The organism is Sinobaca sp. TMA16-18, assembly GCF_059510535.1.
The window spans coordinates 1-55714 of record NZ_JCAKFM010000002.1; the positions used below are offsets into that span (position 1 = coordinate 1).

Below are 55714 nucleotides of genomic sequence, written 5' to 3' on the forward strand. Positions count from 1 at the left end.
CACCCGTCCGGTGACGATAGCCAAGAGGTCCCACCCGTTCCCATGCCGAACACGGAAGTTAAGCTCTTGTGCGCTGATGATAATTGGGGGGCGACCCCCTGTGAAAGTAGGACGTTGCCGGGCTAATTATTTATAAGTTTTATAGAAAATTTGATCTCCAAGAGATCAGATTTTTCTTCTATATACTATACATGCTTCCTTAGCTCAGCTGGTAGAGCGCATCCATGGTAAGGATGAGGTCACCGGTTCAAATCCGGTAGGAAGCTCCATTACACAAACGCTTAACCTCTTGGGATGGTATAATCACTCAAGAGGTTTTTATTGTATATGGAGCTTACGGCTGGGTTGAGCTTAGTATAATAGGGAGTCAAATGAAAGTTCTTATAAGCATGGGTATGTTACCTTCTTATGAAGAACATAAAACGACGAATCAACAGAAGGAGAAGATAGCTATGGAAGCAAAAACGTATGAACGAGACGAATTAGTAGGTTATCCAACGGCACCAACTTTATCTCAAACGAGAGTGCTCCGCATTGATAAGGGAGAAGAACTGGTGATGCTTGTTGAAATCACTCTGGCTGCCTGCTTTGATATGGGGTTTGATCCGGTGGACGGGGAAGAGCATATCCACGATTTTCTATGGGATCAGGGGCTCACTTTCATAGACAGTGAAAAGCCGACAGAGCAGAAACGGCTTGTGATCGCTTCTATAGATATTAAAGAAGGCCGCGTGAACAGCAAGTATTCAGACATGCTGAAAGCATTTGACATCGTTTAAACATACAGCAAAGGCATCCTCCATAAGAGAGGATGCCTTTTTATTTGTTGGTAAACTCAATGCGGCTCATCAGCTTTCGAATGCCGCGCGGTAGAAAATAAGCGAGCGGAAATGCCACAATAAAGGCAAGCAGCCAGGAACGCAGCCATAAAGGAAACCAGGCCGTAAAGCCGTTGTTTACTAAAAGCATAATCAGTGAAATAAGTCCGGACATGCCAAACGCCATCAAAAACGTGAAGATTAAATGCTCATATCGTTTATTGATTTTCATGTTGTTTCTCCTTTAGCCTGTCTCTTTTGCGAACGTCTCGTGACACAGTATACTATAGAAACAAAAAAAGGCATAAAAGAACGTTTTAAAGGGCGTGCCAGTTCTTTCAGGAAAACATGTGCTGTACTTTCTCGAAATAGGCCTCTGCGCCCTCCCTTTCTTTCAAAGCTATAAACTCCTTGGCATCTTCTCCAATCACATACCGAAGCTGAGGGCTTTCATCGGTGGCGGCCTGGTAGATTTCCTCAGCCACAATAGCAGGGGAAAAGCCACCGTTCGACAGCTGTTTCATTTTCTGCAGCAGGTCGCGACTGTAGGTTTTATAGTCTTCCAGGCTGTTGTCTTCAAAAAAAGCCATTGACCGGCCGCTGAAGTCGGTCAGGACAACGCCTGGTTCAATTAGTTTGACCCGGATGCCCTGTGAACCTAATTCAAATGCGAGGGATTCTGTGAATCCCTCGACGGCAAATTTCGTAGCGTGATAAAGAGAGGTAATCGGAAGTACGACCCGGCCCCCGGCAGATGTGACATTCATAATCAGCCCGTCCTGCCGCGATCGGAAATGGGGCAGGAGGGCTTTGGTAACATCCATTAAACCGAAGACGTTCACATCAAACTGCCGGCGGATCTCACTGTCGTCAGCCGCCTCAAATATGCCCGTTGATCCATAGCCTGCGTTATTTAATAGAACATCTATCGCACCAAATTCCAACAGTGCTTCTTGTACTGCTTGTGCTATCGTTTCCTTTTTTTCAACATCGAGACAGAACAGCTTAATGGATGGATAGGCTTGTAGCTCTTCCTCCTTTTCCGGCGTTCGCATCGTAGCTGCTACATTCCAGCCTTTTTTCGCAAAGTACACCGCAGAAGCTTTTCCGATACCTGACGAGGCCCCGGTAATAAAAATCGTTTTCATTTCTTGTCCCCCTTTATAATTAAAACGTATCTCCGCTTATAGTTCCCTGTTTGTTTAAAAAATCCTTTTTTCCATGCCGGTAGATTATTGTTATAAACGTCTTTAAAAAGGGTACAGTCATTAGTTGGCTATATGTAATAAAGGGGTGGTTATTTGTCACAGGAAAAAAAGAATGAAAAGGAAAAGTCTTCATCAGGGATTGAACTAAAAGATCCACAGAATATATTGACGATTATTGGACTGGCGGCGGCACTTGTACTTACATACTTTGCTTATTTTTATTCCGGGTGGTCTCTTGTATTGTTGTTTTGGATCGGAACAGGTATAGGGTTTACGCTGTTTCATGCCCGTTTTGGATTTTCTGCAGTATACCGGGAAATTGTCGAAAGCGGAAATACACAGATGCTGCGTGCCCACATGCTTATGCTGGCGATCGCAGCCACATTATTCATGCCTATTTTTGTGTTTGACCTCGGATGGTTTAATGCTACGCCCGAAGGAGCCGTTTCGGCTATTAGTGTCGGACTTGTTGTCGGATCGTTTCTATTTGGATTTGGCATGGAAATGGGAAGCGGCATGGCGCCGTCTTCTTTATACAAAGCAGAAGGAGGCCGTTCTGCCATGATGTGTACGCTCCTGGGATTTTTGACGGGAGCCGTTATCGGCGCTTCTCATTTTGGATTCTGGAATGACACGCTTCCGGCAGGTCCGGATATTTCGCTGGCGGTTGATACAGGACTTGGTTATGTCGGAGCCTGGCTTCTTTCCCTGCTCGTTTTTGCAGCGGTGGCAGTCGGTTCCTATATGTACAAGAAAAGAAAAAAACCGCCTGTGCTGCCTGCTCTTCCGGCTGCGGTTGGTTGGAGAAAAGTATTTTTTGGATCATGGCCATTGTGGGTTGGAGCGCTTCTGCTCGCTGTATTGAACGCGGCAGCACTAATGGTGCAGGGCGAACCGTGGAAACTGACGGCAGCCTTTATTTTATGGGGATCCCAGCTCGTGGAGTTAACAGGGATAAATGTAGAGCAGTGGCAGTACTGGGTTGCAGAAGACCGACTGGCCGCGCTCCAGCAGACGATCTTTATGGATGGAACCAGTGTGCTGAACCTGGGTGTTATCACAGGCACGTTCCTTACGATGACTATCGGCGGGCTCGTCCGCTTTGAACGCATTCCACGGCGGATCGTGCTTTTGGCTTTAGGGGGAGGTCTCCTGATGGGATATGGAGCCAGTATTTCCTTTGGAGCCAACGTTGGGGCTTACTTCAGCGGCATTGCCTCTTTCAGTCTGCATGCGTGGGTATGGACCTGTTTTGCGGTACTGGGCGTATACAGTGCCTACTTCTTAGAAAAGAAGCTGCAGCTTACTCGATCAAAAAAAGAAAAATAGAACAGAGGAAAAGCAGGAAGGGACCCGGTCTCTTCCTGTTCTTTCATACATAACGACGGTTGACATATAAATTTTTCTGCATTAGTATATAAGCAAATAGTTATATAGTGATGGAGTGATATTAGTGGAACGATTACAGGCAGAAAGCCTAAACAGTACCCGCTATTTGTTTTTTACAGGCAAAGGCGGGGTAGGCAAGACAACGACAGCTTGCGCGATCGGTACTTCTTTAGCAGACAGGGGAAACCATGTGCTGCTCGTAAGCACCGATCCTGCTTCGAACCTGCAGGATGTGTTTGAACAGAAAATCGAGCAGACAGCTACAGCGATTGCTTCTGTCCCGGGCCTGCATGCGATTAATCTCGATCCGGAAGAAGCCGCAAAAATATACCGGGATTCGGTAGTCGGTCCGTACCGGGGGCTTCTCCCTGAAGACGCCATTACAAATATGGAAGAACAGCTTTCAGGAGCCTGCACGACAGAAATTGCTGCGTTCGACGAATTCTCGCACCTGCTTACCGATAAACCGGTTGCAGATGCCTATGACTTTGTTTTATTTGATACAGCACCGACCGGCCATACGCTGCGTCTGCTGCAGCTTCCGCTTGCCTGGTCTTCTTTTCTGGAAACGAGCGACCATGGTGCTTCATGTCTTGGACCACTTTCGGGACTCGAAGCCAAGAAAGACTTATACCAAGATGCGCTTCATACGTTAACGGATCGAGAAAAAACATCATTAATTCTGGTAGCAAGACCGGACGTGTCTTCTTTAAAAGAAGCGGAACGGGCAGGGCGGGAGCTTCAGGATATTGGCATAGTGAACCAAAAACTGATAGTTAATGGGTTGTTTCAGCGCGGCACAGAGGACGCTACAGCCGTGCAGCTCGAACAGGGCCAGCAGAAAGCCGTAGATGCCATGCCGGCATTTTTTGCAGATAAAAAGCAGTATTACCTTCCGCTCTTTGGTTTTCATTTAACGGGAATGGATTCATTAAGGCGCCTCTGGAACGAAGAGGAGGCCGGGAGCCCGGCAGCTTCTGAAGAAGAGCGGCAGCCGCTTGTACTTCCTTCACTGTCTTCGATTGTCGAAGAGCTGGCTCCGCTTGAAAAAGGTGTCTTCATGACAATGGGAAAAGGCGGTGTCGGTAAAACGACCGTTGCAGCTTCTGTAGCGGTGGAACTGGTGAGAAAAGGGTTGAAGGTCCATTTAACTACGACAGATCCGGCCAATCATTTATCCTATGCCGGTCTTACAGAAGACATGAAAGCAAAATTAAAAATAAGCAGCATCGATCCAAAGCAGGTCGTCGCTGATTATAAAGCAAAGGTACTGACGGACGTTAGAGAAGATCTGACAGAAGATGAATTGGCCTACATTAAAGAGGATCTGGAGTCGCCATGCACAGAAGAAATTGCTGTTTTTCAGGCATTTGCCGAAGTAGTAGAGCAGGCGGACAATGAATTTGTCATTATCGATACGGCGCCGACCGGCCATACACTGTTGCTGCTTGATTCCGCGGGTTCTTATGAAAAAGAAGTAGAAAGAAGCAGCGGCTCCGTTAATAAGGCGGTTACCAATCTGCTGCCGAGACTGCGCAATCCGAAGGAGACCTTTGTAGCGGTTGTCACCCTTCCCGAAGCAACACCGGTGCTTGAAGCAGAAAGACTTCAGGAAGATCTGAAACGGGCTTCGATTCAGCCGTACTGTTGGATTATTAACCAAAGTCTGTATGGGGCCGGAACGAAAGATCCTGTTCTGCAGGGGCGCAGCGCCGCAGAGTACAGATGGATAAATAAAGTGAATACAGAACTTGCAGAGCGTGCCGTCCTGATTCCCTGGAAACCGGCCGGAACCGCAGCAGCCTCTACGCAGAGCGTTTAGAAAGGGGAAGGAATTAATGGAAACAAAGAACCTATTGGAAATAGAACGCACCGCTGTTATTTTGAAACTGATGGGAGACAAGACAAGGCTCACCATGCTTCGTCTTCTTGCTGATCATGACTGCTGCGTATGTGAATTTGTAGAAATTTTTGAGATGAGCCAGCCTTCTGTCAGTCAGCACGTCCGAAAAATGAAAGACGTCGGCATGGTGAAGGAACATCGAAGAGGGCAGTGGATTGTGTACTCTTTGAACGATTCATTTGAAGGATATGATTTGGTGAAGGATATGCTTGAATACGTTCCTGATCAAAATCACCATTTAGAAGAACTCATTGCAGCAGGCAAACGAATCAGCTGCTGCGAATAATATCAGGGAGTGTTTGAGACGATGGAAGTAGGACTCGCGAGTATCATCTTTCTCGTTACGCTGACGCTGGTTATCTGGCAGCCAAAAGGATTGGGTATTGGCTGGTCTGCGTGCGGGGGAGCTATTATAGCTTTATTGATAGGAATTGTTTCTTTTCAGGATGTACAGGATGTAACCGGAATCGTGTGGAACGCCACATTGACGTTTGTTGCCCTTATTATCATTTCGCTTATTTTAGATGAAATAGGATTTTTTGAATGGGCCGCGCTGCATATGGCCAGGCTTGCCAAAGGCAGCGGCATTAGGATGTTTATTTACATTATCCTGCTGGGATCGGTGGTGGCGGCTTTATTTGCCAACGACGGAGCAGCATTAATTTTGACGCCTATTGTACTGGCGATGGTCCGTAATCTTCATTTTAAAGAAAAAATGATTATGCCCTTTATTATGGCCAGCGGCTTTATTGCAGACGCTACGTCTCTGCCGTTGATTGTCAGTAACCTGGTTAATATTGTATCAGCTGACGTATTCGGTATTGGGTTTGTAGAATATGCCACCCGTATGATCGTTCCAAACTTCTTTAGTTTGGGAGCCAGTATTCTTGTGCTGTGGATTTACTTCAGAAAAGACCTGCCGGATCGTTACAACGTGGCTGATTTGAAGGCCCCGGCGGATGCTGTGAAAGATGCAAAAATGTTTCGGCTGTCCTGGTTGATTCTTGGTCTTCTGCTGGTTGGTTATTTTGGAAGTGAATTTCTGGAAATTCCAGTATCGCTTATTGCCGGCGGCATTGCGATTGTATTTCTGCTGGTGGCCAGAAGAAGCGAAGCTGTTAATACAGCGACTGTAGTCAAGGGAGCGCCGTGGGCGATTGTGTTCTTTTCCATCGGTATGTATGTGGTCGTTTACGGCCTTCGTAACGTAGGTTTGACAGGAGTTCTTGCCGAAGGAATTCAATGGACGGCAGAACACGGCATGTTTGCGGCGACCATCAGCATGGGCTTTATCGCAGCCATATTGTCCTCTGTGATGAACAATATGCCAACAGTACTTATTAATGCGCTCGCGATTCAGGAGACGGTGACGTCCGCTGAGATCAGGGAAGCGCTGATTTATGCCAATGTAATCGGTTCGGATCTGGGGCCGAAGATTACTCCTATTGGCTCGTTAGCCACGCTGCTGTGGCTTCATGTATTAAAGCAGAAAGGCTTTAAAATCAGCTGGGGTTATTACTTTAAGGTAGGAATTGTACTAACAGTCCCAACGCTGCTTATTACGCTGATCGGCCTTTATTTATGGCTGGTTCTTATTTTATAATCAAAGGAGAGAAAAAAAGATGGAGAAAAAAACGCTGTATTTCTTATGTACAGGTAATTCGTGCCGGAGCCAGATGGCAGAAGGCTGGGGAAAAGAGCTGCTCAGCAGTGAGTGGGAGGTAAAAAGTGCAGGCATTGAGGCGCACGGCCTGAACCCCAATGCGGTAAAAGCAATGAATGAAGTGAATATCGATATTTCCAATCAGACATCTGACATGATTGATACAACGGTGTTAAACAATGCAGATCTTGTTGTTACTCTATGTGGAGACGCAGCGGACCGCTGTCCAACGACGCCTCCTCATGTGAAGCGCGAACATTGGGGATTTGATGATCCGGCAAAAGCGACGGGAACAGAAGAAGAAAAATGGCAGTTTTTCCAGCGCGTCCGTGATGAAATCGGCGGCCGCCTGCAGGAATTTGCCAATACAGAAAAATAAAAGAGAGGGGATAATATCATGACATCCATTAAAATGTATGATCCTTCCATGTGCTGCTCTACAGGGGTTTGCGGGCCGACCACTGATCCCGAATTGACGAGAGTTGCGACAGCACTTCATATGCTGCAGGGGAAAGCCGAGATTGAACGCTACAATCTAAGCGCGGAGCCGCATGCATTTATTGAAAACCGCGATGTGCAGCAGATTCTTCAGAAAGAAGGGGTGGACGCGCTGCCTCTTACATTCGTTAACGACGAGTGCCGCCTGAAGGGGAGGTATCCTTCCAACGCTGAACTGGCTGAATGGACGGAAACAACCCCGGACGACTTAAAAGAAAAAAAGTCAGGGTTTACGATTGACCTTATGCAAAAATAAAAAGAAAGATGCCGAGAGAATCCGGCATCTTTCTTTACGTTTGGAGCATGCGTTTCACTGTGCGGTAGTACAATTCGGTGCCGGCAGCAATGTCTGCATCAGTGCTGAACTCTGCCGGATTATGGCTGATGCCCTTTTCGGAGCGGACAAAAATCATGCCGTAATCACAAACCCGGGAGAGGGGAAGAGCATCATGAAAGGGGCCGCTCATAAGATGTGGAATGCTGTCCGCCCCCATGCCGAAAGCCTCCTCTTTCATATAATTCATAATCCAGTCCGCGCAATAACGGGGATCGCTCCTCGTATCTTCCTGCAGGTCGAGCTCAAGTCCCCGGCGTTCGCAGATCGCATAAAGTTCATCCATGAGCTTTTGTTCACAGACGCTGCGGCGTTCGAGGTCAATATCACGCAGATCAATAGTAAAGGAGACGGTTTCCGGAATAATATTCCGTGAATTCGGAAACAGCGTCATGTTGCCCACCGTTCCTACCGTAGGCGCCGGTGAATGTTCAGAAACAATAGCATGCAAAGCTGTGACAGCCTCTGCGGCGCCGAGAAGGGCATCCTGCCGCAGGTGCATCGGCACAGATCCTGCGTGCCCGGCAAATCCGGTAAAGGTTGCCGTCAGCCATAGAGGGCCGGAAATGCCGGTTACGATGCCGATCGGCTCATTTTTTTCCTCCAATATGGGTCCCTGCTCGATATGCATTTCCAGATAAGCCCGAATAGAATTCCTGGGATAAACAGAGGAGCTGAACTGTGAAGGGTCGCAGTTCATGCTGAGCAGCGCCTTCCGGCGCGATACGCCGTTCTCATCGGTACGCTCGAGCTCTTCTTCGGTCACCTCGCCTAAAATACCGCGGGAGCCAAACAGTCCTTTGTTGAACCGGGCCCCTTCTTCGTCGGCAAATGCAATGACGTCTACAGGCCAGGGAGGTGTTATTCCTTCCTCTATGAGTGTCTGTACGCTTTCTAATGCTCCCAGAACGCCTACAGGGCCGTCGAACCTTCCGCCATAAGGCTGACTGTCAATATGAGAGCCAAGCATAAGTACGGGGGCTTCCGGATCCTTTCCTGCCCAACGGCCAATGAGGTTGCCGAAATGATCTATTCTTGCTTTAAGACCGGCCTCCTCCATCCATGCTTTTACCTGCTCAATCCCTTCCACGTCTTCCGGAGAATGAGCCAGGCGCCGTACGCCGGTGTCCTGAATTTTTCCGATCCGGGAGAGGGTATGAATGCGGTTTGTTATTCGTTTTTCATTAATGTGAGAAGAACTGCCAACTGTCATGTGATCCCTCATTTCTTTAGTATGAAAAAGGATATGGGATCGATTTTACAGAAAAAACGCAGCAGAGGCATTAGACATAATGTAACGAAATGTTTTGAATTGTTTAACATTAAGGAAGAGGGCATAAGTATTTAAAGATTTGATTCAAGAGAAGAGGGGAAAAGAGGCAGGGGCACTCCTGCTTTTATATGGGTGTTTCTGCTATACTGTAACGAGCGATAAATACTACAACGCAAAGGAGTCAGCACCTATGATTGATCTGCATACCCACATTTTACATGGTATAGATGACGGCCCAAAAACAATGGAGGATTCCGTTGCACTGGCCCGGTCGGCGGTGGAAGCAGGGGTTGAATCCCTCGTGGCAACTCCTCACCATCGTAACGGCATGTTTACAAACAGCGGAGACATGATCCGCAGCAAAGTACAGGAATTAAATTCCCTGCTTGAATACGAAGAAGTCCCTCTTGAAATAAAACCGGGACAGGAGATTCGTATTAACGGGGACATACTCGAAGAGTTGAAGGCCGGAACGGCGCTTACCCTCAATGACAGCCGCTATTTACTGATTGAACTTTCTTCGGTGGAAGTGCCTTCTTATTTAAAGCGACTTTTTTATGACCTTCAGGTGGCGGGCTATATTCCATTAATTGCCCATCCGGAACGAAACAAGACTTTTGTGTCAGAACCGGGAAAGCTGTTTGATATTGTAACAAACGGAGCCATTACCCAAATTACAGCGGAAGCTCTGTCAGGAAAAGGAGGCAAAGCGTCCCAGCAGTTCTGCGAAACGCTGATTGAACATAATCTGGCCCACATTATTTCTTCTGATGCCCACGGCATTGACCACCGTCCGTTCGCTTTAGCTGAAGCCTATGCCCATGTAGATGACGTATTTGGCCCGGAAATAAGCAGTATGTTTAAAGAAAACGCAGCGGCTATCTTTGATGACCAGCCTGTGGGATTGGATCAGCCGGAACCATTTGAAAAAAAGAAAAAGAAGAAAATATTTGGTATATTTTAAAAAAAGAGACTCCGCCTGAGTGCAGGCTGGGGTCTCTTTTACCATCTATCTAATAGAAGAACGAGGCTGCCGAACGTTCCGTGGAACCGAAGCCGGGTTTGTAATAAGCCTGTCTTTTAAATAACTTGTTAAAGGGCGCTCGATATAGGAGTAGACCAGGCAGCCGCCTGCTGAGGAAAGAAGGATAAAAAGAAGGGTAGTCACCCACCCTCCCAACAGGTCAAACAAGGAAAGTGCGGCAAACAGCTCGGAAAGCATATCGAGAAGAACGAGGTGGGAAAGGTAAATAGAAAATGCGGCTCTTCCTAAATAATCCAGAGCCCGTGGAAGATAAATGTCCTTTCTAAGATCAATGGATCCCAGGCCGATGAGAAGAAGAACAGAAGCAGCTCCTGTCGTGAAATCAAAAGCTAAAGGAAGCCATTCGTAATGGTAGTTGGCCCAGGTGAGCGGAAATCCAGCCAACCCGGCGGCAGTGAACAGCCAGCCTGCCCTGGAAGGAAGAGGTGCGCGGAGCACAAGCCATGCACTCGCTATCCCGGCGGCAAACATAAGGTTATACTGGCTGAATGCAAAATAAACAAGCTCTTGTTCGCCGGGTACCACACCAAATGCATACACAATGGAGCCTGCGATCCAAAAGATAAAAAATCCCCGGACGAGCTTCTGCTGTTTTAAAAAAAGCAGAGAAAAGACCGCATAAAACAATACTGTGTGAATCAGAGACCAGGCAACAAGAAGGATAGGATCAAGCGCCTGATTACTCGGAAGCAGAAGCAGCGAATACCACAGTGTGGCGGCTTCTGTTTCGTGACCGGCGCCAAAATGAGCCGGCAGAAGGATAATAACCATCAGCCATACGAAGGATAAAATCCAGTACAGTGGATAAATCCGAATAAATCGCTGCAGCAGATAAGGACGGAGCTCCTCAGGCCGGGCCATTTTTTTATAATAAATATAAAAAACCATAAAGCCGGTTAACGCAAAAAAGTAGTTCACCCCGCCGGAAAGCGGATAAGCGGAAAACCCGAGAAAATTAAACTCAAAATAATACATGACGCTGGCCGCTGCATGAAACGTTACGACCATTAAAGGGACTAAAGCTCGTGAAAATTGAATAAGAGCCAGTTTTTTTCGCGGCACCGGGTTCTCCTCCTGTTTAAGTGAATGTATGTAAAAAACTGTACCACGATTTATATTCTTAATAAAGAACAAAAAAGGTCTTTTGAAAATAAAAAGCAGGAAACCGCTCTGCCACAAAGAAAGAAAAACTAAAAGAAGGAGGAGAACAGCATGAATAGTATTCATTTGATTTGTTTAGGAGTAAAAGATATCTCAGCCTCGCTGGCTTTTTACCGGGATGGCCTGGGATTTGAAACAACAGCAGAAGGAGAACAGCCTGCGATTGTCTTTTTTAATAACGGGGGCACCAAACTGGAGCTTTTTCCACTGGAGAATCTGCAAAAGGAAATAGGCGAAGCAGCAGCGGATACTGCAGAAGGGTTTCCCCGTTTTACTCTTGCTCATAATACGACCTCTAAAGAAGAGGTGAACGCAATGCTGAATCGGTCGGAACAAGCAGGAGCGGTGATTGTAAAAAGAGCAGTGGTACAAAGCTGGGGAGGATACAGCGGCTATTTTAAAGACCTGGACGGGTTCATATGGGAAGTGGCGTACGGGGAAGACTGGGAATTCGATGACCAGGGCATGCTCATTATTCCTTAAAACAGTGCCTTTTTAATAATTGACAAATAACAGCCCGTGCGATTTAATCAACACGACCCACCGTTTTTTTTGGTATGAAATGGTGTGTTCACATAAGAAAATGGGAGAAGACAGATCATGAAAAAAAGAACATACCAGGAAGGAACGCACAGGCACTTTCTGGCCCTGGCCCTTCCTTTAACCCTGGCAACGATTACGACCCCTGTTCTTGGGGCAGTAGATACTGCAGTCGTGGGTTATTTGGATTCACCCCATTATCTTGGCGGCGTGGCTGTTGCCGCCCTGATTTTTAATACGCTCTACTGGCTTTTTGGATTTCTACGTGTCAGTACATCAGGCTTTACAGCTCAGGCAGCAGGGAAAAGCTCTGCTTCGGATATGAACACATTGTTTGCCCGCCCGCTGCTGATAGCAGCCCTGATCGGTTCTCTTTTTATTGTATTTCAGCTCCCCATTAAAGAAGCAGCCTTTGCGCTGCTTCAGCCTCCGGCACAGGTGGCGGCACAGGTGGCGGCACAGGCTGATGCCTACTTCAGCTTTCGTATTTGGGGGGCACCGTTTGCGCTGATGCAGTACGTCGTCATCGGCTGGCTTGTAGGCAGCTCCAAAGTAAATATAGCGCTCCTGCTTCAGCTGGGCGCGAACGTGCTCAATATGGGACTGGACGTTTTGTTTGTGTTCTACATAGATATGGGAGCGGCCGGCGTCGGCCTTGCTACGCTGATTGCCGAAGTATCCGCCGCCGTCGCAGGACTCAGCTATATTTTATGGAAAACCAGGATACCTTTTTCTTTCTTCCGGTCCAGCGGTCTGTGGAAAAAAGAGCCTTTGCTGCACATGCTGCGCGTTAATCGCGATTTATTTATCCGGACTATCTGTCTGCTGGCAGTGTTTGGCTGGTTTACTTCTTCCGGGGCTGGATTTGGAGAAGTGATTCTTGCTGCCAATGCGATTTTATTTCAAATTCATTTTATTATGGCTTACTTTTTCGACGGCCTTGCGAACGCCGCGAGTATTACCTCAGGTCGTGCGATAGGCCGGCAGGACAAACCGCTCTTGTTCAGTACGATGAAGATAGGAATGCTGTGGTCTTCTGCAGTAGCCGCTGCCGTCACTGTTATCATGCTGCTTGCCGGACCTTCTATAGTAGGATGGTTTACATCGATTACGGAGGTTCAGGAAACTGCAGTGAAGTACAGCGGCTGGGTGGTATGGTTTCCTGCCGCTGGATTTGCCGGGCTGCTGCTGTATGGGATCTTCATTGGAGCGACGCAGACTGCTCCGATTCGCAATTCACTGATTTATTCAATGATTGTCTTTTTTATCGTGCTGTGGGCAGCCCTGCCGGTTTTAGGTAATCATGGTCTGTGGCTTGCCTTTATTGTGTTCTCCTTGTCCCGTTCGTTCGTACTCGCAGCTTACATCCCCAGGCTCCTGAGAGATTCTTTTAATGAAACAAACACCAGAGAACAGATGAGAGAAAAGAGAGCGTAATGAAAAAAGAACCTTTTCCCTTTTAGGAGGGAGAAGGTTCTTTTGTGCCTGGTTTTCTATCCCGCACGAGCAGCAAGTAAGCAAGAAGAGCCAACCCGTCTGCTGTAAAGATAACCACCCCCATAGGAACAGCCGTATCTTCCCCGGCAATACCCACTAAAGGGGCTGCAGCTGCCCCGAGAATAAAGGGAAGAAGACCTAAAAGAGCAGACGCGCTTCCGGCCCGGTGTCCCTGTGTTTCCATTGCGAGCGAAAACGAGGTGGTGGCAATGATGCCCACACAGAATACAATAACAAAAATAGGAATAACAATGCCGATTAACGGCGCTTCAATCAATGTCATAACCAATAACACGGTACTGGCTGCAAAGGTAAGGATGAGTCCCATGGAGAGCAGCTTCTTTTCCGGTACAATACCGGCCAGCCGCCCGACAATCTGGGTCCCGATAATTAAGCCGATGCCGTTCATTCCAAACAGGATACTGAATGTCGTAGGAGATACGCCGTAAATGCCCTGGTAAATGAACGGAGTCCCGGACACGTAAGCAAAAATACCGGCCATCTTAAACCCCTGCGCCAGAGAGTACCCTGTAAAGGAACGGTCTTTTAACAGCGAGCCAAACGTACGGACCGTCTCGCCGATATTGCTTTTAGATCGGTTTTCGACGGGAAGCGTTTCCGGAAGGCCCCATACTACGGTAGCAAACATCACCACGGCAATGGCACTTAACACAATGAAGATGCCGTTCCATATCGTGAACTCCAGAATAATTCCGCCGAATACGGGAGCTAAAATAGGCGCCAGCCCGTTAACGAGCATCAAAAGGGCAAAAAACTTTGTTAATTCTCTTCCCTGAAACAAATCACGGACGATGGCTCTGGATATAACGATGCCTGCGGATGCAGCAAAGCCCTGGATAAACCGGCAGATGATAAGCACCCAAATAGTGGGGGCAATCGCACAGAGGATAGAAGCTGCAAAAAAAGCAGCCAACGCTCCTAAAAGCGGGCCTTTTCTGCCCCGGACATCGCTCATCGGTCCCATCACCAGCTGACCTACAGCCAGGCCGAGAAGACAGGTAGTCAGGCTCAACTGCACAAGGGAGGCAGTAGTCTCCAGGTCATCAGAAATGGAGGGGAAGCCCGGCAGATACATATCAATTGTCAGAGGGCCAAAAGCAGCAAGAGAACCCAATACGGCAGCCATCCATAGACGACGTTTAGGAGAAAGGACCACAGCCATAAAAACGCCTTCTTTCTTTTAATATATGTTTCCATTGAATGTATACAGCAATTCTTTTATTGTAACGCAAAAGTGAAAAAAGGAAAGAGATTGCTTATTCCTCTGAAACCGCCGTCGTTTCTTGTTATAATGAAAGAAGATAGAGAGAGGCAGAGGAGGTTATCCCTTGTTGATGTGGGAAGGCGTAATAGTGGCAGGAATAATACCTCTTTTACTCATTGTTTTGCTGCTGGTAGTGCTGGCAAAACAATTTGGAGGTACGATTACCACTTATGTAAGAGATACACATTTTGATTACAGTAATTTAGAAAATGGCCAGCTTGTTCCGGCGGAGCCGGACACAGCTACAAGGCTGACCGTTACTTTATTCGTGCAGGCCCACAACAGCTCAGCCTCCACGAAGGCTGTTCATAACAGGCATATCGCCGTAAAGGATAAAACTGGTGCAGTAATCCGCATCGAACTGCTCGAACAAAAACAGATCGTGCAGGACGGGGAAAAGCAGGTGGTAAAAGAACCTGTGGGCATTATCAATATGCCGCCCGGACATTTACAGGAATGGCGGCTCGAAGGAGTCATGCTGGCCAATCAGCCGAATTTAACGACCCCGCTTGCTGCTTTTACTGATGCAAAAAGTTTTACATTTGCTTACGGTGTGCAGAAAAAGAAAGCCGGGCAGGCGAAAAAAGGAACAAAGACCCTGCAGCATGAATCGTGAAAAAATGTGTAAATTGTAACACCAGGAAGGAATTATCGTCTTAATAGAGAAATCTTTTTTAAAGCAGAAAGAGGAGGAATAGTGATGAGCTACGTAAAGAATGATCCAGAAACAGAGGAATTTATTCAATCACTCGAAGAACCCCAAAGAGAGATCTACCTATTTATGCGCAAGGAGTATGACATCTTGACAGAACAGGGTGAGCATTTCGATGAAGCAAAAAATGATGAATATGTAGAACAAAAAGCGAGCGAGCATTTTGATATTTCGTCAGAAGAAGCAGGAAATGTTTTTGCTAAAACAGAATCACAGATCCGTTCCTTCCAAAATTACAAAATTTAAGCTGACTTTCTGGTCTTATCCTTATACGTATATAACAAAGTCCTCCGGTTTCGGGGGACTTTTTGTGTGTATCTGAATTTCACACGCATCGCTCATCAGAGCCGGTTTCTTTCTGGAAAAAACAGGGTAATTTAAAAGAAGAATGAGAAAGGGGCTTATGAATGCCGATATTGGAAAAATCAGTCGTTCTGGACTATACCTATAAAAACAGGCAGCAGCATTCTTTATCCATCTGGCTTGCTGTTCCCCCTCAAATGGCCTGCCAGCAGGTAAAGAAGATAACGTACTCTAAAGAACCAGAGCATCATTCCAAATACCTGGGACAGGAGCTTGCGTTTTATCGACTCGCTCCGGGGGAGGCAGTTTATGTAAGCACGGAAATGAATCTGTACGCCTCTTCCCTTGAAGAAGAGGAGGAGCCCGAGAGCTTGTCCCCGGAAGAAAAAAAGTTCTATCTGCGGGATACTTATTTAAGTCCGGTTAATGAATCCATGCGTGCAAAAGCGTTAGCGGCAGCGGGGGAAGGAGCCGATCCTATGGATAAACTGCAGGGCTTGTTTGAACATATTTACTCTACATATACATATCACTTCCCGCCTAAACGACGAGGAGCACCTTTTTTTTTAGATGAAGGAAAAGGGGACTGCGGGGAGTTCTCCTTTCTTTTCTGCTCCTATGCCCGTGCTTTAGGAATTCCCTGCCGAACGGTCATCGGAGCATTCACAAAAAAATTTCAGCCGCACGTATGGAATGAATGTTATGTAGACGAATTCGGCTGGGTCCCTGTAGACACGAGTGTGGCTGCGTCGTTGAAAAAAACCGATACTTTAATGAGACATCCGCTGCAGCGGGGGGAAAGTACGAGGGTTTTTGATTATTTTGGAGACTTTTCAGGACGCCGTGTGGTGTTTTGTCTTGATGCGGAATGGCCGCTTTCTCCAGAATATCACGATGCCGATGTGCCGGACGGCTACCAGCTCAGCACGTTCGGTAAAGAAGACTTTGCCTACGGCTTTCAGAGTCTTGACGGCGCAGCCCCTTATCTCCAGCCTATTTATACAAAGTTCGAAGACGAGCCGTTCCCTGGGAAGATTAAAGACGTGCTGGGTACCTGGAACATCGGCGATGCCAGCCTGTATCTGCAGAGTCTGCTGAGGGTGAAGCAGGCTTCTTATTACTTGTTTATCACAGCGATGATTGCCGGGTTAGCAGCTATTCCACTGACGGACCATTCTTACTTCCTGGCTGCAGGATACATAACAGGTGCGGTGGGACTTGGTGCTTCTATTTTAAGAAAAGAATATAATGGATTGGTTATACTAGGATTTTTTGTTCTAGTGCTCCTTTCGGTTCTATACCTAATCGTATAAGACATCATTGACAAAAAGAAGCGGCTCCCATTATGCTGATAACAGAAGTTACCCTACGGAAAGAGAGGTACCCTGCCAATGAAGCAGTAATCCTGATCAAGAGACGTGCCTATCATAAATGATGAAAAGCAGTAAACGTCTAGACAGGATTAGTTTGTCTTCATAGGGTACCTTTGTGCAGCATGCATATTTCCTAATAGGAAACGAGTGCCTTTTTGACAACGGCTGATCCTCTCTAGCACATCTAGGGAGGTTTTTTTATGTTGGCAGCTGAAATAATAAACGTGGAAAAAAATCACGGCACCCGCCGAATTATTCAAAACGCAAATTTAAAAATATATGAGAACAGTCGAATCGGTATTGTCGGAAAAAACGGAAGTGGTAAATCAACACTTCTTCACTTAATTGCCGGTATGGACGAGCCGGACAAGGGAAAAGTGAATCTGTCGTGGAAACCGGCGGTTATTCCACAGATGGAGCAGACTGAAACGTTCTTTCTAACCGCGAAAGAAAAAGAAATCTGGGGAATTCCCGGTATGGACGGCACAAATAGGAGCGGGGGAGAAGAAACGAGGAAGAAAATCGCAGAGGCGTTCTCGGCAGATACACGAATTCTCCTGGCAGATGAACCAACCAGCCATTTAGACATTCAAGGAATCAAACAGCTGGAAAAAAACCTGCAGCGTTATCGCGGAGCCATCGTACTGGTTTCCCATGATGAAATGCTGTTGAATGCCGTCTGTGCGGTAATCTGGGAAATAGAAGACGGTATGATTACAGAATATCCGGGAAATTACAGTGCCTATCAAAACCAGAAACAGCAAGAAAAAAAGCGGAAAGCAAAAGAATACGAAAACTATCATAAAGAAAAGAAGCGACTCGAAGCAGCTGCGGAAGCAAAAGAAAAGCATTCCCGCCAGTTGAAAAAAGCGCCGAGCCGCATGGGGAATTCGGAAGCCCGCCTGCATAAACGCAGTGTCGGCCGCCAAAAAGCTAAATTAAGCCGGGCCGGGAAGTCAGTAGAAAAACGAATCACTCAGCTCGATCAAAAAGAGAAGCCCTTTGAACAAACCGCTTTGAGTTTTGAACAGCAGCCGTTTACTCCGCTTTACGGAAAGTCGGCTGTATTATTAGAAGAAGGCAGTATTTCCCGTAACGGCCGGCTGCTGTTTCATATGAAACGCGCAGATGTGACGCCTGGTACTAAGTTAGCTGTCATCGGTGCTAATGGATGTGGAAAAACAACGCTTCTGCAAAAAATATATCAGCAGGCAGAAGGTGTCAAAACGGCCAAGCCTGCTGTGATAGGAAGCTTCGATCAGCAGATTTCCCAGCTTAACCTGCAAAAGTCCGTTCTGGAAAACGTGAAAGAGGACAGTCCTTATACCGAAACATTTATTCGAACGGTGCTGGCCGGCTTTCAGTTTAAAAAAGAAAAGGTCCATCAACCTATGGTTTCTGTCAGCGGAGGAGAACGAGTGAAAGCGGCTTTACTAAAAGTTATGATGGAGCCTGCTAACCTGCTGCTTCTTGACGAACCGACCAATTATTTAGATGTCGAAGCAAAAGAAGTATTAAAAAAACTAATTCAAACGTACCCTGGCACCATTATTTTTGTTACGCATGATAGAGAGTTTACGGCCGGTACGGCGACACATGTAATGGAGATTAAATCAGGTAAAGCTGAAATAAAGAGGATGGCCGAGCCGGAACAGCTCCCAGACGGAGAGGCGGCAGAAAATGAGGCACTGCTGGAAATGAAGATAACAGAAGTGCTCAGCCGCCTGGGACAAGCAGAGGATGAAGAGAAAATAAAACTGGATCAAACCTTTCAGAAGTTATTAAAGCAAAGAAAAGAGCAGCGCTGAGCTGTTCTTCTTTTTTTGAACTGGTATCCCCTCCTGATTAAAAAAATAAGGATATATATACAGTGGTTGTCAAAAATCACGAAGGCTCCCTTTAGAAAGAGTAAGCCTAAAATAACCAGGAGGCGATGAGATTGTACAGAAACTTAGCTCAGCTTGTAGATGTTAGAGGGCAGGTCAAAAGAAACGGATCGTTTGCTTCGAGATCATGGTCCCAAATTACAGGTATTGCCCGTCATCACTCAGCAACAACGTCAGGAGACGCATTTTCGTTTGCCAATTATCACGTCGATACACTCGGCTGGCCAAGCGTCGGTTACCATTTTGTCATTACAAGAAACGGGACAATTCAATGGGCAAACAGCGTAGACCGCGTTTCCTATCATGTAGGAAATAATAACACTCCATTGATTGGGGTTTGTCTGGTAGGCAGCGGTTCTTTCACTGCGGCGCAGGAACAATCTTATTTTGATCTGGTGACAGCTCTTCGAAGCACAAGCGGTATTAATGTATCCGTCGCGAACTTACGCGGACACAATGAATACCCGGGTCATACTTCCAACGCCTGTCCTGGTATCAACATGGATATGGTACGAGCAGCCATAACGAACGGACATCCAGTAGGGAGCCCCGGACGCCCGGTGCTGCGCAGAGGCGACAGCGGGTCGGAAGTGCTTATTCTGCAAAATGATCTGCTGGCTGCCGGAGAAAGCCTTCCGCAGTTCGGGGCGGATGGGGATTTTGGCGCAGAAACGGAAAATGCCGTACGTTCTTTCCAGCGAAAAGCGGGCCTTACCGCGGATGGCATTGTTGGTTCCCAAACCTGGAACGCACTTGACCGGGAAAAAGTAGAAGGGCGACTGGTATTTGTTACCGCTGCTTCAGTAAATGTTCGTTCGCGTCCTTCTTTTGCTGCCGACGCTGTAGCCGGCCAGGTGTTCCAAGGCGAAGCATTTACGGTGGTGGAGATAGTGGCTGTGCCAAACAGCTCGTCTACCTTGTATCGCCTGGTGTCCGGGCTCTATATTACGACAAATGAAAGCTATGTAACGCTTCGTTAACAGGAAGGTGTTTAGTAAAATGAAACAAAAAAATACCAAAAAAATATTGTTGTATAACGTACCGCTTATCGCCCTGGCTCTTGGGACATTCTTTGGGCTGAATAACTTAACAGAAATTGAAACTGCTGTGTCGGCGCTTGTTTCCTCTATTTTTGCGGTGCTGGCTTCTATTGGCATTTACTCGAGCAATGAGCAGCTTACCGTAAGATCCTCCAAAAACTAAAATGCCTGATTTTTTGTATTGGCACATTTTTAAATGGGGTTTTTAGCAAAAGGAAATGTTTTTCGCAACGAAAAGTTGTATTACGTTTAGGGAATAGATAATTAACTAACAGTCAAATTTCATGAAACGAACGATGAATATGCCAGCAATGTAATTACGCTCTCCTATATTCAACGAAGAAGAGTTGGCAGTGGATATATTTGATCGTTTAAAAGTCCACCAGAACAGCAGAAATAGTGATCAATATGCAGGAGGCTATTCTGTATACGATGATGATACCCATGTTTTTGATAATCTGCTGCCCTTACTGGCGGAACAGGAGCTGCGCAAAAATGAGTTAATTTAAATCCATTACTAAACAAAGATCTGCTGCAATTGCAGCGGATCTTTGTTTTGGCCTGCCTTTTTGGAAGCTTAGAGCGGAGGTGAGGAATATAAAGCCCGCCGCAGTTCTGCTGCAACGATGTTCCATGCTGCAACAGCTTCTTTTTTAGGACCGGTGTTCATAAATGTATGACCGCAGTCTTTAAATAATTCATAACGGACCGGAACCTGTGCTTCTGTCAGTTTGTTAGAATAACGTTCTATTTCAGGGCGGAAGGCATCGTGTTCACCGGCAATGATTAATGCCGGAGCCACTCCGCTTACGTCTGCTGCAAGCACAGGGGAGGCCAGCGGGTGGGAGGCTTGTTCGATTGTCGGTACATAGCAGGCATTTAAAAATCCGGCGGCCTGCGGGTACTTTGCCCGCAGTGGATCCGGCTCGGGCTTATCAGCATGGGGAGTAATGAAGTCCAGCATCGGTACAGAAAGAACCTGCAGCAACGGCTGTTTTTCCCTGCGCTGTTTAAGCAGCAGACAGACAGCTGCTGCCAGGTTGCCGCCGGAGCTCTGGCCGCCGACTGCTATGTTATCTGTATTGATTCCCAGGGTACGACCGTTGCTGCGCAGCCATTGGATTACTTGATAACATTCTTCAAGAGCTCCTGGAAAAGGTGTTTCAGGGGCCTTACTGTAGTTAACGTTAACGACCACAGTGCGAGCCTGGTTAGCTATATACCGGCAGTATGGGTCGTCCATGTCTTTGTTATTCATAATAAAAGCTCCGCCGTGCAGGTTGATATATACGGGCAGCGGTTCATTTGTGGATGTTAAAGGATAATAGCAGGTGAGACGCAGCGGGTGACTGTCTGTTTCAAGTGAAATGTCCTGTACCTTTTGGACGGCTTCCAGATCCACCATGGATCTGCCTGCGTCTTTATCAGGAAGGACGCGTAGTATGTTTGCAGCAATTAATTTCAGCATAAGGAGTCCTCATTTCTTTTTTTACTTATACCCTTCTCCGCTGAAATATAATCGAAGCAAGGGCTATAGAGAGTAATTTCCAGGTGAAACGGGTATATTAGAGAAAGGAAAAAAAGTCTGTTACCGCTTCCTTTTTATTTAAGGAATACACACAATTTTATTATAAAGGAGTCTGCAATCATGTCCGAACACGTAACTGTTATCGGCGGAGGACTGGCAGGTATGGCATCTGCGATCCGTTTAGCCGGAGAAGAGTATAATGTAACGATTATTGAAAAAGGAGAACGCCTTGGCGGCAAACTCAATCAACGGGTGGGAAAAGGGTATATTTTTGATACCGGCCCGTCTATTTTGACGCTTCCCTGGGTGCTGGAAGAATTGTTTGAATCCGTTGGTAAAGACGTGCACGACTATTTAGATATACAGCGCATTGAACCAGGCTGGAGAACCTTTTTTGAAGACGGTACGAAAATTGACTTAACGAGCGACCTTCCTAAAATGCTGGAAGAATTAAAAAAGGTATCAAAAGATGATGCCTCCCGCTTTTTTGAGTACCTGGATTACTGCAATAAAATGTATGATTTGAGCATGAAGTCTTTTTACCGGGATAGTATTTCAGGCGTGTCGGATCTCCGGGCCAACCATTCCCTGAAAGAGATGTGGGCTATGGATCCGTTTCATTCCCTAAACCAGACGACGGAACGGTTTTTTAAGGATAAGCACCTGCAGCAGTTGTTTAATTTCCTCATTATGTATATCGGCTCTTCGCCTTATGAGGCTCCTGCCATGTTGTCCCAGATGACCCATGTCCAGCTGGGCGTTGGTGTTTTTTATGTACAGGGAGGCATGTATAAGATAGCAGAGGCTATGGAAAGCGTGCTCGAGGAGCAGGGCGTGGATATTCGCCTGAACACGGAAGTAGAGAAAGTAGTAACTAAAAAGAAACAGGTAAAAGAAGTCCATTTAGCGGGCGGTGATGTGCTTACTCCGGATCTTGTTGTATCGAATTTGGAAGTGATTCCTTTTTATGAGCATTTGATGGAGAGCAAAAAGCTCCGTAAAAAAGCTCTGGCCGACCGCAAAAAATTTGAGCCTACAGTATCCGGCCTCGTGCTCCTGCTTGGAGTGGACAGTAACTACGATAAGTTATCCCACCATAACTTCTTTTTCTCTGAAGATCCTGAAAAAGAGTTTCACCAGATTTTTAAAGAAAAGAAACCGGCCGACGATCCTACAGTATATGTCGGAATTTCTTCAAAAAGTGATTCTTCGCAGGCGCCTGCCGGCAAAGAAAATATGTTTGTCCTGACACATGTGCCGGCGCTGCAAAAAGGAGAAGACTGGAACAAAAACCTGGCCGGCTACCGCGATATTGTCCTTTCCAAGCTTGAACGTATGGGAATGACCGGTCTTCGCGATCGGATTGAGTATGAGCACACGTTTACACCAAACGATATTGAATCTCTCTACGGCTCTAATGGGGGATCTATTTACGGAGTAGTAACAGACCGCAAGCTGAACGGTGGATTTAAGATGGACACGAGAAGCAGCGTAGTAGATAATCTTTACTTTGTCGGAGGTGCAACACATCCAGGAGGCGGTGTACCGATGGTAACCCTTTCCGGCCACATGGCAGCCAATGCTATCCTGGAAAAGCATGGAAGTCCCAAAAAAGCTGTAAAATCCTGAGGTGAATAATCATGTGGTTTCTTGTAACAGCAGTACTGGTGACCCTTCTGCTTTTTTGGCAGAGGGTCTCTTTTCCTATCGTACCGAAAAAAGACACTGGAACTTATTCGGTTATTATTCCAGCACGTGATGAAGAACACAACCTGAAACGGCTGCTGCCGTCTCTTTCAGCTGTTTCTAATGAAAAGCGCGAAATCATTGTCGTTGATGATGATTCCAGCGATGGAACAAAAGAGACCGCGGCCTCTTTCGGGGTGAAAGTAATCAGTACACCTCCTCTTCCTGAAGGATGGATGGGCAAGTCCTGGGCTTGTTTCCAGGGAGCCCGGCAGGCAAAAGGAGACACTTTCTGTTTTTTAGATGCGGACACGTGGTTTTCAGCAGACGGCCCGGATCGAATGATTCGATACTTAGAACAATCGGAAGCCGCTTCTTTTGTCACGGTGCATCCTTTTCATTTTATGTATTCTTTTTGGGAAAAGCTGTCGGCCGTCTTTCACCTGGTCGTGTTTGCCTCTTCTGGAATAACCCATATTTTTGCGAAACAGAGCAAAGCCCAGGGCGGCTTTGGGCCGTGTCTCTTAATAAATCGGGATATCTATTGGGAAATGGGCGGACATGAGTGCATCAAAAAAGAAATTGTAGAACATTTAGCCTTTGCCCGAAAAGCGCAGCTGCAGGGAATAGAAACCCGAGCTTTCAGCGGCAGAGGTGTATTGAATATGAGAATGTATGAAGCAAAGCTTGGGGATGTGATTCAAGGCTGGTCGAAAAGCTTTGCTTCTGGAGCAAAAACGGCTTCCCCATGGCTGACTGCAGCAAATGTAATATGGATTACAGCCGTCGTTTCTTTTTTCGTGAACAGTCCTGAAGCTGGATGGTGGAGTCTGGCGGCCTATTTGGCCATTGCGCTGTGGCTCTACAGAACGCTTCGGGATATTGGGAACTTTCAGTGGTTCGATGCCCTGCTGTTTCCGGTATACTTTTTGTTTTTTGTAATGATATTCATCTACTCGCTGCTAAAAACGTTTTTCTTTAAAAAAGCAACATGGAAAGGCCGTAACATTGCAGGAAAGTAAGGAGAGGGGGCATTAAAATGATTTGGATAAATGCAGCGGCATGGCTTTGTATTCATTTAAGCATTGGAACTGCCGTGTATTTTCTCCCTCCCTCTGTCATAGCTTCTTTTCCATGGCTGTATAAAATTCGAAAATGGGAAAATAATGGGCGGGTATACGATGCGCTTAAAATAAAGAAATGGAAGCACCGTCTCCCGGAAGCCAGCACCTGGACAAAGCTTGGTATTCCCAAAAGTACGCTGCGTCTGCGAAAGGCGGAAGACGTTGCAGCATTTCATACGGAAGCAAACCGCTCCGAGCTTTCACATTGGCTGCAGATCCTTCCGGCTCCTCTTTTTTTCTTGTTTAATGAACCATGGGTCGGCTGGATTATGATTGTTTACGCGTTCTGCTTTAATCTGCCCTTTATTATGATTCAACGTTACAATCGGGGACGGCTGCAGCGCTGGAAAGAAAAACGTGCCTAGAGGAAATGAAAGGCCAATGCCTTCAACGATGATAGTGTGGGAAAATAAAGAAAGACTGTAAATTTCCATCATTTTTTATACAATAAATGGAAATTTAAAAGATGAGATATAGCAAAAAAACCGGGAGAAAAAACGCTTCCGGTTTTTTTTATGTTATTTTTCTTTTTTAGAAATAGTAAATGCCTGCTTCATGCCATTTTTAATAGAGAACCTGCCGTACATCAGCACGCCGCCTTTGTATATTCTGGCAGCCAGCATGTTGATAAAAAAAGCACTGGCGGTAAGAATGGTAATGATCAAGATGATTTCCCATGTCGGAACCGTAGTCATACCGATTCTTAAGAAAAGCAGCTGTGGCGTGAAAAAGGGAATATACGATAGAATTTGAATGATCGTTGCATCCGGAGCATTCAAGCCGAAAATGGCTATAAAAAATGCAACCATAGCTACGTAGATGAGCGGCTGGATCGCCTGATTTACTTCTTCTGCCCGACTGACAAGCGCTCCCAGCATAGCGGCGATACCGCCATAGAGGAAATAGCCGAGTACAATGAAAAGCAAAGCGTATAAAAGCAGGGATACTTCAATGGCTTCACTGAATAAGCCTTCCAGAATGTTATCACCGCTGATGGCATCTCCGATAAGCGCGGCGACAGCCAGTACGGCTATATTCAACAAACCGACAATACCGATACCGACAAGCTTTCCAAACATCTGTGTAATAGGGTTAACGCTGGAAACAATTAATTCCATCACCCTGGAGGATTTTTCAGTAGCTACTTCCGTTGCGATCATCGATCCAAACATAATAACGAGCAGGTAAATTGCAAAGACAAGGGCATACACCATCCAATAGGCTTGATTATGAGCTTCTTCGGTCTGCACTTCCGCGCCTTCAGTGAGAGGCTGCTCGGAAAACGATACCGGCTCGTAGATGGTGGCGAGCTGCTGCCCGTCAAGGTTCAGCTCGTTTGTAACAAACCCTTCTTTAATGCGCTGTACATCCTGGTTAATGACCTGGCCATCCTGAAAATCGCTTTCGCTTCCGTATAAGACGGCGTTCAGTTCAGACGGTTCTCCTTCCAGAGTCAGTACAAAAGCATATTCTTCCTCTTCTGCTGAAGCCATGGCCTCTTCTTCTGTACCGGAATAATTTTCATAGGCAAAAGAGCTTTCTTCATAGGAAGCGAGAGCTGCTCCCATTTCTTCCTCTTCTGATGTATTATCAATAACCGCTATGTTCGACCGTTCCCCGGCCTCGTCATCGGAAAAAGAGGACAATATGCCGGCAGCGTTCATTAATCCTATAACAAGCACAATGGTAACAAGGCTCGACCAGAAAAAGGATTTGGAGCGTACGCGTTTTGTCATCGTATGGGCAACGGTAATCCAGAAATTATTCATCGTTTTCTACACCTGCCTTATCAATAAAGATATCGTGCAGGCTGGGCTGTTCGACTTCGAATTTACGCACGAATCCTTTTTCAGCAATGCGCTGAAAGACAGGTTCTGCAATGGTCTCATCCTGGACCCGCAGCACGGCACCGTCTTTATGCTGCTGCAGGTCCAGCACGCCGGGAACCTCATGAAGAAAAGCCAGGTCGTAGTCCGCCTGCACCGATATATTTTTCACGCCGTAGGAACGCTTTATGTCCCGCAGGTTTCCTTGCAGTACGGCTTTTCCGCGCTTTAGCATAATCAAGTCTTCACACATTTCTTCTACGTTTTTCATTTGATGGCTGGAAAAAACAATAGTCGTGCCTTGCTGCTGGATATGCTGCACAGCCTGCTTCAGCATATCGGTGTTTACGGGATCGAGCCCGCTGAAGGGTTCATCTAAAATCAAAAGCTCGGGTTTATGTAGGACAGCTGCAATAAACTGGATTTTCTGCTGGTTTCCTTTGGATAATTCTTCAATTTTTTTGTTCTCATACTCTGGTACTTGAAACGTTTCGAGCCATTCTTGAAGGGCGGGAATGATACTGGTTTTTTTCATCCCTTTCAGACGCATTAAGTAAATAATCTGTTCTTTTACTGTCAGCTTGGGATAAAGACCTCTTTCTTCCGGCAGGTATCCAATTAAATTGGTGCGCTTATAGGAGAGAGGGCGGCCGTCCCAGGTCACGGAGCCTGAAGTGGGATCAAGCAGTCCGAGAATCATGCGGAACGTAGTGGTTTTGCCGGCTCCATTCGCTCCAAGCATGCCAAACATGCTGCCTTTTTCTACAGATAACGACACCCCATCTACTGCTTGATGAGAGCCGAATCGTTTCGTGACATTGTCAATAACGAGCGTCAATGGTCATACCTCCTGGCCGTAGTAGTTGGAACAGCTTAGACAGTTTCTGTCTTCTTTTACTATGATGGAATGCAAAAATAATATCAATTCTTTTGGTATATTATTATATACAGTTAAAAGGTTAAAGGTTTTTAACAAGCCTGATCGTGATCGGTATCTTTTTCTCTATTAACCCAGTGTCCGTCTTCGAGCTGATACCCTTTTCCTTTCATCCGGATAATATAAAAAACAAAGGAAAGGACAGTGCCGCCGGCGAACAGGGAAGCCTGGATGGTTACATCCCTTAAAGGGAAATCAAAATAGTAGTAAACAAAGAAAAAAGCTCCTGCATAAACTAAAATGGCAGCCAGCATATCCGGCTTCAGATCAAAATCTTTATCCGCCTGGGATAATGATTTTTCAGTCGTTTTCTTCAAGCGGGTGTCTGCATAAATAGATATCCCGACTAAGGGAATCAATCCGCCGATGTATCCATAAGCCACTCCCGTAACCGGATCATCGACGATATACTCTATGACAGAAGCTGTTCCCAGATAGATCACAGTAAGAAAAAGACCACCAAATCTCAGCTGCCACTTAGACGGATCAAATCTTCTTTTCATTCGATACACCTCGCTGTAGAGAAATTACCGGGACTGCTCAAGTCTTCGCCGGCCGGCCCGGCAGCCTGAATAAGAAGCGACCAGGGCGGCAATAGCCGCGGGAATACCTTGAAACAACAAAAAGAACAGAAAGAAAGGAATAATTATGTACCGCTTTTTGAACCGGGAGGAGGCAGCAAACGAAACAAAAAAAGCGAATAGAAAAATGACTGCATGAAATAAAATAAATGGACCAATAGGCATAGCGCGGCTCCTTCGTTCAAACGGATGGTATAATAAAAAAGAGAGTCTGTTTAAAAACATTTTTCTATTTATAGAATAAATTGTAAATTAATCTTATCATAAATCTGCCCGGCAACTAAAAGGTTTTCCGGGCAGGACTTATAGAAGACAACAGCGAAAAAGGTTGAAGAGATCCCAGTAGACAGGGAGAGGAGAGTACGATGAATATTGCGATTATATTGATAATTCTTATCGGAATTGCTGCTACTGCGATTACGCTGGGTTTAACAAAAATAACGGACGAAGAAGACAAAAAGTACGATTCCGGCAAAAGCACGTCCAATATGCTGGTGCTCTATATTATTATTCTGCCTATCTTGGTGATTCTGGTAGGAATTGCTGCCAGCATGGCAGTTTTTTCCTAATAACGCTCTACTGCCAGCGCTTCACAGCATAGTGGTAAAACGCGTACATCAGCATGAAAAGCCCGACTGCGAGAGGCTGAAGCGTAATGAGGTAGTAAGGCCATTCTCCGAGCCAGTCAAACGGCGTCGGGGAAGGCGGCTTTTCCATTAAATACATATAATTTCCGCCCGTCAGGGTGTTTACGGAAAATACAATGGCCGCCAGTCCATTCATTACAAGCCAGACAGGAAAAAGAGAACGAAAGGTTACAGGGGTTCTTTCAATAATAAGCTTATAAAATACCGCTATAATCAAAAGACCATGTGTTATAAAAAAATGCAGAAAGCGCAGGTGAGGGAAGCCGTAGTTATCGATATCCGGAAAAATCAATGTCAGAAAGGCACTCGTTGTGCCGGCATAAAAAGCAAACGCCGTCCAAAAGGAAGGGCCTTTTGTCAAGAGCATGGCAACAACTGCCATCCAGGCAAAGCTGCTTAGCTTTAAAGGTAGAGCAAATCGAACGTCCCAGACCCCTTCTATTGCATACCAGGTGTGCAGCCATATTTCTGCCAGCAGAAGAAACGCAACAGCACTCCAGCAGAAAGTTTTCTGAAAGGCCTGCGATTGGCGAAGCGGCCGCCGCCAGACCAGAAGGATCATACAGCTTAAAATAACAAACGCAAATACGAAAAGATGAGCAGGACCGAACGAATCGAACCCCGGCCCATCATGATGAAATTCCATCCACCACATGAAAAGCCCCCCTTTTATACGTCTCTTTTCTTTCCCATAACCTTTTTTGGAAAATTTTAACCGCTGAACGGGGATATGCTTGTAAAAAATAGGGTATAGAAGCAAAAAAAGAGGTGATAGCATTGTGCGGCAGATTTACGTTATATTCATCTTCCATAGACATTGAACAGGAAACAGGGACGGCTATTCCTGAAATCCCGCCAAATTACAATGTGGCTCCCACTCAGCTTGTTTTGACCATTGCTTCGAGCCATGATCAAACGAAGGCTGGTTTTTTGAAGTGGGGTCTTGTACCATCCTGGTCCCGCGATCCTTCTATCGGTCATAAAATGATTAACGCCAGAGCGGAAACAGTAGACGAAAAGCCTTCTTTTAAAAAACTGCTGGAGCGGAGACGCTGCCTGGTGATAGCTGACAGTTTTTACGAATGGAAAAAAGAAGGAAAAGAAAAGCAGCCGTATCGTATTACGGTAAACGATGAAAGTATTTTTACGTTCGCCGGACTCTGGGACAGGTGGGAAGGGGAAGAAGAAACGATTACTTCCTGCACCATTATTACGACAGAAGCAAACGATTTAATGAAAGACCTTCACCACCGGATGCCGGTAATTATCCCGAAGAGCCGGAGAGAAGCGTGGCTGCATCCCGATACGTCGAAAGAAGAAGCAAAAGCAATGCTCGAGCCTTACGACAGTAACCAAATGAACGCATATCCGGTAAGCCGTGCAGTAAACAGCCCTAAAAATAACACTCCCGACCTAATAGAAAAACAATAAGGAGGCCCACTATGTCACGGCAGAAAAAATACACAGCAGAAGAATGGGATCATCAATATGCAGAAGTAAATGGGATAACGGTTCATTATGTGCAGGCTGGTACCAATACGGCCTCCCCTGTGCTGCTGCTTCACGGATTTCCGCAGAGCTGGCTGATATGGAGGGATCTTATTCCTAAGCTGGCAGCGGATCATTATGTACTGGCTATGGATTTACGAGGGTACGGGGATTCAAGCAGGCCGGAAGGACTCCACTCGTATGACAACGAGCAAATGGCGGCGGATGTACACGGACTGGTGCAGCTGCTGGGACTTGAAAATGTCGCGATGATCGGTCATGACCGGGGAGCGCGTGTTACCAGAAGGTATGCTCTGGACTACCCGGAAAAGCTTGCCGGCGCCGGCCTGATCGATATTCTGCCGCTCGAATATATTTATGACAACCTTACAGCTGGTGAAGCGGCAGAGAAATACTGGCATTGGATATTCCAAGTGGTGCCGGATGTACCGGAGACTCTAATTGAAGGCAAAGAAGAAACGTATTTAGAGTTTTTCTTCAAACGCTCTCCCCGGTTAATGGATGCTTTTAAAGCGGACGGGGCGTGGGAAGAGTATCTCCGCACATGGCAGAAAAAAGGATCTGTGCAGGCCGCATTAAATGATTACCGGGCCTCTTATCAAGTAGATCTACCCAGGTATCGAGAGAAACAAAAGAACGAAGTAAAGGTGGAAGTGCCGGTCATGCTGCTTTGGGGAGACACTGGAAATTTAGCGGGCCAGCCGGTGGTGGACATTTGGAAGCAGAAAGCGTCTTCGATTGTGATGGCGGAAGAAGTAAAAAACTGCGGGCACTATGTTCCGGAAGAACAGCCGGACGTCATGCATGGGTACATTCAGGCATTTACAGCTGATCTATTTTCAAAATAAAAAGCCGGGGCATTTGCCGCCCCGGCTTTATTTGTGTTCAGAAAGAGTAAACCCTATGTGCTTTAGAGCTGTTTCCAGACTGTGCACAATTTTAATATTTAACTGCAGCAGCGATACGGCTCCAGCCTGATTTTGGGCAAACTCGGGTGAAATACCGGTAAGAATCGCTTCAATCCCCATCAATTTAAGCGATTTAACGAGGTCGATCAATACCCGGGGGAAAACACCGTCCAATATAATTAACCCGGATAAATCAATAATAAAATAGTTAATATGATGAGAAGCACCGTAGTTTAAAACGGACTGGGTGATTTTGTCTGCCCGGTGTTCATCTACAATACCTTGAATACTAAGGATGGAAACACCTTTCGTGATCGGAATGATAGGTACATTTAAGAATCCCATATTAAATTTGGTTCGGTCCAATTCAATAATATGGGAAAGAATCTCTGCCATTGATTTTAAGTAAGCAACATCTTTATCGGTGAAGTTGTTTTTTTCTCTGTCCATCACACAAAGAGTGCCGAATACATTACCTTCCAAATCAAAAAGCGTCACACCCAGAAAACCTTTCACTTTAAATTCATCCGTTATTTTTAAATGTTTCATTACATCTTCTTCGTTCACATTGTTTGTAAAAAAAGAGTGGTTTTTTTCTGATAAAATCATTTGACAGTAGGTATCTGAATGATCCAGCGAATACCCTTCCGGTACGATAAGATCTTTTGCGTTGTAGGAGCTGATAGCGGTCATGCTTTTATCGCCTCGCAGGGCAACATAAGCGGTGTTTACATTTAAACGCTCACTTATAATACTGAATATTTTCTGCGACACAGACTTCAACGAAGTGAAATCTGAAGAATGTAAATTATATTCATTTGGCACGTGCGGTAACTCCCTTCACTGCTGGTGCCTGATAATAAAATGAATTATCGGCATATGGAATTGAATATATCACTTTCCGGCTTTTTTTTCTATGAAAAGGATTTATGAGAAAAAACAGGACAGGCTGTAGAAAAAGGCGGAATATACGTATTTTATACAAAAGTCTGTACAGGGGTTGCTGTCCGCAGGGGTGTCCCTCTGTTTTCTTCCTTGTGGATAGACTTTCTAAAGGATTCAAGATCATGTATAGATATATGTGATCGAATGATGTCTCAACAATCTAAGTAGTTTTGTAGACAAATATTATCCATAATGTATCCATAATAATAAAAAAGGATGAGTGCTGTGAAAATGAAAATGGGAGTAGAACAGGCCGCTTGTATTCTGGCAATAATTTCTACACAGGAAGAACATAAATTAGTCAGCAGTGAGGTGATCAGTTCCAAGCTGAAAGTATCATCGTCTTACTTGAAAAAGATGTTAAGAAAACTGGTGGTGCAGGAACTGATTGTTTCCGTGCCGGGAAATCAGGGAGGGATTCGGCTGACGAGACCGGCGAGTGACATAACGATCTATGATGTGTTTGTAGCCATTGAAGAGGATACGCCTTTTATAGAATTGAACGGGTTAATTCCCCTGGCATTTCCGGAGTCAGAAGTAGCTCCGGAAGGGGAAGCCTTGTTAAACGACATTTTCGCCGAAGAGCAGGAGAATTATTTTTCGACTTTAAAAAAAGTAACGGTCGCAGATGTGCTTAAACAAATTATTGGAATAGACCAATTCAGAACTATTGACTGGAACCAAAAGCCGGCTCACGAGGACATCCAGGCACTGCGCCGGAAAGTGCAATTAGGAGACGATGCCGAGTGAAAATGATAAATGCGGAATGGCGCCATTTACTGCATGATCGGAAAATACGGATAGTGGTGCTTGCTGTTATTCTTATCCCTCTTATTTATGCCGGTATTTTTTTACGGGGAGCCTGGGATCCGTTCGGAAATGCGGATCAGCTGCCTGTTGCTGTTGCCAACAAAGACAGGCCTGCAGACTATGAGGGAGAAACATTAAGCATTGGCCGGGAAGCGATAGATAATTTAAAAGAAAACGATGAGCTGGACTGGACGTTTACGAATCAAAAGCGGTTCTTTAGCTTCTCAAATCTCGGCTTCTCTTCCGAAGGTTTCCGGGGAAGCTTCTTTTGAAAAGATTACCGATTTTGCTGCCGGTACGGAAGAGTTAAGCACAGGAATCGTGTGAATTCTAATGATTTTACAGCTGACGGCAGCAGGCGGGACGATGCCGGTAGAACTGCTTACCGATTTCTTCCGTCATATCAGTCCGTTTCTTCCGATGGCCTACGCGGTGTCCGCCTATAGGGAAGCCCTTTTTCTTAACGGACCCGTAACAACGGAACTGCTTGTACTAACAGAAATTTTCCTTATTTTCCATATGGCACCCATCATTTATTTCACATGGAAAGCGAAACGTTGGAGGGCAGAACCGGTTTCTTCTTAATGATGTAAGAGCCTCCTTTAGACAGGAGGTTCTTTTTGTTTTGAACAGGAAAGAATAGAAATCCAAAACCGGTGGTATACTACATATAAAAGCGCATTCATAAAAGCAGATGAGGTGAACCGATGATTACGAAATTTATGGCACCGGAAATCATTTTTGGAGATCATGCTATTCATCAAATTGGAGAGAGTTTTCTGCGGTTGGGGGCGCAGCGTATTCTTGTCGTCAGCGATCCCGGTGTGAAAGCTGCCGGATGGACGGATCAGGCTGTGGAGAAAATAGAAGAAACAGGACTTGCTCATACCTTGTACGAAGAAGTAACAACCAATCCGGGTTCGCAGCAGGTAGAGAAAGGCGCAGCCTTATATAGAGAAGAGAAGTGCGATGCCGTACTCGGGGTTGGGGGCGGAAGTGCTTTGGATGTAGCGAAAGCGGTGGCTATTATCGTAAGCAACGGAGGGAGTATCGAAGACTACGAGGGAGTGGACCATATACACAGTCCGCTGCCGCCGACGATAATGGTGCCGACCACTGCGGGGTCAGGGTCCGAAGTGTCGCAATTTTCGATTATTATTGATCCTAAACGAAAAAAGAAAATGACCATTGTCTCCAAATCCCTCGTTCCTGATATTGCTATCGTCGATCCTTTTGTATTAATGACTAAAGACCATCTGCTGACAGCAGCAACCGGATTGGACGCTATCTCCCACGCGATTGAAGCGTATGTCAGCGTGGCGGCGACCCCTCTTACCGATGTACACGCTCTAAATGCACTTAAGCTGGCCGCGGCTAACCTGCGGCCTTCTACAGCATCTCATACCAACCTGGAAGCCAAGCGTTCCATGGCCATGGCCAGTCTGCAGGCGGGGCTTGCTTTCTCCAATGCCATCCTGGGAGCGGTTCATGCGATGTCCCATGCAATTGGAGGACGCTATGAGCTTCCTCATGGAGAAATTAACAGTATTCTGCTTCCGCACGTGATGGAATTTAACCTGATTGCTTCTCCTTCCCGCTTTGCAGAGATAGGAGACATTCTGGGAGCGGCGGCCTGCACCGATGAAAAGATGGAAAAAGGACGCTTTGGGATTCGGGCCCTGCGCTCGCTTGCCGATGACATTGGTGCTCCCAAAACATTGAAAGAAGTCGGTCTGAATAACCCTGACTTTAATAAGATGGCTCTTACCGCTCTTGAAGATGCATGCATGGTAACCAATCCAAGAGATGTGACACTGCAGGATATAGAAGCCTTGTTCCAAAAAGCTTATGAGTAAAGGGGGAGCTCTATGTTTACAGAAAAGGAAAGTGTTATTGAGAAACTGACAGGGGTTAAAGCTTCGAAAAAAAGCTACTATACCGATTTAAAAAAAACAATTGGTGAGCTGGAGAAGAAAAATCAAAAGCTTGAAATACTTAATGAAGTAGCAAAAGGCTTTCAGCTGACAGGAACGATGGAAAGATCCCTTCAGCATATTTTAGAAACCATTTATGAACTATATCCGATCGACCGTGTCAGCATCTCCTTGATTGAAGACGATATGATGACGCTTCAAAGTATCTATCCGATTTCCGTTGAGGAGGAAGAAGTCGGGCTGCACCTTCCGCATGACCGGTCGATCTACTGGAAAGCAATCAACCAGGGCCTTATTGTCATTCATGAATGGGAACCCGGAGGCTCCTATCGTTTTGTCGAAGAGCAGACGCTCGCTGATCATAGCCTGTATCATGCCTGCGTGATCCCCCTGAGGATGAAAACATCTACGATTGGTGTGCTGACCTTTGCTACAGCAGAACGCATGCCTTATGACTATTCGGATATTACTTTTTTCCGCCAGCTTTCCGACCATATTGCGGTGATGGTGGAAAATTCCAGGCTTTATCGGGAAGTATCCGCAAGCAAAAAAGAATGGGAAGAAACGTTTCAAGCGGTAGCAGACCTGCTTCTGCTTGCTGATACGGACCACCGGATTATCCGCTGCAATCAGGCCTCCCATCATTTTTTCGGCAAACCGCCTGCCAGTATGATCGGCCTTCGCTGCCACGACGTCTTATTTCCGGAAGGCCACTCGTTCTGCCCGATAGAAGAAAGCTATCATACGCAGTCCATGAAAAATTACCAAATGAGCTTAAAGAACGGCAGCATGTGTGACATCCAGACGTATCCGGTCCGGGGGGAGGCGGGTGAAATGAAAGGACTGCTGATTTACATTAAAGATATTACGGAAAAAATCAGAACGCAGGCGCAGCTTCAGCATTCCGGCCAGCTGGCCGCCATAGGCGAAATGGCTGCCGGGGTCGCGCATGAATTGAACAGTCCTCTTACTGCCGTTATTGGAAACACGCAGATTTTAAAACGTCAGCTGTCAGAAGATGGCAGGCCCCGGGAACTGGCAGACGCGATTGAAAGAGGCGGGAAAAGATGCCAGGGGATTATCAGCAACCTGCTCTCTTTCTCCCGTCAGGAAAAGGAAGAAAGTACAGAATGCTGTCTGAATGAATCTGTAGAAGACGTCCTGAGTTTGATAGGCTTTCAAATCGAACGGGAACATATCCAAATTGAACGGCGTTTCTCAAAAGATATCCCGCTGGTCGAAGCCAGTCCCCATCAAATCGGCCAGATTATTATCAATCTGCTTCTCAACGCAAAAGATGCGTTAACAGAGAAAGCGGAGCCAAGGTATATTACGCTGATAACCCGTCATATGCCGGAATACGTCAGCTTGTTTGTAGAAGATAACGGGTGTGGGATTCCGACAGACAAAAAAGATACGATTTTTACGCCATTTTTCACAACAAAAGAAAAACAAAGCGGCACCGGACTCGGTCTTTCAATAAGCAGGGACCTGGCAGAACGAAATGGAGGCAGCCTGGTTGTAACAAGCACAGGCGGAAATGGAAGTACGTTTGAGCTGAGGTTTCCAAAACTAGCACAAAAGGAGGGCCGGGCGTGAATATATTAATTGTGGACGATGATAAAGACATAGGAGATTTCTTTACGTATCTGCTGGAGGCTGAAGAACATACCATTTATCTGGCCCGGAACGGAAAAGAGTTTCATCAGCTTATGCTGTCATGGGAAAAATTTGATATTGCTTTTATAGATATTAAGCTTCCGGATACGAACGGCCTCCGGCTGCTTAAGGAAATAAGGCTTCAGCAGCCCGGCTGCCGATGTATTGTGATGACGGGATACAGCACAATTGAGTCAGCCGTCGAAGCGATTAAGCTGGGAGCAGAAGATTATATCGAAAAGCCGTTTGAAAATATAGCGCTTCTTGAAGAAAAAGTAAATCGAAAAGATACCATTGCGTATACAAATGCTGTCGAACAGGCTGCGAAAAAAAGCGGCTTGATTATCGGGAAAAGCAAAGCGATGCAGGAGCTTGTGCGCCTTGCCTCCCGGTTTGCGCCTAAACCGCTGACAATTTTAATTGACGGGGAAACGGGAAGCGGAAAAGAGGTAGTCGCCCGTTTCATTCATGAAGCAGCAGGGGGAAAGGAAAGGCCGTTTCTCGGAGTGAACTTTGGGGCACTGCCGGAGAATGTGATTGAAAGTGAACTGTTCGGCCATGAAGCAGGTGCTTTTACGGGCGCGCAGAAAGTCCGAAAGGGTTTCTTTGAAATGGCCAAAGGCGGTACGCTTCTGCTTGATGAAATAGGCGAAGCATCTTTATCCACCCAGGTGAAACTACTGCGCGTACTGGAATCAAAAGAGTTTTTCCGTGTAGGAGGAGAGCGCTCTGTGCAGAGTAGTGCAAGAATTATCGCTGCTACAAATCGTTCCCTTCACGAAGCTGTGGAAGCAGGGGACTTTCGGGAGGATCTACTCTATCGTCTGGAAGTCGTCCGGCTGACAATACCTCCTTTACGAGAAAGAAAAGAAGACATTCCCGAACTGGTGGAAGCAATGCTTCTAAAAGAGGCACCGGATACCGTACGAATAAGTCAAGAAGCATTGAGAAAGCTGCAAAACCATGCCTGGCCGGGTAATATCCGGGAGCTTGTGAACGTGCTGGCGAGAGCCTCCGCCCATGCAGACGAACAAATTGAGGCAGAGCATATCCTATTTCATGGAAATGGAAAGATCCTGGCCGATACAGAGGAAGAAGCCGGTCCCATTTCCAGTGCGTGGGTGACCGGACTGAAAAAACAGCTGGAAGCAGATGATTATCTCTCCCTTGAAGAAATGGTAGATGAAATGAGGGAGTCAGAAAAAAAGGCTGTGCAGCAGGTAATAGACCATACGTTGATGATGACGAGAGGAAACAGGCAGAAAGCGGCAGAACGTCTTGGAGTCAATACAAGAAAACTGCGCTACTGGCTTAACGAATAAAAAACCTTCAGGGAGGAGCCCTGAAGGTTTTCGGTACGGATTGTTATTCGTGTATTTTCAAAACAATTCTTCCATTGATGTCCCCATGTTCCATGGAGTCAAATACTTCATTAATATCATCAAGGGATCTTGTTTCAATAATCGGGCGGATTTTCCCTTCAGAAGCGAGCGTCAGGCATTCCTGAAGGTCTTTTCTTGTACCTACTATCGAACCGCGGACGTTTACGGCGTTTAATACGGTTTCAAAAATAGGAATAGGAAGTTCTCCGACAGGCAGTCCTACGACGACGAGGGTGCCGCCCCGTTTAACCGAGCGGTAGGCCTGCTCAAATGCTTTTGCATTAACTGCTACGCTGATCGCTGCCTGAACCCCGTTGAAACGCTCCATAATCGCTTCGCCTGGATCTTCGTTCATTCCATTAATTACGGCATCGGCACCAAGTTGTTTGGCGAGCTCTAATTTATCATCGCGGATATCCACAGCCACCACTTTTAAGGACATAGCCTTGGCATATTGAACGGCTACGTGGCCAAGCCCCCCGATTCCAAAAATAGCAACCCAGTCACCTGGTTTGGCTTCAGATACTTTAAGTGCTTTGTACGTTGTTACTCCAGCGCAGAAAAGAGGAGCTACTTCATCGAATCCCAGATTGTCAGGTATTTTTGCTACATAGGCAGAAGGTGCTTTGCAGTATTCCGCGTAGGCTCCATCGATAGAATACCCGGCGTTCAGCTGATCGTGGCAGAGGGTTTCCCTTCCGGAGAGGCAGAACTCACATTCTCCGCAGGCTGAATAGAGCCAAGGAATACCAACACGGTCGCCTACTTTTAAAGACTTTACGCCTTCGGCTACCTTTTCAATAGTACCTACCCCCTCATGCCCCGGGATAAGAGGAAGCTTAGGTTTAACAGGCCAGTCACCGTGGGCTGCGTGAAGGTCTGTGTGGCATACACCGCAGGAATGTATCTTTACTAGAATATCTCCGTAATCCAATTCCGGCATTGGAACGTCCTTAATTTCAAGCTTTTGATTAAATTCATTTACTACTGCTGCTTTCATAGGTGAAACCCTCCTTAAAAGAATAGTAGTTCTGCCTATTACTACTGCAAGAGCCGTGCCAAAGTACAGGAATCGTTCATAAAGGATAAGAAAGGGGTTTTTTCCATAATAGAAAATCAAACATAAAAAAACAGCCGATATTTCGGCTGTAAATACAAAAAAATTGTTTATGATTCTGTTGGTATCTGCTTTGCTTCAAGGGAACGCGGTCGTGCGGCACTATACCAGTGCCAGCAGAGAATAAGGATAATAACTAAATCTACGGCGTCGCCCCCATAGTACATCAGCATGCTTCCGGACTGGGCCTGCTCTGCCGGAACACCGGCAGGAGGGTTGGCATATAGGTACTTAGACAAGATGCCGTGTCCCGCAAGTGCTGCGATCAGGACAAGAGCCCGGGTGAGAAAACTGACCCGGTGGGGCATGGGGTCTATATAAATAATAGACGCAGTAAAGAAATAACCGGCTAAAAACACATGCAGATGAATGAGTATATGAAGCAGCATATATTCGTGCATTAACGTGTAGAGACTGGTGGTGTATAAAAGCCAAAGCCCTCCTACATTCAGTAGGGCAGGCACGAGAGGATAGGTCAGCACGCGCATCCAAGGTTTTTTTAGAAAAGCAGTGACTCTTCTTGCCTGCCCTGTAGAAAGAGTGCGGAGCAGCAGAGTAATAGGCGCTCCAAGAACAAGCAGTAGAGGACCGGCCATGCCGAGCAGAAGGTGTCCGGTCATATGGGCTGTGAAATCAGAATGTGCCTCCCGGGCAAGCGGCCCGATAACGGAAGTTAAACATAAGACGAGACCGGTATTCCATAATACCATCCGGTAAACAGGCCATGGTTTTGCTTTTTGAAGCGAAAAAACATAGAGGCCGCCATACAATACAAAAAGAAAAACAAAGGGAGCGGCCAGAACAATCTGCGGCCACCATTCCAGTGCGGCATGGTGTGCATGCATCAGGAGGTGCCTTTTTGCTTAATTGTTTTGTTTGTCTGGAAAATAATAACGAGACCTGTAATCAGAATGACGGCGGCTGAAATGTTCCACGTCAGGTCATAGGGCAGTAGATCTACGCCATAGCGGATCTGGTGGATACCCATTACTTTATGGTGTATTAAGCCATCATATAAGTTAAAAAGGCCGACGCCGGCAAGAATCCCGCCAATCCAGCGCTTTATCCACCATGCTCCTCGTCTGCGCAGGTCGGCTACCATAAAGAGAGAACCAACCGTAGCGAGCCAGCTGAACGCGTGGAAGATACCGTCAGAAACTAAGCCGGCACTTGTAGTGGACAAATCATAAAAATGGTGCCAATGAAGAAGCTGATGAAAAACCATTTCATCTATAAAAGCGACAAGGCCGAGTCCAAAGAGAAATCCTGATAACAGATTTCTTCCAGCATATTCTATGGTTCTATCTTTCATGGATGAAGAAAGTGAAGCATGTGTATCCACTGGACAACCCCTCCTTATTTTGCCTGTAGTTAAATAATAAACCTTTTCCTTTAATAAATCCTCCTAAACAAAAAAGTAAAAAGAAAGCGATTTCTTTACCTGATAATGTTTCAAAGTAGAGATAACGGGAACACAAGTAAGCATAAGGCGAATCAATGAATTTCCTCAGTTATTGACTGCGATTGCACACCCAAAACAATATATAATCCAACCCAATACCCTATAGGCATATGAATCACCGGACAATAGAGCCGCGTGTAAAGCCGGAAAGAAGACTTAGCTTCTTTCCGGCTTTTTTTACCCTCCCTTTTCGACAAGCAGCGTACATACAGGAGGTGATAAGAAAACAACAGCCGAAACAAAGCATACGAGAGCCCACAGACACTGAATACTATGTGTTTATAATTTCAGAGGAGGAATTTTATTATGACAGATCCAAAAAAGCACGCAGACGAAGGCCTGGAGCAAACATCAGAACAGAAAAAGCAGGATATTCTTGACAGCTATCAGGGGTTTCAGGATTACTTGAAAAAGCAGATCCATAAGGGAGAAAAAGTCGGCCTGAATGAAGAACAGCTTGCTAAAGGCGCAGAGCGTGTCGCAGAACACCTTAATAAAAAAGAAGATCCTAAAAACCCTGAAGAAAAGCTGCTTCATGAAATGTGGAACGTAGCAGACGACGAAGAAAAGCGTCCGCTTGCACGTGTGCTCGTTCGCCTGGCAAAAGAAGAGGGAAACGCGTAATAAATGAAGATGTATTGGCCGTGCATTAAGAAATAGGCCTTTTCTTCTGCAGAGGGAGAGGAAAAGGACTATTTATACATACTCTTTTCGACAGAAAAGAAGGCACCTGCTGCCTAATGTTATTTTATTCTTATTATGAGGAGAGATACGATGAAAGCTGTTACGATACAGGGGAAAGAGCACATGGAAGTAAAAGAAGTGGAAGCTCCAAAAATTCAAAAAAACGATGATATGATTGTGAAAATCACGGCCTCCGGTATTTGCGGTTCAGATCTTCATTTATATAAAGGGGGTATTCCAGCTCCTAAAGATTACATTATCGGCCATGAACCAATGGGCATTGTAGAAGAAGTAGGTCCCGACGTGAAAACCTTGAAAAAAGGAGACCGGGTCGTTATCCCTTTTAATATAGGGTGCGGTGAATGCCATTACTGTACGCATGATATGGAAAGCCAGTGCGATACATCCAACCCCCATCAGGAAATGGGCGGCCTGTTTGGTTTTTCAGAAGACTTTGGCAGCTTTCCCGGTGGTCAGGCAGAGTATCTGCGGGTTCCCTATGCAGATTTCACTTCATTTAAAGTGCCGGAAAACAGCACGTTAAGCGATGAAAGTGTATTGTTTTTATCTGACGTCATTCCTACGGCATTTTGGAGTGTGGAAAACAGCGGCGTGAAATACGGAGATACGGTCATCATTCTTGGCTGTGGGCCCATCGGCTTGATGACGCAGAAGTTTGCCTGGTTAAAAGGTGCAACGAGAGTTATTGCCGTAGACCAGGTACCTCATCGTCTGGAGCATGCCAAGCGTACGAACCATGTAGAAACGTATAACTTCAGTGAAATTGACAACATCGGTCAGCTTCTTCATGAAAATACTAAAGGTGGTGCTGATGTCGTTATCGACTGTGTCGGCATGGATGGAACTGTTCAGCCAAATGAAACATTTGGCTCAGAAGGAGACAATCAGTTCGGAACTATCAGTCCGATCATTACCGCATCACAGGCTGTAAAGAAATTTGGTGTTGTTCAATTAACAGGGGTATATGGGACAGAAGCGAATAATTTCCCACTCGGGGACTTCTTTACCCGAAACGTTGCATTAACAATGGGCCAGGCACCGGTTATCCATATGATGCCAAGTCTGTACAAAATGGTGGAAAACAAGCTGATCGATCCAACAGATATTATTACCCATCCAATGCCTCTTTCAGAAGCAGTAGAAGCATACCGGATTTTTGATAAAAAGGAAGACGGTAATATTAAAGTGATTCTTAAACCATAAAGCAGGAATGAAAAAAGCTCCAGATCAAAGGCAGAATGCCTTTGATCTGGAGCTTTTTAACGTTATTAATCAAAATACTTAGAAAGAAATTCCTCTGCATCTTCAGGAGATTTTAAATCTGCACTGTGCAGGTGGGCTGTTTTCCTGCCGTCCTTAAATACGAGAAGGCTCGGGATGCCACGCACTTCGTATTCCTCGCCAATGTCGGAAAGTTTATCACGATCGACTTCATACATAGGAAGATTTGAAAATTTTTCTTTCACTGAAGGAAAGAAAGCTTCAAAACGCCTGCAGTCCGGACACCAGTCTGTAGAAAAATGGATCACTACCGGCTCGCTGGCTGCGATCTTTTCCTGAAAGGACTGTTTGTCTGTAATAGCTTCGTGCATGATAACGCCCCCTTAAAGAAGTTTTCCTCATTTTAGCATAAACACCAGTCGTTTTCTCTTAAATGAAAAAGTTTATAAAAATAAACGAGGGATAAATCCCAATAATAAGAAGGGATTCAGGAACCAATTGAAATTTTCCATAAAAGAAAGTGATCCAAATAAAAGCCGTCTGCGTTAACCCTGATAAGAAAACAGCAAGGCATACTAAAAAATTGACCAGGAGATGATGGAAGATGAAATTGAAAAAAACCCTAGCAGGTGCAATGAGCGTAACTTTTTTACTACCGACCGCAGCCATGGCTGCAGATCACGAAGAAGCGGAAATGGAGCCGGTAATGGAAACGTCCCCAGCTTCTGATCTTAGGTCCGACCTGGATTACTTATTATCTGAACACTTCGTGCTTGCCGTTGAAACAATGCAGAAGACGTATGATGAAGCACCGGATGCCCAGGAAACAGAGGATGCTTTATACCAAAACTCCAAAGATATGCTGCCGGCTGTTGAATCGGTTTATGGAGAAGAAGGAGCGGCAGAATTTGACCGCATTTTCACCGGGCACAACGACTATACAGATGACATCGTTGAAGCTGCTAAATCCGGAGATGAAGAAGCCCGCGCTGATGCAGAAGAAGAAGTAGAGGAGTTTGTTGTAGAATTCTCTACTTTCCTGGCAGGAGCAACGGAAGATAACCTGCCACAGGAAGCGGCTGAAGAAGCCGTCCGTGCACATGAAATGGACGTATTGAATACGTTTGACAGCTATGTAGAAGGCGATTATGAAGCTGCATACACAAGCTATAGAGAAGGTTTTTCCCGTATGTTCGATATCAGCAAAGCATTGTCAGGCGCTATTGTGACGCAGATGCCGGAAGAGTTTAACAACACTTCTGTCGATACGCCGGCCGCAGATCTTCGTTCCGATCTGAATAAGTTAACGGCTGAACACTTTGCTCTTGCCACCTATGGCATGGAAAAAGGAGTTAACCAGGCAGATGACTATGATTTCGTAACATGGGCAGAAGATCAGAATACCGCAGACTTTACAGCAGCTATATCTTCTATTTACGGAGAAGAAGCAGGCGGGCAGTTTGCCGAACTGTGGCAGCCTGATCATATTGACGCGCAGGGACAGCTCGTAACAGCTGAGCTGGAAGGCGATGAAGAAGCACGCACGATGGCCCTGGATCACATCGATATGTTCACACAGGACTTTGGCGCTTTCCTTGGAGCAGCAACAGAGGAAAATCTCCCAACAGAAGCTGCACAAGATGCGCTTCGTACTCATGAAGCCCAGGTATTGAGCACTTTCGATAACTACAATGCAGGAGACTACGCAGCATCCACCGCTGACTTTCGTGAAGGCTACCAGTTCATGTTCGGTGTAGGCGAAGCACTGGGCGGCGCTATTGCTGCCCAGAACCCGGACCAGTTTGGTGGAAATGAACACATGATGCCGGAAGAAATGCCGCAGACAGGCATGGGAGGCACAGGCAATGACGGCTGGATGACAGCATTATGGGCAAGTATGACAGCTCTTGTTGGCGGAGCCGTTGCACTAGTTATCCGCAAAAGGAAAAACGCGTAATCATTAGAACAGAAAAAAGGAAGCAGAGTCCATCTCTTCTTTCTTTTTTTACTATAAAACGAACGGGAGGCAGCAGATCATGAAAATGTACTCGGAACAAACACTGGCTGCACACTACTATATTTTAGACAAAGAGCTGACAAAGAAGGCAAAACGAACACTCGGTGCCGCTCCTGATTTTTTAGTGTATACGCAGTGGGATCATCAAGGAAGGGTCTCATCAATCGGTGTGGACAGCCGGAGTACAAATGAAGTGATTCTGCAGAAAATAAAAGAGCAGCAGGCCGGGCGGCGGCAAAAAACAAGAGAGAGGAGCATACCTTCATGATTCGTTTTTGCTTTAATGATGGAAAAGTATATGAAACAGCCAGGGTGAATGGAACATATGATGAGTTGTTTGCGTTATTGGATAAAGGAAAAAAGCTGAATGCTCCCTTTGAAGAAATAGATATAGAAGGCCATAAGCTCGACAAAACAGTTAACGATATTGAAAAAGTAGAAATTACGTTAGCATAATAAAAAAGGCCGAAGAGCATGAGCTCTTCGGCCTTTTTACTATTTAGACTGGGATGCGGAAATGGGAAGGTTTTTAGCTTCGGCAATCAGTTCAAACGAACGGAGCCTGTCTTCATGATGATAGGCTTCGCTGTTAATCATCAGCTCCTGGATACCGGTTCGTTTAACAAACTCGTCCATTTGGGCAGCTACGGTTTCTTTATCGCCGACAAATGTATTTTTCAACATATCGTTTACGGCCATTTTCTCCCGTTCACTCCATACCTCATCTATATTATCTACAGGCGGCTGGGTGCGGCCGGGCGTATTGCGGATCAGGCTTAGGAACTTCAAGTAAAGAGAAGAAGCCACGTGTTCCGCTTTTTCGTTTGTATCAGCTGCAATCACGTTCACGCCGACCATTGCGTACGGTTTATCAAGCACTTTGGACGGTGTGAATACCCGGTTATATACAGACAGGGCATCCATCATACTTGCCGGGGCAAAATGACCGGCGAAAGCAAACGGCAGGCCGAGCTGGCCTGCAAGCTGGGCACTGAATGTGCTTGATCCAAGCAGCCAGACGGGGATATCGAGCCCTTCCCCCGGTATTGCGCGGACACGACGGGAAAATTCATCATACGGCTCAAAATAGCTGCGCAGCTCTTCAAGAAGAGCCGGAAAGTTATCGCTGCTGTTTACATTACGGCGGAGTGCCATAGCTGTCAGCTGGTCCGAGCCGGGCGCGCGGCCAAGGCCAAGGTCAATGCGGTCCGGATAAAGAGTTTCCAGCGTACCGAACTGTTCAGCGATAGCCAGTGGTGCGTGGTTTGGAAGCATAATGCCTCCGGATCCGACGCGGAGGGTGCTGGTGCCGCCGGCGATATATCCCATCAGAACAGAGGTAGCCGAGCTTGCAATGCCGTCAATGTTGTGGTGTTCTGCCAGCCACATTCGATTGTACCCCCATTTTTCAGCATGCTGGGCCAGATCAAGGCTGTTATGCATTGATTCTGCAATCGTTTGATTTTGATTAACGGGGGATAAATTTAATATAGAAAATGGTATGTCTTTCAATGGAGTGTGATCCATACTAATCGTCCTTTCTTTTTCGGGAAATAGATTCAGAAAAATTTCTGTCAGCTGTTTATTTTTCTATTGTCTCATTGTATGGGATTCAGCAGACAGAAACAAATTTCTGAACTCGAAATACTTTCAGGCCCCGTCAAAGCAGCAATTGTATAGAAGAGATACAGCCGGAGCTACGTCCTGGGAACGCAGACGTGCAAATCCGATAATAACAGCGGGCGGCTGGTCTGCAGGTGTGGATTCTTTCAGCCAGAAGCGCTCCATCCCATAAAGTTCGAGCCGATGCTCCTTTGCTTTTTCCAAAATAGTATCCAATGCCCGGGGCGTATTAATTTCCATTAAAAAATGAAGGCCGGCTTTTTCCCCGGTAATCGAAATAGACGGGCCGAATGTATCGTAAAGAGCTTCAATTAACTGAGCCCGTATCGTTTTATAGTGTTTGCTCATGCGTTTAATATGTTTCTGGTACTCCCCATTTTTAATAAAAACGTAAAGAGCCAGCTGAATAAGCGAAGAGGAGGTCTGCATGAGGTGGGAAGCCTCTTCCTTATATGCGGCGAGAAGAGTTGGGGGGAGCACCATATAGCTGAGACGGAGTCCCGGAAGAAGCGATTTGGAAAAGGTGCCTACATAAATGACCCGGTTTAAATCATCGAGGCTGTGCAGGGCGGGAATCGGATCGCCCTCGTATTTGAATTCCGCATCGTAGTCATCTTCCACGATATAGCGGCCTTCCTTTTTATAGCTCCAATTTAAAAGCTGGATACGTCTGGAAACCGGCATAATGCGTCCTGTCGGCATTTGATGGGAGGGAGTAACAACAGCGATGGACGCCCCGGAGTTCTCGAGTTCCTCCGGACTCATACCTTTGTGATCGACAGAAACCGGACAGACCGGACGGCCGGAGGCCTGGAACTGCTGGTAGATCCGCTGGTAGCCGGGGTGTTCTACAGCAAACAACGCATGTTTGTCACAGGTCATCGCGAGAAGCTCAAACAGCCATTGCGTGCTTGCTCCTAATATAATCTGCTCCGGACGGCAGCGCACGCCCCGGGTACGTCCAATAGTTTTCGCTATTTCCTCCCGAAGCAGCCACTGGCCCTGCGGGTGCTCAAGGTTATCCAGGCTGGCTGCATAATGGCGCAGAGCCTGCTGTTCGCTGTGCTGCCAGGCTCGAAATGGAAACAATGAAGCATCCGCATTCATATGGGAAAAAGAGAACTGATAAACCGGCAATCTTTTTTCAACCAATTCTTCCGGAAAAACGTCCTCATCCGGAACAGCAATAAATGCATCAAGTGCCTCGACGAAATATCCCCGCCGTTCTTTAGTATAGACATATCCTTCTGCAATCAGTTGCTGATAGGCTGACATGACGCTGTTCATGCTGACGTGCAGGTAGTCAGCGAGCTCCCGCTTGGAAGGGAGCTGATCGTGTTCAGCCAGTATGCCTTCCAGAATCTGCTGTTTAAGCGCTTCGTAAATCTGTTTATATAAAGGCCCACTGTTTACAGAGCGTGTGAGCTGTATTGAGAGCATTAGAAAATCCCCTTTAACTGGTACCATTATTATTTTAAAACTGGTTCTATTAAGCATACCAAATAAAACATACAATTGTGAAAATACTTAATATGAGGAGTGAAAAGAATGACAAACGTACAATCAGAAACATGGCAGGAAAAGAGAGACCGCTACGTTCCAAAAGGTGTTGGAAATGGAAACAGAGCAATGGCTGCTTCCGGAAAAGGTGCAGTTCTCACAGATGTTAATGGAAACGATTATATCGACTTTGCCGGAGCGATCGGTACGATGAACGTTGGACATTCCCATCCAAAAGTAGTTGAGGCTGCCGTAGCTCAGGTTGAAAAGGTTACCCATCCGGGATTTAACGTAATGATGTATGACAGCTATATTGAAGTGGCAGAAGCGCTATGCCACATTACTCCAGGAGATTTTGATAAAAAAGCAATTCTGTTAAACAGTGGAGCGGAAGCGGTCGAAAATGCGGTGAAAATTGCACGAAAAGCCACGGGACGACAGGCAGTCGTTACGTTTACGAGAGGGTTTCACGGCCGTACGAATATGACGATGGCGATGACAAGCAAAGTAAAGCCGTACAAGCTTGGTTTTGGTCCGTTTGCCTCCGAGGTGTACCATGCGCCCTACCCTTATATGTTCAGAAAGCCGGAAGGCATGACGGAGGAGGCTTACATTCAGTGGAGCAAAGACGAATTTGATTTGTTTTTCAAAACCGAGGCGGCGCCTGAAAATATTGCCTGCGTCGTTATGGAACCGGTTCAGGGTGAAGGCGGATTTATTATTCCTCCAAAAGCTTTTGTGCAGCATGTAGCAGACCGCTGCAAAGAGTATGGCATTCTGTTTATCTCTGATGAGATTCAGGCCGGGTTTGCCCGGACGGGAGAATGGTTTGGTATTGAGCACTTTGACGTTGTACCGGATTTGATTACCGTCTCCAAATCGCTTGCTGCCGGCTTTCCATTAAGTGCAGTAGTCGGACGAAGCGAAGTAATGGATGCAGCAGCACCGGGAGAGCTTGGAGGCACTTACTGCGGAAATCCGGTCGCCTGCAAAGCAGCACTTGCGGTTATAGACATTATTAAAGAAGAAAAGCTTAATGAACGTGCCGAAAAAATGGGAGCAGCTGTAGAGAAAACAGCGGCAGAGTGGGCAGAAGAATTCCATTTCGTCCGCGGCTTCCGTCGTCTTGGAGCGATGGCTGCTTTTGAAATCGTAAAAGAAGACGGAGTTACACCGGATCCGGAAAGAACTTCATCTATTGTAAAGGGAGCGAATGCTTCCGGGCTTCTGCTTTTGTCAGCAGGCGTGTATGGTAATGTTATCCGCTTTCTTGCCCCAATTGTAATTACGGATGCTCAGCTTGAAAAGGGACTGGAGCTGCTGTATGATCAGCTGGCTTCGTCAATAAAATAGGAGGAAATCATCTTGCAGAAAAAAGTACTTTCACAAAAAGATGTCATGTTTTTAGCATTAGGAGCCATGCTTGGCTGGGGCTGGGTTGTTTTATCCGGCACGTGGATTAATGAAGCAGGTTCCTTGGGAAGTACAATAGCCTTTCTTATAGGAGGCCTGCTTGTTATTATGATCGGCTTAACCTATGCAGAACTTTCTGCAGCGATACCGGAATCCGGGGGCGGTCTTGTGTTTGTGGAACGGGCATTTGGGCGGCCGCTGGCTTTCGTTGCTGCCTGGGGGATTCTGCTTGGGTATGTTTCTGTTATTACATTTGAGGCAGTAGCGCTGCCAACCGTTATTGATTATATTCTGCCAAGTGAACATGTCGGCTATCTATGGACTTTAAGTGAATGGGATGTCTACATAACATGGGTATTGATTGGTTCCGGTGGAGCGCTTGCGCTTACGGCTTTAAACTATTTTGGTTTAAAACCGGCTTCCTTTTTCCAGTCCATTTTTACGCTGATTATTGCAGGAACCGGCATTCTTTTACTTGGTGGTGCTCTTTTCAACGGAGATTACGGCAATGTGCAGCCTTATTTTCAGGACGGGGCTGTAGGGATGTTTGCTGTTCTTGTGATGGTACCGTTTCTCTTCGTTGGATTTGATGTTATTCCACAGGTGGCTTCGGAAATAAATGCGACAGGAAAAAGCATTGGCCGCATTTTGATTGCTTCTATTATCAGCGCGGTTGTCTTTTACTTATTAATCGTTTTTGGTGTAACGCTTGGTTTATCACCGTTGCAGCTTGCCACAACGGAGCTTGCGACTGCTGATGCGATGGTGAACCTGCTTGGAAATCAGACTTTCGGTACCGTACTCGTTCTCGGCGGGGTAGCGGGTATTATTACGAGCTGGAATGCCTTTATCATCGGTGGAAGTCGTATTCTTGGAAAAATGGCGGAACGGAAAATGGTTCCGGAATGGTTTGGTTACATTCATCCGAAATATGGTACACCGACCCATGCGATTGTGTTTCTCGGCGCACTGGCTTTTATCGCACCTTTGTTTGGGCGCCCGGCTCTTGTATGGATTGTAGATGCCGGTGGGGTAGGAATTGTCGGCGGTTACCTGCTTGTATCGATGGCTTTTCTGAAGCTTCGCAAAACAGAGCCGGAGCTCGATCGGCCGTTCCGAATTAGAAACGCGCAGGTTGTAGGATGGCTTGCTATTGTCTTAAGTATCGGTTTCATTCTATTATACTTTCCCGGTATGCCTGCCGCTTTGATCTGGCCGTATGAATGGGTCATTCTTGGTACTTGGATCTTAATCGGTGCTGTATTATTTATTGTTAAAAGAAAAGCATAAATCAAAAAGAGGTCTGCATCTGCAGGCTTCTTTTTTGATTTGATTTACTTTACATAAAAAAGGATAATAGGAAATATAATGAAAAAGAGGTGTCCCATGTCGTCTGATCGAATTATTTCTGCCGTTTCATATATTAGTATATTTTTTGCTCCTGTACTTCTGCCCTTGATTGTGTGGATACTTGGAAACGTGTTTGTGGCAAGGCATGCTAAACGAGCGTTTCTATCGCAGATTCTTCCATTTCTATTTTTCATGGGGGCTATGGTGCCCTTTTGGATAACGGGTGGAAACTTTCAGAGTGAAAGCATATCTATCGTATTTATAAGCTTAATTGCTCTTTTTATGTTGAGTCTGCTGGTTATAGTGATTCTCAATATTATCTGGACGATCATTGTTTTAAAAAACTCCAGCATCTCTGCTTAAACATCAGCTGCAGGGCGGTGTTTTACTGCATAAAGAAAAACCATCAACCAGGCAGGGGAATGTACATGAAAGCAGAATATAAAGGGTATAGGTAGACAAACGACTGCCAAAACGATGAAAAGGGGTGCAGAAATGAAAAAATTAATCAACCAGACAGACGATATCCTGGATGAGATGCTTGAGGGCATGGTGGCTGCCCACCCAAACGAAATTAAACGACTGGCGGAAACAAATGTAATCGTTCGCAGTAATGCTCCAATAAAAGGAAAAGTAGGATTAGTGAGCGGCGGTGGAAGTGGTCATGAACCAGCACATGCAGGCTATGTCGGCCATAAGCTGCTTGATGCAGCAGTATGCGGTGAAGTATTTACCTCGCCGACCCCGGATCAGGTATATGAAGCGATAAAAGCAGTAGACGGCGGGGTGGGAGTGCTTCTTATCGTTAAGAACTACAGCGGTGACGTCATGAATTTTGACATGGCAGCGGATATGGCAAAGGACGAAGGAATCAAAGTTGAGCAGGTGATTATTCGTGATGATGTGGCGATAGCCAACCCGGAAGACCGCCGCGGGGTAGCGGGAACTATTTTTATACACAAAATTGCCGGTGCTGCAGCCGAGTCCGGTAAATCTTTAAAAGATATAGCAGAATTAGCCCAAAAAACAGCGGACAACGTTTTCTCCATGGGTGTATCGTTAAGCCCGAGCACGGTTCCAGCATCAGGCAAACCGGGATTTGAGCTTAAAGAAAATGAAATAGAAATTGGCACGGGAATTCACGGAGAACAGGGGATAGAGCGTAAATCCCTGAAGCCGGCTGATGACATTGCAGAAGAGCTTGTACAAAACCTGCTCAAGCATATGGATATTAAGAAAAGCCGGGTTGCTCTGATGATTAACGGCCAAGGATCCACCCCTTTAATGGAGCTCTACATTATGAATCGAAAAGTTAGTGAGCTGATAAGTGAACAAGAAGCAGAAATCAAAAAAACATTTGTCGGAGAATATATGACCTCTATTGAAATGGCAGGGTGCTCGGTAAGTATCTTAAAGCTTGATGATGAGCTCGAATACTTCTTACACTAGAAAAACGGGGGAAATCGCATGAATCTTACTACAGAAACAGCAAAACAATGGTTTCTTGCAGCCGGACGTGAAATTCAGGAAAACAAAGGCTACCTATCAGAGCTTGATCAAGCTATAGGCGATGGAGACCACGGCCACAATATGGCACGCGGCTTTTCGGAAGTCGAAAAAAAGATTGCCACGGAAACCTATGAAGATGTAGGAGGCGTAGTAAAAGATGCTTCCATGACTATGATTTCCAAAGTCGGCGGAGCGGCCGGACCACTGTATGGAACGGCTTTTCTAAAAGCCTCCGGAGTTTGGAAAAACAAAAGCGAACTGTCGGATGAAGATTTCACGGAAGGTCTGAAAGCAGCGATTGACGGGATCGCTAAGCGCGGGAAGTCCGAACAGGGCCAGAAAACGATGCTCGATGTATGGATCCCGGTTCTCGAAGAAGCGAAAAAGGGCAGTATTGATGTGTGGCAGCTGGTCAGGACTGCTAAAGAAGCAATGGAAAAAACGGAAGATATGGAAGCGAAAAAAGGGCGCGCTGCCTATTTAGGGGACCGATCCATCGGTCATCTCGATCCTGGAGCGTATTCGTCCTACCTGCTGTTTGAAGCTTTAGCGGAAGCAGTAGATGCAGAAGGAGAAAAAAACTAATGGCTAAAGTAAGCACAGTAGTAGTATCCCACAGCCGCCAGCTGGCTGATGGTGTAGTAGAATTGATCAATCAGACAAAGCAGGAAGATGTCATTGTGATTGCTGCAGGGGGCACGGAAGATGGGGAAATAGGAACGTCACCTGATTTAATCAGCGAAGCGTTGAAAAAAGCCGATAACCCTGCGGGGACCGTTGTTCTTTTTGATTTGGGCAGTGCATTAATGAATACGGAAATGGCGCTGGACATGCTTGATGAACTTGAAGGAGAAGTTATGATTGCCGATGCACCTTTAGTAGAAGGTGCCTATGTGGCAGTGGTGGAAGCGGGCATGGGGAAAACCCTGCAGGAAGTGCAGCAGTCAGTAGAAAAAGCTAAAAAGTGGAACAAAAAAACATAAAGAGACGGATGCCGAATCGGCACGTCTCTTTTTGTTTCAGCGCTGTGCTGCCCGGTATCCAGACTGCTCCGCCTGTTCCGGTGTACAGAATAATTCTTCTTCTTTGGTCTGTTCATAATGCTGTCCACCGGGAACATGATAAATCCGTTCCCCACTGGAGCTGTGATTGCCCTTAACAGTCGGGTCTTCGCAGTCTGCTTGAAAAGAAGGAGCGGCATGCGAAGCGGTCTGGGGATGAAAGCCTTCGTCGGACACGTAGCCTTCTATACTCCATATGCCTCGCTCCGCCTGGCGGGCTTCCTGTTCTATGTCACGGAATGCACCTTCATAACGGGTATTAGGTTCGTATACGTATGCTACCCGGGCAAGCCCCTCTTCCAACAGCTGTTCATTAATCATCTCGTCCCCCCGCCAAATATAGGCTAGAAAACGGTCGTACCGGTCTCGTGTCGTTGTATCAACTTCGACTTCTATAGAAGAGCCCTCCGGCAGTGTTTGTTTTACAAAACTGCTGGCCTCGGGGCCGAAAGGCTGAACTGGTTCATCGGGGTGTACGGTTTCCGGTGTATCCACCATAAGAAGCCGCACTGTTTCTTCCGTGCCGTCATTCATTGTAATCCGGAGAGTGTCGCCATCTACGACCCGATCTACCGTAGCTGGAATTCGTCCATTAGTAGTTTCGGCATCGCTGCAGGCGGCTAAACTGAGAAAAAATAAAGCGGCCAACACAAAAAGTATATGTTTCATAAGGGCTTCTCCTTTTCTTTTTTATCATGTTCCAGCTCTTGAAGAAGGATACGAAGCCGGCGCACGTCTTCTTAATAAAGAAAATCAGCCAGACCAGAAAATCAATCCCGCCCATTCATTTGTAGACTAGGCAATAGAGACAGATAGAACAGCTAACGTTATCATGATGCATTCGTATACAATATGAAACCGGTTTGTATTCATTACAGAGCCTCTTTTCTACCATTATACCTATTTCTGTTTTTATTTTGGAAAAGGGGCCGCAGTGTTTGAATGAATAAAACAAAAAATGGAATATTTTCAGGGGAAAAAGGGAATATGTATACAAATAAGCACTTATTTGTAAAAATATTTATTTACATTAAAGACCGAAAGGATGATTGGCATGCCGGTACATTATCAAGACCAGAACATTACCGTATTTCAAAGTGCATTGTTCCAAACGACATCAACTGTCGCTGTAACCGAAGAAGCGGTTATTATTGTAGATCCTACCTGGCTGCCTGAAGAAATAAGAGAAATACAAAATCATGTAGCGCTGGTAAGCAAAGGACGGAAGCAGTACCTTGTTTTTACACATTCTGACTACGATCATATATTAGGATATCATGCCTTTCCGGAAGCTGTAACTATTGCTTCAAGAGCTTTTGTGTCCAATTCCAAAAAAGAAGAAATCCTGGAGGAAGTTAAGCAGTTTGATGACAGCTATTATATTGTAAGGCCATACGGAATAGAATACCCGTATATTGATATTATTGTTGATAACGATGAGCAGATGATTGAAACAGGCTCTCATACGCTTACTTTTTATCTGGCACCCGGCCACAACGTGGACGGTATGTTTATTTTAATTGACCACCTGGGGGTACTCATTACCGGAGATTATTTAAGTGATGTGGAATTTCCGTTCATATATCAAAACAGCGAGGCCTATGAGAGGTCTCTTCAGAAAATCAACAGCCTTTTCGAACAGCAGAAAATTAATTTCCTTGTGCCAGGTCATGGTTCTGTTACGTCAAGCCCTGCGGAGATTAAAGACAGGCTTGATGACTCTCTTTGGTATATTGAACAGCTTCGCAAGACAACAGAGGAAGACGGTGAATACCACGTACTCGAGGCTTTCGTGGACGGATATGGATTTTCAACGTTTATGAAGAAAATGCACCACAAAAACATTGAGCTTGTAAAACGGGAAAAAGATGCTTAAAGTGAAAGATAACAGACTCTTTAAATAGATTTTCATTTTTGCTAAAGGAAGCGATAAAATGAAAAAAGCAGCAGCTATTGGAGGCTTATTACTTCTGTTGGGAGCAGCTGCCTGCTCTGCAGAAAAAGCAGAAGAGCCTGCAGAATCTTCTAACACTGAATCAGATGCTTCAGCAGAAGAAGAACCACAGTCCTCGGAAGTAAAAAGCGAAGAAACGGGGCCGGAAGTTCCACCCCTGAATGCAGAAGGAATGGTGGAAGATCCTGATGCAGTAGATATGCTTGTAAACCGCGATTATCATTTATCGTCTGATTATGAGCCGGATGACCTGATACAGGCAGATATCCGATATGCTTCCCCTGGAGACGATCCGAAAAATCTGATCAGGGAGCCTGCATCAGCATCCCTGGAAGAGCTTTTCGCTGATGCGGCGTCTGCCGGGCATGAACTGTATGCCATATCCGGCTATCGTTCTTATGACCGTCAGGACGCTATTTTTACCCAGAACGCAGAACGGGATGGGGAAGAACAGGCTAACACTTACAGCGCAAGGCCCGGAGAAAGTGAACATCAGAGCGGACTTGCTATGGACGTGAGCTCCCGGACTGTTGGAAACCAGCTGAATACCGATTTTGGAGAAACAGCTGAAGGCCGGTGGGTAGCTGAAAACGCCCATCTGTATGGGTTTATCGTACGCTATCCGGAAGACAAAACAGACATCACAGGCTATCAGTATGAACCGTGGCACCTTCGCTATGTAGGAGAAGACCTGGCCGAAGAGCTGTATGAAGAGAACTTAACACTTGAAGAGTACTACGGGACCGAAGAATAAAAGAGGACAGCAAAGTCTGTTCTCTTTTTTTGTGGGCGAGTGTCAGTACGGTCCAGCGTGCACTTTTTTATTTTAGAAGATAATTTCCGCGGGCGGTTTTCTATGGTAAGATATAGTGGTGTTATTCTGTTTAAATAGCATACAGCCGCTAAAATTAGTAGATGGTCTGTCTACATATATACTATTGTCCTGTACCTTCTGTATTTTTAGATAAAGAATACAGATATTTGGAGTGCTTTTTCAACAGCACATATCCGACACGATGTTATTTAGATTAAAAACCTTGGTGTTAAAGAAGAGGAGCGTTTAGTAGTGTACATTGATATTGATGGCGTGAACGTCCATTACCAGGTATCTGGAGAAGGAGCAAACGTCATGCTGCTTCACGGATGGGGGGCAAATGTTCAAACGTTTGCACCAGTCCACCAGCGTCTGGAAAAGGATTTTAAAGTATGGTCTATTGATTTCCCCGGTTTCGGCCAAAGTGCTGAACCACCGGAGCCCTGGTCTGTAGGAGATTATACGGAGATGCTCGGAAAGCTGATCCGCAAGCTTGAGATTGAAGATCCAATTTTAATGGGTCATTCTTTCGGCGGCAGGGTGTCTATTAAGTATTCAGCAGCC

General features: G+C 45.9%; 62 protein-coding genes, 1 tRNA gene and 1 rRNA gene (1 of these 64 cut by a window edge). 45 read left to right on the plus strand and 19 right to left on the minus strand.

Features of this window, described 5'->3' with window-relative positions; translation table 11 throughout:
- Positions 1-6 precede the first annotated feature (6 nt).
- The 3 genes from rrf (at position 7) to AC5W14_RS03755 (ending at position 779) form a co-directional block, all read left to right on the plus strand.
- Positions 7-123, plus strand: a 5S ribosomal RNA gene (gene rrf / locus AC5W14_RS03745).
- Between the two features lie 70 nt (positions 124-193).
- A tRNA-Thr gene (locus AC5W14_RS03750) sits at positions 194-269 on the plus strand.
- Between the two features lie 183 nt (positions 270-452).
- The gene (locus AC5W14_RS03755; RefSeq protein ID WP_496193692.1) at positions 453-779 is read left to right on the plus strand and encodes a hypothetical protein; all 327 of its coding nucleotides are present in this window, start codon (positions 453-455) and stop codon (positions 777-779) included.
- Positions 780-819: 40 nt separating this feature from the next.
- Here AC5W14_RS03755 and AC5W14_RS03760 read toward each other — a convergent pair whose 3' ends face one another.
- Together AC5W14_RS03760 and AC5W14_RS03765 are read right to left on the minus strand one after the other, a co-directional pair.
- The gene (locus tag AC5W14_RS03760; protein WP_496060083.1) at positions 820-1050 is read right to left on the minus strand and encodes a DUF2798 domain-containing protein; all 231 of its coding nucleotides are present in this window, start codon (positions 1048-1050) and stop codon (positions 820-822) included.
- 106 nt (positions 1051-1156) lie between these two features.
- Positions 1157-1966: an SDR family oxidoreductase gene (locus AC5W14_RS03765; RefSeq protein ID WP_496193693.1), complete on the minus strand. Its 810-nt coding sequence runs from the start codon at positions 1964-1966 to the stop codon at positions 1157-1159.
- Positions 1967-2119: 153 nt separating this feature from the next.
- Here AC5W14_RS03765 and AC5W14_RS03770 point away from each other — a divergent pair, with 153 nt between their 5' ends.
- The 6 genes from AC5W14_RS03770 (at position 2120) to arsD (ending at position 7735) form a co-directional block, all read left to right on the plus strand.
- Positions 2120-3355, plus strand: coding sequence for a YeeE/YedE family protein (locus tag AC5W14_RS03770; protein ID WP_496060081.1), 1236 nt, complete (start codon positions 2120-2122; stop codon positions 3353-3355).
- A gap of 124 nt (positions 3356-3479) precedes the next feature.
- Positions 3480-5237, plus strand: a complete 1758-nt coding sequence (gene arsA / locus AC5W14_RS03775; RefSeq protein WP_496193694.1) for an arsenical pump-driving ATPase — start codon at positions 3480-3482, stop codon at positions 5235-5237.
- Positions 5238-5253: 16 nt separating this feature from the next.
- Complete coding sequence (locus tag AC5W14_RS03780; protein ID WP_496060079.1) at positions 5254-5604, plus strand: ArsR/SmtB family transcription factor; 351 nt, start codon at positions 5254-5256, stop codon at positions 5602-5604.
- Positions 5605-5625: 21 nt separating this feature from the next.
- On the plus strand, positions 5626-6921 hold the full coding sequence (locus AC5W14_RS03785; RefSeq protein WP_496193695.1) for an arsenic transporter: 1296 nt from the start codon (positions 5626-5628) through the stop codon (positions 6919-6921).
- A gap of 19 nt (positions 6922-6940) precedes the next feature.
- A complete protein-coding gene (arsC, locus tag AC5W14_RS03790) occupies positions 6941-7360 on the plus strand; it encodes an arsenate reductase (thioredoxin) (protein ID WP_496193696.1) in 420 nt (139 codons plus the stop codon).
- A gap of 18 nt (positions 7361-7378) precedes the next feature.
- Complete coding sequence (gene arsD / locus AC5W14_RS03795; protein WP_496060077.1) at positions 7379-7735, plus strand: arsenite efflux transporter metallochaperone ArsD; 357 nt, start codon at positions 7379-7381, stop codon at positions 7733-7735.
- Positions 7736-7769: 34 nt separating this feature from the next.
- Here arsD and AC5W14_RS03800 read toward each other — a convergent pair whose 3' ends face one another.
- Entirely contained in the window at positions 7770-9026 is a 1257-nt protein-coding gene (locus AC5W14_RS03800) for a M20 family metallo-hydrolase (RefSeq protein ID WP_496193697.1), read from the minus strand.
- A 250-nt stretch (positions 9027-9276) separates the two neighbouring features.
- Between AC5W14_RS03800 and AC5W14_RS03805 the strand changes: the two genes are divergently transcribed.
- The gene (locus AC5W14_RS03805) at positions 9277-10050 is read left to right on the plus strand and encodes a tyrosine-protein phosphatase (protein ID WP_496060075.1); all 774 of its coding nucleotides are present in this window, start codon (positions 9277-9279) and stop codon (positions 10048-10050) included.
- A gap of 45 nt (positions 10051-10095) precedes the next feature.
- Here AC5W14_RS03805 and AC5W14_RS03810 read toward each other — a convergent pair whose 3' ends face one another.
- Positions 10096-11193: an acyltransferase family protein gene (locus tag AC5W14_RS03810; protein WP_496193698.1), complete on the minus strand. Its 1098-nt coding sequence runs from the start codon at positions 11191-11193 to the stop codon at positions 10096-10098.
- Positions 11194-11343: 150 nt separating this feature from the next.
- On the opposite strand from AC5W14_RS03810, the gene AC5W14_RS03815 reads away from it, so the two are divergent.
- Both AC5W14_RS03815 and AC5W14_RS03820 read left to right on the plus strand, forming a co-directional pair.
- The gene (locus tag AC5W14_RS03815) at positions 11344-11775 is read left to right on the plus strand and encodes a VOC family protein (RefSeq protein WP_496193699.1); all 432 of its coding nucleotides are present in this window, start codon (positions 11344-11346) and stop codon (positions 11773-11775) included.
- A 117-nt stretch (positions 11776-11892) separates the two neighbouring features.
- Positions 11893-13269 (plus strand): MATE family efflux transporter, encoded by a 1377-nt coding sequence (locus AC5W14_RS03820; RefSeq protein ID WP_496193700.1) that lies wholly within the window; start codon positions 11893-11895, stop codon positions 13267-13269.
- A gap of 22 nt (positions 13270-13291) precedes the next feature.
- On the opposite strand, the gene AC5W14_RS03825 is transcribed toward AC5W14_RS03820, so the two are convergent.
- A complete protein-coding gene (locus AC5W14_RS03825; protein WP_496193701.1) occupies positions 13292-14512 on the minus strand; it encodes a multidrug effflux MFS transporter in 1221 nt (406 codons plus the stop codon).
- Positions 14513-14684: 172 nt separating this feature from the next.
- Between AC5W14_RS03825 and AC5W14_RS03830 the strand changes: the two genes are divergently transcribed.
- The 7 genes from AC5W14_RS03830 to AC5W14_RS03860 all read left to right on the plus strand — a co-directional run bounded on the left by AC5W14_RS03830 (position 14685) and on the right by AC5W14_RS03860 (position 20437).
- Complete coding sequence (locus AC5W14_RS03830) at positions 14685-15230, plus strand: hypothetical protein (protein ID WP_496193936.1); 546 nt, start codon at positions 14685-14687, stop codon at positions 15228-15230.
- 84 nt (positions 15231-15314) lie between these two features.
- Complete coding sequence (locus AC5W14_RS03835) at positions 15315-15572, plus strand: hypothetical protein (RefSeq protein WP_496060070.1); 258 nt, start codon at positions 15315-15317, stop codon at positions 15570-15572.
- A 161-nt stretch (positions 15573-15733) separates the two neighbouring features.
- The gene (locus AC5W14_RS03840) at positions 15734-16942 is read left to right on the plus strand and encodes a transglutaminase-like domain-containing protein (RefSeq protein ID WP_496193702.1); all 1209 of its coding nucleotides are present in this window, start codon (positions 15734-15736) and stop codon (positions 16940-16942) included.
- A gap of 260 nt (positions 16943-17202) precedes the next feature.
- Positions 17203-18810 (plus strand): ribosomal protection-like ABC-F family protein, encoded by a 1608-nt coding sequence (gene abc-f, locus AC5W14_RS03845; RefSeq protein WP_496193703.1) that lies wholly within the window; start codon positions 17203-17205, stop codon positions 18808-18810.
- Positions 18811-18941: 131 nt separating this feature from the next.
- Positions 18942-19868, plus strand: coding sequence for a peptidoglycan-binding protein (locus AC5W14_RS03850; RefSeq protein WP_496193704.1), 927 nt, complete (start codon positions 18942-18944; stop codon positions 19866-19868).
- 19 nt (positions 19869-19887) lie between these two features.
- Positions 19888-20091, plus strand: a complete 204-nt coding sequence (locus AC5W14_RS03855; protein WP_496193705.1) for a hypothetical protein — start codon at positions 19888-19890, stop codon at positions 20089-20091.
- A 184-nt stretch (positions 20092-20275) separates the two neighbouring features.
- Positions 20276-20437 carry a hypothetical protein gene (locus AC5W14_RS03860; RefSeq protein WP_496193706.1) on the plus strand — a complete coding sequence of 54 codons (162 nt, stop codon included), beginning with the start codon at positions 20276-20278 and terminating at the stop codon, positions 20435-20437.
- Between the two features lie 68 nt (positions 20438-20505).
- On the opposite strand, the gene AC5W14_RS03865 is transcribed toward AC5W14_RS03860, so the two are convergent.
- Positions 20506-21396, minus strand: a complete 891-nt coding sequence (locus AC5W14_RS03865) for an alpha/beta hydrolase (RefSeq protein ID WP_496193707.1) — start codon at positions 21394-21396, stop codon at positions 20506-20508.
- 180 nt (positions 21397-21576) lie between these two features.
- On the opposite strand from AC5W14_RS03865, the gene AC5W14_RS03870 reads away from it, so the two are divergent.
- From AC5W14_RS03870 to AC5W14_RS03880, 3 genes are read left to right on the plus strand one after another with little or no spacing between them, the layout of a single operon-like run.
- On the plus strand, positions 21577-23085 hold the full coding sequence (locus AC5W14_RS03870) for a phytoene desaturase family protein (RefSeq protein ID WP_496060060.1): 1509 nt from the start codon (positions 21577-21579) through the stop codon (positions 23083-23085).
- A gap of 11 nt (positions 23086-23096) precedes the next feature.
- The gene (locus AC5W14_RS03875; protein WP_496193708.1) at positions 23097-24164 is read left to right on the plus strand and encodes a glycosyltransferase family 2 protein; all 1068 of its coding nucleotides are present in this window, start codon (positions 23097-23099) and stop codon (positions 24162-24164) included.
- A gap of 17 nt (positions 24165-24181) precedes the next feature.
- Positions 24182-24631, plus strand: coding sequence for a glycosyl-4,4'-diaponeurosporenoate acyltransferase CrtO family protein (locus AC5W14_RS03880; RefSeq protein ID WP_496060058.1), 450 nt, complete (start codon positions 24182-24184; stop codon positions 24629-24631).
- 153 nt (positions 24632-24784) lie between these two features.
- On the opposite strand, the gene AC5W14_RS03885 is transcribed toward AC5W14_RS03880, so the two are convergent.
- The 4 genes from AC5W14_RS03885 to AC5W14_RS03900 all read right to left on the minus strand — a co-directional run bounded on the left by AC5W14_RS03885 (position 24785) and on the right by AC5W14_RS03900 (position 27775).
- Complete coding sequence (locus AC5W14_RS03885) at positions 24785-26035, minus strand: ABC transporter permease (RefSeq protein ID WP_496060057.1); 1251 nt, start codon at positions 26033-26035, stop codon at positions 24785-24787.
- Entirely contained in the window at positions 26028-26930 is a 903-nt protein-coding gene (locus AC5W14_RS03890; RefSeq protein WP_496193709.1) for an ABC transporter ATP-binding protein, read from the minus strand. The genes AC5W14_RS03885 and AC5W14_RS03890 overlap by 8 nt, the downstream gene beginning before the upstream one ends.
- Positions 26931-27061: 131 nt before the next feature.
- On the minus strand, positions 27062-27532 hold the full coding sequence (locus AC5W14_RS03895) for a hypothetical protein (RefSeq protein ID WP_496193710.1): 471 nt from the start codon (positions 27530-27532) through the stop codon (positions 27062-27064).
- 24 nt (positions 27533-27556) lie between these two features.
- A complete protein-coding gene (locus AC5W14_RS03900) occupies positions 27557-27775 on the minus strand; it encodes a hypothetical protein (protein ID WP_496193711.1) in 219 nt (72 codons plus the stop codon).
- Positions 27776-27975: 200 nt separating this feature from the next.
- Between AC5W14_RS03900 and AC5W14_RS03905 the strand changes: the two genes are divergently transcribed.
- Entirely contained in the window at positions 27976-28179 is a 204-nt protein-coding gene (locus tag AC5W14_RS03905) for a BshB3 potential contributor to bacillithiol synthesis (protein ID WP_496060053.1), read from the plus strand.
- 7 nt (positions 28180-28186) lie between these two features.
- On the opposite strand, the gene AC5W14_RS03910 is transcribed toward AC5W14_RS03905, so the two are convergent.
- The gene (locus tag AC5W14_RS03910) at positions 28187-28912 is read right to left on the minus strand and encodes a YwaF family protein (RefSeq protein ID WP_496060052.1); all 726 of its coding nucleotides are present in this window, start codon (positions 28910-28912) and stop codon (positions 28187-28189) included.
- Between the two features lie 113 nt (positions 28913-29025).
- Between AC5W14_RS03910 and AC5W14_RS03915 the strand changes: the two genes are divergently transcribed.
- Positions 29026-29688, plus strand: a complete 663-nt coding sequence (locus AC5W14_RS03915; RefSeq protein WP_496060051.1) for an SOS response-associated peptidase — start codon at positions 29026-29028, stop codon at positions 29686-29688.
- An 11-nt stretch (positions 29689-29699) separates the two neighbouring features.
- Positions 29700-30614, plus strand: coding sequence for an alpha/beta fold hydrolase (locus AC5W14_RS03920; protein ID WP_496060050.1), 915 nt, complete (start codon positions 29700-29702; stop codon positions 30612-30614).
- A 27-nt stretch (positions 30615-30641) separates the two neighbouring features.
- Here AC5W14_RS03920 and AC5W14_RS03925 read toward each other — a convergent pair whose 3' ends face one another.
- Complete coding sequence (locus AC5W14_RS03925; protein WP_496060049.1) at positions 30642-31499, minus strand: STAS domain-containing protein; 858 nt, start codon at positions 31497-31499, stop codon at positions 30642-30644.
- A gap of 351 nt (positions 31500-31850) precedes the next feature.
- Here AC5W14_RS03925 and AC5W14_RS03930 point away from each other — a divergent pair, with 351 nt between their 5' ends.
- The 6 genes from AC5W14_RS03930 to AC5W14_RS03955 all read left to right on the plus strand — a co-directional run bounded on the left by AC5W14_RS03930 (position 31851) and on the right by AC5W14_RS03955 (position 37344).
- On the plus strand, positions 31851-32369 hold the full coding sequence (locus AC5W14_RS03930) for an Rrf2 family transcriptional regulator (RefSeq protein WP_496193937.1): 519 nt from the start codon (positions 31851-31853) through the stop codon (positions 32367-32369).
- Positions 32370-32371: 2 nt separating this feature from the next.
- Positions 32372-32701 (plus strand): YhgE/Pip family protein, encoded by a 330-nt coding sequence (locus AC5W14_RS03935; protein WP_496193938.1) that lies wholly within the window; start codon positions 32372-32374, stop codon positions 32699-32701.
- A 61-nt stretch (positions 32702-32762) separates the two neighbouring features.
- The gene (locus AC5W14_RS03940) at positions 32763-33014 is read left to right on the plus strand and encodes a hypothetical protein (RefSeq protein ID WP_496193712.1); all 252 of its coding nucleotides are present in this window, start codon (positions 32763-32765) and stop codon (positions 33012-33014) included.
- Between the two features lie 122 nt (positions 33015-33136).
- Positions 33137-34285: an iron-containing alcohol dehydrogenase gene (locus tag AC5W14_RS03945; RefSeq protein WP_496193713.1), complete on the plus strand. Its 1149-nt coding sequence runs from the start codon at positions 33137-33139 to the stop codon at positions 34283-34285.
- Between the two features lie 12 nt (positions 34286-34297).
- Entirely contained in the window at positions 34298-35962 is a 1665-nt protein-coding gene (locus tag AC5W14_RS03950; RefSeq protein ID WP_496193714.1) for an ATP-binding protein, read from the plus strand.
- Positions 35959-37344, plus strand: a complete 1386-nt coding sequence (locus tag AC5W14_RS03955; RefSeq protein WP_496060046.1) for a sigma-54-dependent transcriptional regulator — start codon at positions 35959-35961, stop codon at positions 37342-37344. Before AC5W14_RS03950 ends, AC5W14_RS03955 begins: the two co-directional genes overlap by 4 nt.
- A 43-nt stretch (positions 37345-37387) precedes the next feature.
- Here the strand turns inward: AC5W14_RS03955 and adhP are convergent, their stop codons facing one another.
- From adhP to AC5W14_RS03970, 3 genes are all read right to left on the minus strand, one after another.
- Positions 37388-38404 (minus strand): alcohol dehydrogenase AdhP, encoded by a 1017-nt coding sequence (gene adhP / locus AC5W14_RS03960; protein ID WP_496060045.1) that lies wholly within the window; start codon positions 38402-38404, stop codon positions 37388-37390.
- A 167-nt stretch (positions 38405-38571) separates the two neighbouring features.
- Entirely contained in the window at positions 38572-39366 is a 795-nt protein-coding gene (locus AC5W14_RS03965) for a cytochrome c oxidase assembly protein (protein WP_496193715.1), read from the minus strand.
- Positions 39366-39833, minus strand: coding sequence for a DUF2243 domain-containing protein (locus tag AC5W14_RS03970; RefSeq protein WP_496193939.1), 468 nt, complete (start codon positions 39831-39833; stop codon positions 39366-39368). Before AC5W14_RS03970 ends, AC5W14_RS03965 begins: the two co-directional genes overlap by 1 nt.
- Before the next feature lie 456 nt (positions 39834-40289).
- Here AC5W14_RS03970 and AC5W14_RS03975 point away from each other — a divergent pair, with 456 nt between their 5' ends.
- Together AC5W14_RS03975 and AC5W14_RS03980 are read left to right on the plus strand one after the other, a co-directional pair.
- Entirely contained in the window at positions 40290-40607 is a 318-nt protein-coding gene (locus AC5W14_RS03975; protein ID WP_496060043.1) for a DUF3243 family protein, read from the plus strand.
- A 150-nt stretch (positions 40608-40757) separates the two neighbouring features.
- A complete protein-coding gene (locus AC5W14_RS03980) occupies positions 40758-41891 on the plus strand; it encodes an alcohol dehydrogenase catalytic domain-containing protein (protein ID WP_496060042.1) in 1134 nt (377 codons plus the stop codon).
- A gap of 65 nt (positions 41892-41956) precedes the next feature.
- On the opposite strand, the gene AC5W14_RS03985 is transcribed toward AC5W14_RS03980, so the two are convergent.
- Positions 41957-42280: a thioredoxin family protein gene (locus AC5W14_RS03985; RefSeq protein WP_496193716.1), complete on the minus strand. Its 324-nt coding sequence runs from the start codon at positions 42278-42280 to the stop codon at positions 41957-41959.
- A 233-nt stretch (positions 42281-42513) separates the two neighbouring features.
- Between AC5W14_RS03985 and AC5W14_RS03990 the strand changes: the two genes are divergently transcribed.
- From AC5W14_RS03990 to AC5W14_RS04000, 3 genes are all read left to right on the plus strand, one after another.
- Positions 42514-43866, plus strand: a complete 1353-nt coding sequence (locus tag AC5W14_RS03990; RefSeq protein ID WP_496193717.1) for a copper amine oxidase — start codon at positions 42514-42516, stop codon at positions 43864-43866.
- A gap of 79 nt (positions 43867-43945) precedes the next feature.
- Positions 43946-44194 carry a hypothetical protein gene (locus tag AC5W14_RS03995; RefSeq protein WP_496060039.1) on the plus strand — a complete coding sequence of 83 codons (249 nt, stop codon included), beginning with the start codon at positions 43946-43948 and terminating at the stop codon, positions 44192-44194.
- On the plus strand, positions 44191-44382 hold the full coding sequence (locus AC5W14_RS04000) for a hypothetical protein (RefSeq protein WP_496060038.1): 192 nt from the start codon (positions 44191-44193) through the stop codon (positions 44380-44382). The genes AC5W14_RS03995 and AC5W14_RS04000 overlap by 4 nt, the downstream gene beginning before the upstream one ends.
- Positions 44383-44421: 39 nt before the next feature.
- On the opposite strand, the gene AC5W14_RS04005 is transcribed toward AC5W14_RS04000, so the two are convergent.
- Positions 44422-45453, minus strand: a complete 1032-nt coding sequence (locus AC5W14_RS04005) for an LLM class flavin-dependent oxidoreductase (protein ID WP_496060037.1) — start codon at positions 45451-45453, stop codon at positions 44422-44424.
- 123 nt (positions 45454-45576) lie between these two features.
- Positions 45577-46989, minus strand: coding sequence for a MocR-like pyridoxine biosynthesis transcription factor PdxR (gene pdxR / locus AC5W14_RS04010; RefSeq protein ID WP_496193718.1), 1413 nt, complete (start codon positions 46987-46989; stop codon positions 45577-45579).
- A gap of 108 nt (positions 46990-47097) precedes the next feature.
- Between pdxR and gabT the strand changes: the two genes are divergently transcribed.
- From gabT to dhaM, 6 genes are all read left to right on the plus strand, one after another.
- Complete coding sequence (gene gabT / locus AC5W14_RS04015) at positions 47098-48402, plus strand: 4-aminobutyrate--2-oxoglutarate transaminase (protein WP_496193719.1); 1305 nt, start codon at positions 47098-47100, stop codon at positions 48400-48402.
- Positions 48403-48414: 12 nt separating this feature from the next.
- Positions 48415-49752 carry an APC family permease gene (locus tag AC5W14_RS04020; protein WP_496193720.1) on the plus strand — a complete coding sequence of 446 codons (1338 nt, stop codon included), beginning with the start codon at positions 48415-48417 and terminating at the stop codon, positions 49750-49752.
- Between the two features lie 96 nt (positions 49753-49848).
- Entirely contained in the window at positions 49849-50175 is a 327-nt protein-coding gene (locus AC5W14_RS04025; protein ID WP_496060034.1) for a hypothetical protein, read from the plus strand.
- A 132-nt stretch (positions 50176-50307) separates the two neighbouring features.
- On the plus strand, positions 50308-51261 hold the full coding sequence (dhaK, locus tag AC5W14_RS04030; protein WP_496060033.1) for a dihydroxyacetone kinase subunit DhaK: 954 nt from the start codon (positions 50308-50310) through the stop codon (positions 51259-51261).
- Between the two features lie 18 nt (positions 51262-51279).
- A complete protein-coding gene (gene dhaL / locus AC5W14_RS04035) occupies positions 51280-51906 on the plus strand; it encodes a dihydroxyacetone kinase subunit DhaL (protein WP_496060032.1) in 627 nt (208 codons plus the stop codon).
- On the plus strand, positions 51906-52304 hold the full coding sequence (gene dhaM / locus AC5W14_RS04040) for a dihydroxyacetone kinase phosphoryl donor subunit DhaM (RefSeq protein WP_496060031.1): 399 nt from the start codon (positions 51906-51908) through the stop codon (positions 52302-52304). The genes dhaL and dhaM overlap by 1 nt, the downstream gene beginning before the upstream one ends.
- Before the next feature lie 36 nt (positions 52305-52340).
- Here the strand turns inward: dhaM and AC5W14_RS04045 are convergent, their stop codons facing one another.
- The gene (locus AC5W14_RS04045; protein ID WP_496193721.1) at positions 52341-53051 is read right to left on the minus strand and encodes a thermonuclease family protein; all 711 of its coding nucleotides are present in this window, start codon (positions 53049-53051) and stop codon (positions 52341-52343) included.
- Between the two features lie 385 nt (positions 53052-53436).
- On the opposite strand from AC5W14_RS04045, the gene AC5W14_RS04050 reads away from it, so the two are divergent.
- The 3 genes from AC5W14_RS04050 to AC5W14_RS04060 all read left to right on the plus strand — a co-directional run.
- Entirely contained in the window at positions 53437-54258 is an 822-nt protein-coding gene (locus AC5W14_RS04050) for an MBL fold metallo-hydrolase (RefSeq protein WP_496060029.1), read from the plus strand.
- 58 nt (positions 54259-54316) lie between these two features.
- Complete coding sequence (locus tag AC5W14_RS04055) at positions 54317-55090, plus strand: M15 family metallopeptidase (protein ID WP_496193722.1); 774 nt, start codon at positions 54317-54319, stop codon at positions 55088-55090.
- Between the two features lie 312 nt (positions 55091-55402).
- Positions 55403-55714 carry the 5' portion of an alpha/beta fold hydrolase gene (locus tag AC5W14_RS04060; protein WP_496060027.1) on the plus strand. 471 nt of this gene lie beyond the right edge of the window, so the window shows 312 of its 783 coding nt (coding positions 1-312); it begins with the start codon at positions 55403-55405; its stop codon lies off the right edge, out of view.

Excerpts from the sequence above, each read along its gene's own strand:
- AC5W14_RS03975 (WP_496060043.1), top strand. The coding sequence starts at position 40,290 with ATGACAGATCCAAAAAAGCACGCAGACGAAGGCCTGGAGCAAACATCA.
- AC5W14_RS04050 (WP_496060029.1), top strand. The coding sequence starts at position 53,437 with ATGCCGGTACATTATCAAGACCAGAACATTACCGTATTTCAAAGTGCA.
- AC5W14_RS03805 (WP_496060075.1), top strand. The coding sequence starts at position 9,277 with ATGATTGATCTGCATACCCACATTTTACATGGTATAGATGACGGCCCA.
- AC5W14_RS03995 (WP_496060039.1), top strand. The coding sequence starts at position 43,946 with ATGAAAATGTACTCGGAACAAACACTGGCTGCACACTACTATATTTTA.
- AC5W14_RS03765 (WP_496193693.1), bottom strand. The coding sequence starts at position 1,966 with ATGAAAACGATTTTTATTACCGGGGCCTCGTCAGGTATCGGAAAAGCT.
- AC5W14_RS04055 (WP_496193722.1), top strand. The coding sequence starts at position 54,317 with ATGAAAAAAGCAGCAGCTATTGGAGGCTTATTACTTCTGTTGGGAGCA.
- AC5W14_RS03930 (WP_496193937.1), top strand. The coding sequence starts at position 31,851 with ATGAAAATGGGAGTAGAACAGGCCGCTTGTATTCTGGCAATAATTTCT.
- AC5W14_RS03865 (WP_496193707.1), bottom strand. The coding sequence starts at position 21,396 with ATGCTGAAATTAATTGCTGCAAACATACTACGCGTCCTTCCTGATAAA.
- dhaM (WP_496060031.1), top strand. The coding sequence starts at position 51,906 with ATGGCTAAAGTAAGCACAGTAGTAGTATCCCACAGCCGCCAGCTGGCT.
- AC5W14_RS03980 (WP_496060042.1), top strand. The coding sequence starts at position 40,758 with ATGAAAGCTGTTACGATACAGGGGAAAGAGCACATGGAAGTAAAAGAA.
- AC5W14_RS03910 (WP_496060052.1), bottom strand. The coding sequence starts at position 28,912 with ATGTGGTGGATGGAATTTCATCATGATGGGCCGGGGTTCGATTCGTTC.
- AC5W14_RS03945 (WP_496193713.1), top strand. The coding sequence starts at position 33,137 with ATGATTACGAAATTTATGGCACCGGAAATCATTTTTGGAGATCATGCT.
- AC5W14_RS03825 (WP_496193701.1), bottom strand. The coding sequence starts at position 14,512 with ATGGCTGTGGTCCTTTCTCCTAAACGTCGTCTATGGATGGCTGCCGTA.
- pdxR (WP_496193718.1), bottom strand. The coding sequence starts at position 46,989 with ATGCTCTCAATACAGCTCACACGCTCTGTAAACAGTGGGCCTTTATAT.
- AC5W14_RS04045 (WP_496193721.1), bottom strand. The coding sequence starts at position 53,051 with ATGAAACATATACTTTTTGTGTTGGCCGCTTTATTTTTTCTCAGTTTA.
- AC5W14_RS03785 (WP_496193695.1), top strand. The coding sequence starts at position 5,626 with ATGGAAGTAGGACTCGCGAGTATCATCTTTCTCGTTACGCTGACGCTG.
- AC5W14_RS04005 (WP_496060037.1), bottom strand. The coding sequence starts at position 45,453 with ATGGATCACACTCCATTGAAAGACATACCATTTTCTATATTAAATTTA.
- AC5W14_RS03885 (WP_496060057.1), bottom strand. The coding sequence starts at position 26,035 with ATGAATAATTTCTGGATTACCGTTGCCCATACGATGACAAAACGCGTA.
- AC5W14_RS03840 (WP_496193702.1), top strand. The coding sequence starts at position 15,734 with ATGCCGATATTGGAAAAATCAGTCGTTCTGGACTATACCTATAAAAAC.
- AC5W14_RS03815 (WP_496193699.1), top strand. The coding sequence starts at position 11,344 with ATGAATAGTATTCATTTGATTTGTTTAGGAGTAAAAGATATCTCAGCC.
- AC5W14_RS04000 (WP_496060038.1), top strand. The coding sequence starts at position 44,191 with ATGATTCGTTTTTGCTTTAATGATGGAAAAGTATATGAAACAGCCAGG.
- arsD (WP_496060077.1), top strand. The coding sequence starts at position 7,379 with ATGACATCCATTAAAATGTATGATCCTTCCATGTGCTGCTCTACAGGG.
- AC5W14_RS03875 (WP_496193708.1), top strand. The coding sequence starts at position 23,097 with ATGTGGTTTCTTGTAACAGCAGTACTGGTGACCCTTCTGCTTTTTTGG.
- dhaL (WP_496060032.1), top strand. The coding sequence starts at position 51,280 with ATGAATCTTACTACAGAAACAGCAAAACAATGGTTTCTTGCAGCCGGA.
- AC5W14_RS03970 (WP_496193939.1), bottom strand. The coding sequence starts at position 39,833 with ATGAAAGATAGAACCATAGAATATGCTGGAAGAAATCTGTTATCAGGA.
- AC5W14_RS03800 (WP_496193697.1), bottom strand. The coding sequence starts at position 9,026 with ATGACAGTTGGCAGTTCTTCTCACATTAATGAAAAACGAATAACAAAC.
- AC5W14_RS03950 (WP_496193714.1), top strand. The coding sequence starts at position 34,298 with ATGTTTACAGAAAAGGAAAGTGTTATTGAGAAACTGACAGGGGTTAAA.
- gabT (WP_496193719.1), top strand. The coding sequence starts at position 47,098 with ATGACAAACGTACAATCAGAAACATGGCAGGAAAAGAGAGACCGCTAC.
- AC5W14_RS03965 (WP_496193715.1), bottom strand. The coding sequence starts at position 39,366 with ATGCATGCACACCATGCCGCACTGGAATGGTGGCCGCAGATTGTTCTG.
- AC5W14_RS03990 (WP_496193717.1), top strand. The coding sequence starts at position 42,514 with ATGAAATTGAAAAAAACCCTAGCAGGTGCAATGAGCGTAACTTTTTTA.
- AC5W14_RS03940 (WP_496193712.1), top strand. The coding sequence starts at position 32,763 with ATGATTTTACAGCTGACGGCAGCAGGCGGGACGATGCCGGTAGAACTG.
- AC5W14_RS03755 (WP_496193692.1), top strand. The coding sequence starts at position 453 with ATGGAAGCAAAAACGTATGAACGAGACGAATTAGTAGGTTATCCAACG.
- AC5W14_RS03760 (WP_496060083.1), bottom strand. The coding sequence starts at position 1,050 with ATGAAAATCAATAAACGATATGAGCATTTAATCTTCACGTTTTTGATG.
- abc-f (WP_496193703.1), top strand. The coding sequence starts at position 17,203 with ATGTTGGCAGCTGAAATAATAAACGTGGAAAAAAATCACGGCACCCGC.
- arsC (WP_496193696.1), top strand. The coding sequence starts at position 6,941 with ATGGAGAAAAAAACGCTGTATTTCTTATGTACAGGTAATTCGTGCCGG.
- dhaK (WP_496060033.1), top strand. The coding sequence starts at position 50,308 with ATGAAAAAATTAATCAACCAGACAGACGATATCCTGGATGAGATGCTT.
- AC5W14_RS03920 (WP_496060050.1), top strand. The coding sequence starts at position 29,700 with ATGTCACGGCAGAAAAAATACACAGCAGAAGAATGGGATCATCAATAT.
- AC5W14_RS03880 (WP_496060058.1), top strand. The coding sequence starts at position 24,182 with ATGATTTGGATAAATGCAGCGGCATGGCTTTGTATTCATTTAAGCATT.
- AC5W14_RS03935 (WP_496193938.1), top strand. The coding sequence starts at position 32,372 with ATGATAAATGCGGAATGGCGCCATTTACTGCATGATCGGAAAATACGG.
- AC5W14_RS03835 (WP_496060070.1), top strand. The coding sequence starts at position 15,315 with ATGAGCTACGTAAAGAATGATCCAGAAACAGAGGAATTTATTCAATCA.
- adhP (WP_496060045.1), bottom strand. The coding sequence starts at position 38,404 with ATGAAAGCAGCAGTAGTAAATGAATTTAATCAAAAGCTTGAAATTAAG.
- AC5W14_RS03900 (WP_496193711.1), bottom strand. The coding sequence starts at position 27,775 with ATGCCTATTGGTCCATTTATTTTATTTCATGCAGTCATTTTTCTATTC.
- AC5W14_RS03780 (WP_496060079.1), top strand. The coding sequence starts at position 5,254 with ATGGAAACAAAGAACCTATTGGAAATAGAACGCACCGCTGTTATTTTG.
- AC5W14_RS03905 (WP_496060053.1), top strand. The coding sequence starts at position 27,976 with ATGAATATTGCGATTATATTGATAATTCTTATCGGAATTGCTGCTACT.
- AC5W14_RS03985 (WP_496193716.1), bottom strand. The coding sequence starts at position 42,280 with ATGCACGAAGCTATTACAGACAAACAGTCCTTTCAGGAAAAGATCGCA.
- AC5W14_RS04025 (WP_496060034.1), top strand. The coding sequence starts at position 49,849 with ATGTCGTCTGATCGAATTATTTCTGCCGTTTCATATATTAGTATATTT.
- AC5W14_RS03855 (WP_496193705.1), top strand. The coding sequence starts at position 19,888 with ATGAAACAAAAAAATACCAAAAAAATATTGTTGTATAACGTACCGCTT.
- AC5W14_RS03830 (WP_496193936.1), top strand. The coding sequence starts at position 14,685 with ATGTGGGAAGGCGTAATAGTGGCAGGAATAATACCTCTTTTACTCATT.
- AC5W14_RS03870 (WP_496060060.1), top strand. The coding sequence starts at position 21,577 with ATGTCCGAACACGTAACTGTTATCGGCGGAGGACTGGCAGGTATGGCA.
- AC5W14_RS03895 (WP_496193710.1), bottom strand. The coding sequence starts at position 27,532 with ATGAAAAGAAGATTTGATCCGTCTAAGTGGCAGCTGAGATTTGGTGGT.
- AC5W14_RS03820 (WP_496193700.1), top strand. The coding sequence starts at position 11,893 with ATGAAAAAAAGAACATACCAGGAAGGAACGCACAGGCACTTTCTGGCC.